The organism is Dactylosporangium sp. NPDC049140 (assembly GCF_040648435.1).
In genome coordinates, this window is sequence record NZ_JBEZDS010000001.1 from 643,846 (window position 1) to 700,686 (window position 56,841).

53 protein-coding genes (2 of these 53 cut by a window edge) are annotated in these 56,841 nt (G+C 72.7%); 32 read left to right on the forward strand and 21 right to left on the reverse strand.

Annotation, left to right across the window (positions count from 1 at the left end):
• The 4 genes in view from AB0B76_RS02870 to AB0B76_RS02885 are tightly spaced (at most 35 nt apart) and all read left to right on the forward strand, a layout consistent with a single transcriptional unit that may run on beyond the window.
• Positions 1–432, forward strand: the 3' end of a protein-coding gene (locus AB0B76_RS02870) for a DUF5691 domain-containing protein (RefSeq protein ID WP_360368217.1). 1,116 nt of this gene lie to the left of the window's left edge; 432 of the gene's 1,548 nt are visible here — the last part of the coding sequence; its start codon lies beyond the left edge, outside the window; the stop codon is at positions 430–432.
• 35 nt (positions 433–467) lie between these two features.
• Positions 468–1,598 carry an AAA family ATPase gene (locus AB0B76_RS02875; protein ID WP_360368220.1) on the forward strand — a complete coding sequence of 377 codons (1,131 nt, stop codon included), beginning with the start codon at positions 468–470 and terminating at the stop codon, positions 1,596–1,598.
• Positions 1,588–3,810, forward strand: a complete 2,223-nt coding sequence (locus AB0B76_RS02880; protein WP_360368223.1) for a DUF5682 family protein — start codon at positions 1,588–1,590, stop codon at positions 3,808–3,810. The genes AB0B76_RS02875 and AB0B76_RS02880 overlap by 11 nt, the downstream gene beginning before the upstream one ends.
• Complete coding sequence (locus AB0B76_RS02885) at positions 3,803–4,999, forward strand: VWA domain-containing protein (protein ID WP_360368225.1); 1,197 nt, start codon at positions 3,803–3,805, stop codon at positions 4,997–4,999. Before AB0B76_RS02880 ends, AB0B76_RS02885 begins: the two co-directional genes overlap by 8 nt.
• A 15-nt stretch (positions 5,000–5,014) precedes the next feature.
• Here the strand turns inward: AB0B76_RS02885 and AB0B76_RS02890 are convergent, their stop codons facing one another.
• The 10 genes from AB0B76_RS02890 to AB0B76_RS02935 all read right to left on the reverse strand — a co-directional run bounded on the left by AB0B76_RS02890 (position 5,015) and on the right by AB0B76_RS02935 (position 18,047).
• Complete coding sequence (locus AB0B76_RS02890) at positions 5,015–6,223, reverse strand: ATP-binding protein (protein ID WP_360368228.1); 1,209 nt, start codon at positions 6,221–6,223, stop codon at positions 5,015–5,017.
• 258 nt (positions 6,224–6,481) lie between these two features.
• Positions 6,482–7,426: a hypothetical protein gene (locus tag AB0B76_RS02895; protein ID WP_360368231.1), complete on the reverse strand. Its 945-nt coding sequence runs from the start codon at positions 7,424–7,426 to the stop codon at positions 6,482–6,484.
• Between the two features lie 116 nt (positions 7,427–7,542).
• Complete coding sequence (locus tag AB0B76_RS02900; RefSeq protein ID WP_360368234.1) at positions 7,543–10,752, reverse strand: UvrD-helicase domain-containing protein; 3,210 nt, start codon at positions 10,750–10,752, stop codon at positions 7,543–7,545.
• A gap of 36 nt (positions 10,753–10,788) precedes the next feature.
• The gene (locus tag AB0B76_RS02905; RefSeq protein WP_360368237.1) at positions 10,789–12,021 is read right to left on the reverse strand and encodes a metallophosphoesterase; all 1,233 of its coding nucleotides are present in this window, start codon (positions 12,019–12,021) and stop codon (positions 10,789–10,791) included.
• A 4-nt stretch (positions 12,022–12,025) separates the two neighbouring features.
• Positions 12,026–12,271, reverse strand: a complete 246-nt coding sequence (locus AB0B76_RS02910) for a MoaD/ThiS family protein (RefSeq protein ID WP_360368240.1) — start codon at positions 12,269–12,271, stop codon at positions 12,026–12,028.
• Positions 12,268–13,308 carry a GTP 3',8-cyclase MoaA gene (gene moaA / locus AB0B76_RS02915; RefSeq protein WP_360368243.1) on the reverse strand — a complete coding sequence of 347 codons (1,041 nt, stop codon included), beginning with the start codon at positions 13,306–13,308 and terminating at the stop codon, positions 12,268–12,270. Before moaA ends, AB0B76_RS02910 begins: the two co-directional genes overlap by 4 nt.
• Positions 13,309–13,327: 19 nt before the next feature.
• The gene (locus AB0B76_RS02920) at positions 13,328–14,188 is read right to left on the reverse strand and encodes a fructosamine kinase family protein (RefSeq protein WP_360368246.1); all 861 of its coding nucleotides are present in this window, start codon (positions 14,186–14,188) and stop codon (positions 13,328–13,330) included.
• The gene (locus tag AB0B76_RS02925) at positions 14,188–14,628 is read right to left on the reverse strand and encodes a hypothetical protein (protein ID WP_360368249.1); all 441 of its coding nucleotides are present in this window, start codon (positions 14,626–14,628) and stop codon (positions 14,188–14,190) included. The genes AB0B76_RS02920 and AB0B76_RS02925 overlap by 1 nt, the downstream gene beginning before the upstream one ends.
• Positions 14,603–16,258 carry a GTPase gene (locus tag AB0B76_RS02930; RefSeq protein WP_360368252.1) on the reverse strand — a complete coding sequence of 552 codons (1,656 nt, stop codon included), beginning with the start codon at positions 16,256–16,258 and terminating at the stop codon, positions 14,603–14,605. The genes AB0B76_RS02925 and AB0B76_RS02930 overlap by 26 nt, the downstream gene beginning before the upstream one ends.
• A gap of 94 nt (positions 16,259–16,352) precedes the next feature.
• A complete protein-coding gene (locus AB0B76_RS02935) occupies positions 16,353–18,047 on the reverse strand; it encodes an ABC transporter (protein ID WP_360368741.1) in 1,695 nt (564 codons plus the stop codon).
• A gap of 346 nt (positions 18,048–18,393) precedes the next feature.
• On the opposite strand from AB0B76_RS02935, the gene dnaK reads away from it, so the two are divergent.
• The 15 genes from dnaK (at position 18,394) to AB0B76_RS03010 (ending at position 33,358) form a co-directional block, all read left to right on the forward strand.
• Positions 18,394–20,265 (forward strand): molecular chaperone DnaK, encoded by a 1,872-nt coding sequence (dnaK, locus tag AB0B76_RS02940; RefSeq protein WP_360368255.1) that lies wholly within the window; start codon positions 18,394–18,396, stop codon positions 20,263–20,265.
• On the forward strand, positions 20,262–20,915 hold the full coding sequence (grpE, locus tag AB0B76_RS02945) for a nucleotide exchange factor GrpE (RefSeq protein WP_360368258.1): 654 nt from the start codon (positions 20,262–20,264) through the stop codon (positions 20,913–20,915). The genes dnaK and grpE overlap by 4 nt, the downstream gene beginning before the upstream one ends.
• 25 nt (positions 20,916–20,940) lie before the next feature.
• A complete protein-coding gene (gene dnaJ / locus AB0B76_RS02950) occupies positions 20,941–22,167 on the forward strand; it encodes a molecular chaperone DnaJ (RefSeq protein WP_360368261.1) in 1,227 nt (408 codons plus the stop codon).
• On the forward strand, positions 22,157–22,606 hold the full coding sequence (locus AB0B76_RS02955) for a helix-turn-helix transcriptional regulator (protein ID WP_360368264.1): 450 nt from the start codon (positions 22,157–22,159) through the stop codon (positions 22,604–22,606). Before dnaJ ends, AB0B76_RS02955 begins: the two co-directional genes overlap by 11 nt.
• Before the next feature lie 305 nt (positions 22,607–22,911).
• Positions 22,912–23,343, forward strand: a complete 432-nt coding sequence (locus AB0B76_RS02960; protein ID WP_360368267.1) for a hypothetical protein — start codon at positions 22,912–22,914, stop codon at positions 23,341–23,343.
• Positions 23,344–23,387: 44 nt separating this feature from the next.
• Complete coding sequence (locus AB0B76_RS02965; RefSeq protein ID WP_360368270.1) at positions 23,388–23,957, forward strand: DUF1707 domain-containing protein; 570 nt, start codon at positions 23,388–23,390, stop codon at positions 23,955–23,957.
• The gene (locus AB0B76_RS02970; protein WP_360368273.1) at positions 23,954–25,123 is read left to right on the forward strand and encodes a hypothetical protein; all 1,170 of its coding nucleotides are present in this window, start codon (positions 23,954–23,956) and stop codon (positions 25,121–25,123) included. Before AB0B76_RS02965 ends, AB0B76_RS02970 begins: the two co-directional genes overlap by 4 nt.
• Before the next feature lie 92 nt (positions 25,124–25,215).
• Positions 25,216–27,810 carry an ATP-dependent chaperone ClpB gene (gene clpB, locus AB0B76_RS02975; RefSeq protein ID WP_360368275.1) on the forward strand — a complete coding sequence of 865 codons (2,595 nt, stop codon included), beginning with the start codon at positions 25,216–25,218 and terminating at the stop codon, positions 27,808–27,810.
• 27 nt (positions 27,811–27,837) lie between these two features.
• Positions 27,838–28,203 carry a hypothetical protein gene (locus tag AB0B76_RS02980; RefSeq protein WP_360368278.1) on the forward strand — a complete coding sequence of 122 codons (366 nt, stop codon included), beginning with the start codon at positions 27,838–27,840 and terminating at the stop codon, positions 28,201–28,203.
• Positions 28,204–28,251: 48 nt separating this feature from the next.
• On the forward strand, positions 28,252–28,935 hold the full coding sequence (locus AB0B76_RS02985) for a hypothetical protein (protein ID WP_360368281.1): 684 nt from the start codon (positions 28,252–28,254) through the stop codon (positions 28,933–28,935).
• A 17-nt stretch (positions 28,936–28,952) separates the two neighbouring features.
• A complete protein-coding gene (locus AB0B76_RS02990) occupies positions 28,953–29,729 on the forward strand; it encodes an SDR family NAD(P)-dependent oxidoreductase (protein ID WP_360368283.1) in 777 nt (258 codons plus the stop codon).
• Between the two features lie 394 nt (positions 29,730–30,123).
• Positions 30,124–30,666: an orotate phosphoribosyltransferase gene (gene pyrE, locus AB0B76_RS02995; protein WP_360368286.1), complete on the forward strand. Its 543-nt coding sequence runs from the start codon at positions 30,124–30,126 to the stop codon at positions 30,664–30,666.
• A 57-nt stretch (positions 30,667–30,723) separates the two neighbouring features.
• A complete protein-coding gene (locus AB0B76_RS03000; protein ID WP_203848243.1) occupies positions 30,724–31,104 on the forward strand; it encodes a metalloregulator ArsR/SmtB family transcription factor in 381 nt (126 codons plus the stop codon).
• 17 nt (positions 31,105–31,121) lie between these two features.
• On the forward strand, positions 31,122–31,760 hold the full coding sequence (locus AB0B76_RS03005) for a class II aldolase/adducin family protein (protein ID WP_360368290.1): 639 nt from the start codon (positions 31,122–31,124) through the stop codon (positions 31,758–31,760).
• A gap of 77 nt (positions 31,761–31,837) precedes the next feature.
• On the forward strand, positions 31,838–33,358 hold the full coding sequence (locus AB0B76_RS03010) for a substrate-binding domain-containing protein (RefSeq protein WP_360368293.1): 1,521 nt from the start codon (positions 31,838–31,840) through the stop codon (positions 33,356–33,358).
• Here the strand turns inward: AB0B76_RS03010 and AB0B76_RS03015 are convergent.
• Entirely contained in the window at positions 33,355–34,134 is a 780-nt protein-coding gene (locus AB0B76_RS03015) for a DedA family protein (protein WP_360368296.1), read from the reverse strand. The genes AB0B76_RS03010 and AB0B76_RS03015 overlap by 4 nt on opposite strands.
• Before the next feature lie 46 nt (positions 34,135–34,180).
• On the opposite strand from AB0B76_RS03015, the gene amrS reads away from it, so the two are divergent.
• From amrS to AB0B76_RS03040, 5 genes are all read left to right on the forward strand, one after another.
• On the forward strand, positions 34,181–35,245 hold the full coding sequence (gene amrS / locus AB0B76_RS03020; protein ID WP_360368299.1) for an AmmeMemoRadiSam system radical SAM enzyme: 1,065 nt from the start codon (positions 34,181–34,183) through the stop codon (positions 35,243–35,245).
• Positions 35,242–36,006, forward strand: a complete 765-nt coding sequence (gene amrB / locus AB0B76_RS03025) for an AmmeMemoRadiSam system protein B (RefSeq protein WP_360368301.1) — start codon at positions 35,242–35,244, stop codon at positions 36,004–36,006. Before amrS ends, amrB begins: the two co-directional genes overlap by 4 nt.
• A gap of 167 nt (positions 36,007–36,173) precedes the next feature.
• Positions 36,174–37,061 (forward strand): phytanoyl-CoA dioxygenase family protein, encoded by an 888-nt coding sequence (locus tag AB0B76_RS03030; RefSeq protein ID WP_360368304.1) that lies wholly within the window; start codon positions 36,174–36,176, stop codon positions 37,059–37,061.
• Positions 37,062–37,125: 64 nt separating this feature from the next.
• Positions 37,126–37,632: a SigE family RNA polymerase sigma factor gene (locus AB0B76_RS03035; RefSeq protein WP_360368307.1), complete on the forward strand. Its 507-nt coding sequence runs from the start codon at positions 37,126–37,128 to the stop codon at positions 37,630–37,632.
• Positions 37,632–38,549 (forward strand): LCP family protein, encoded by a 918-nt coding sequence (locus AB0B76_RS03040; protein ID WP_360368744.1) that lies wholly within the window; start codon positions 37,632–37,634, stop codon positions 38,547–38,549. Before AB0B76_RS03035 ends, AB0B76_RS03040 begins: the two co-directional genes overlap by 1 nt.
• Before the next feature lie 7 nt (positions 38,550–38,556).
• On the opposite strand, the gene AB0B76_RS03045 is transcribed toward AB0B76_RS03040, so the two are convergent.
• Complete coding sequence (locus AB0B76_RS03045) at positions 38,557–38,769, reverse strand: hypothetical protein (protein ID WP_360368310.1); 213 nt, start codon at positions 38,767–38,769, stop codon at positions 38,557–38,559.
• Positions 38,770–39,009: 240 nt separating this feature from the next.
• On the opposite strand from AB0B76_RS03045, the gene fbaA reads away from it, so the two are divergent.
• The gene (gene fbaA / locus AB0B76_RS03050; protein ID WP_360368313.1) at positions 39,010–40,035 is read left to right on the forward strand and encodes a class II fructose-bisphosphate aldolase; all 1,026 of its coding nucleotides are present in this window, start codon (positions 39,010–39,012) and stop codon (positions 40,033–40,035) included.
• A 511-nt stretch (positions 40,036–40,546) separates the two neighbouring features.
• Here the strand turns inward: fbaA and AB0B76_RS03055 are convergent.
• A complete protein-coding gene (locus AB0B76_RS03055; protein WP_360368316.1) occupies positions 40,547–41,773 on the reverse strand; it encodes a hypothetical protein in 1,227 nt (408 codons plus the stop codon).
• 215 nt (positions 41,774–41,988) lie between these two features.
• On the opposite strand from AB0B76_RS03055, the gene AB0B76_RS03060 reads away from it, so the two are divergent.
• Positions 41,989–42,402 (forward strand): DUF3151 domain-containing protein, encoded by a 414-nt coding sequence (locus tag AB0B76_RS03060; protein WP_360368319.1) that lies wholly within the window; start codon positions 41,989–41,991, stop codon positions 42,400–42,402.
• A 26-nt stretch (positions 42,403–42,428) separates the two neighbouring features.
• Here AB0B76_RS03060 and AB0B76_RS03065 read toward each other — a convergent pair whose 3' ends face one another.
• The gene (locus tag AB0B76_RS03065) at positions 42,429–44,405 is read right to left on the reverse strand and encodes a chromosome partitioning protein (protein WP_360368747.1); all 1,977 of its coding nucleotides are present in this window, start codon (positions 44,403–44,405) and stop codon (positions 42,429–42,431) included.
• Between the two features lie 421 nt (positions 44,406–44,826).
• Complete coding sequence (locus AB0B76_RS03070; protein ID WP_360368322.1) at positions 44,827–45,702, reverse strand: diacylglycerol kinase family protein; 876 nt, start codon at positions 45,700–45,702, stop codon at positions 44,827–44,829.
• 83 nt (positions 45,703–45,785) lie between these two features.
• Here AB0B76_RS03070 and AB0B76_RS03075 point away from each other — a divergent pair, with 83 nt between their 5' ends.
• From AB0B76_RS03075 to AB0B76_RS03090, 4 genes are read left to right on the forward strand one after another with little or no spacing between them, the layout of a single operon-like run.
• Entirely contained in the window at positions 45,786–47,072 is a 1,287-nt protein-coding gene (locus AB0B76_RS03075) for an adenylosuccinate synthase (protein WP_360368325.1), read from the forward strand.
• A gap of 9 nt (positions 47,073–47,081) precedes the next feature.
• On the forward strand, positions 47,082–48,329 hold the full coding sequence (purD, locus tag AB0B76_RS03080; protein WP_360368328.1) for a phosphoribosylamine--glycine ligase: 1,248 nt from the start codon (positions 47,082–47,084) through the stop codon (positions 48,327–48,329).
• Between the two features lie 35 nt (positions 48,330–48,364).
• Positions 48,365–48,856, forward strand: a complete 492-nt coding sequence (locus tag AB0B76_RS03085) for a SigE family RNA polymerase sigma factor (RefSeq protein WP_360368331.1) — start codon at positions 48,365–48,367, stop codon at positions 48,854–48,856.
• Entirely contained in the window at positions 48,847–49,602 is a 756-nt protein-coding gene (locus AB0B76_RS03090) for a hypothetical protein (protein WP_360368334.1), read from the forward strand. Before AB0B76_RS03085 ends, AB0B76_RS03090 begins: the two co-directional genes overlap by 10 nt.
• Here AB0B76_RS03090 and AB0B76_RS03095 read toward each other — a convergent pair.
• The 4 genes from AB0B76_RS03095 to AB0B76_RS03110 all read right to left on the reverse strand — a co-directional run bounded on the left by AB0B76_RS03095 (position 49,584) and on the right by AB0B76_RS03110 (position 54,194).
• Complete coding sequence (locus AB0B76_RS03095; protein WP_360368337.1) at positions 49,584–50,861, reverse strand: hemolysin family protein; 1,278 nt, start codon at positions 50,859–50,861, stop codon at positions 49,584–49,586. The two genes, AB0B76_RS03090 and AB0B76_RS03095, sit on opposite strands and share 19 nt — an antisense overlap.
• A 22-nt stretch (positions 50,862–50,883) precedes the next feature.
• Positions 50,884–52,434 carry an AMP-binding protein gene (locus AB0B76_RS03100; protein WP_360368340.1) on the reverse strand — a complete coding sequence of 517 codons (1,551 nt, stop codon included), beginning with the start codon at positions 52,432–52,434 and terminating at the stop codon, positions 50,884–50,886.
• Between the two features lie 84 nt (positions 52,435–52,518).
• On the reverse strand, positions 52,519–53,733 hold the full coding sequence (locus AB0B76_RS03105; protein WP_360368343.1) for an acyl-CoA dehydrogenase family protein: 1,215 nt from the start codon (positions 53,731–53,733) through the stop codon (positions 52,519–52,521).
• Positions 53,734–53,738: 5 nt separating this feature from the next.
• A complete protein-coding gene (locus AB0B76_RS03110; RefSeq protein WP_360368346.1) occupies positions 53,739–54,194 on the reverse strand; it encodes an SCP2 sterol-binding domain-containing protein in 456 nt (151 codons plus the stop codon).
• A 67-nt stretch (positions 54,195–54,261) separates the two neighbouring features.
• On the opposite strand from AB0B76_RS03110, the gene AB0B76_RS03115 reads away from it, so the two are divergent.
• Entirely contained in the window at positions 54,262–54,882 is a 621-nt protein-coding gene (locus AB0B76_RS03115; RefSeq protein ID WP_360368349.1) for a TetR/AcrR family transcriptional regulator, read from the forward strand.
• Here AB0B76_RS03115 and AB0B76_RS03120 read toward each other — a convergent pair.
• Together AB0B76_RS03120 and AB0B76_RS03125 are read right to left on the reverse strand one after the other, a co-directional pair.
• Positions 54,879–55,820 (reverse strand): rhomboid family intramembrane serine protease, encoded by a 942-nt coding sequence (locus AB0B76_RS03120; RefSeq protein WP_360368352.1) that lies wholly within the window; start codon positions 55,818–55,820, stop codon positions 54,879–54,881. The two genes, AB0B76_RS03115 and AB0B76_RS03120, sit on opposite strands and share 4 nt — an antisense overlap.
• Positions 55,821–55,890: 70 nt before the next feature.
• Positions 55,891–56,430: a peptidylprolyl isomerase gene (locus AB0B76_RS03125; protein ID WP_360368355.1), complete on the reverse strand. Its 540-nt coding sequence runs from the start codon at positions 56,428–56,430 to the stop codon at positions 55,891–55,893.
• 224 nt (positions 56,431–56,654) lie between these two features.
• Between AB0B76_RS03125 and AB0B76_RS03130 the strand changes: the two genes are divergently transcribed.
• On the forward strand, positions 56,655–56,841 hold the beginning of the coding sequence (locus tag AB0B76_RS03130) for a hypothetical protein (RefSeq protein ID WP_360368357.1). The gene runs 407 nt beyond the window's last position; 187 of the gene's 594 nt are visible here — the first part of the coding sequence; its start codon is at positions 56,655–56,657; its stop codon lies off the right edge, out of view.

Genomic DNA, 56,841 nt, shown 5'->3' on the forward strand with positions numbered 1-56,841 from the left:
CTGACCGGGCGGCTCACCGAGGAGGTCGCCGCGGGTGGGCGGCCCGACGATCGGCTGCTGCTCGAGGCGCTCTACGACGCGCTGCCCTCCGACGCCCTGGCCGCTCTCGCCGTCGGCGTCCTGCGCCGCGGGCTGGCCGGGGCCGCCGCGGTCGGGGTGGAGCACGTGCTGGAGCTGTGCCCGCGGCCGTGGCCGGAGCCGCTGGTCGAGGCGGTGTTCGCCGCGCTGGACGACCTCGGCGGGCGGCGCTCCGCGGGCTGGCGCCTGGCCGGGCTGTGCGAGCTGGCCGCCCTGCGGCTGCCCGCCGGCACCGCCGAGCGCGCGACCGCCATGGCCGCCGCCCTGCCCTCCGACGACCCGATGTCCTCGATCGTCGGCCGCTTCGCCGACACCCTGCGCTTCCGCCGAGACATGCTGCTCGAGCTGGCATGACCCCCGACGTCCGTCACCAACCCCCAGGAGTCCGCGTGACCAGCACAGTCGATGTCACCGCCGCCCACGTCGACGGGGCGCCCGTTGCCGAGACCGTGCAGCGGCGACACGCCGAGGAGGAGTTCGCGGCCGAGCTCGTCGCGCTGGCGGCCGGCGACGAGCGGCCGCGGCCGCCGGGGTGGCGGCTCTCGCCGTTGGCCGTGGTCACCTACCTGCTCGGCGGCGAGGCGGCGGACGGGACCGTGATCACGCCGAAGTACGTCGGGCCGCGGCGGCTCATCGAGGTCGCCGTCGCCACGCTCGCCACCGACCGGGCGCTGCTGCTGCTCGGCGTGCCCGGCACCGCGAAGACCTGGGTGTCGGAGCACCTGTCGGCGGCGATCAGCGGCGACTCGACGCTGCTGGTGCAGGGGACCGCGGGCACGCCCGAGGAGGCGATCCGGTACGGCTGGAACTATGCCCGCCTGCTCGCCGAGGGGCCGAGCCGGGCCGCGCTGGTGTCCAGCCCGGTGCTGCGCGCGATGGCCGACGGGCGGATCGCGCGGATCGAGGAGCTGACCCGCGTGCCCTCCGACGTGCAGGACACCCTGATCACGATCCTGTCCGAGAAGACGCTGCCGGTGCCGGAGCTCGGGCAGGAGGTACAGGCGCGCAAGGGCTTCAACGTCATCGCGACCGCCAACGACCGCGACCGCGGCGTCAACGAGCTCTCGTCCGCGCTGCGGCGGCGGTTCAACACCGTGGTGCTGCCGGTGCCGTCGGGCGTCGAGGAGGAGGTCGACATCGTGGCCCGGCGGGTCGCGGCGCTCGGCAAGGCGCTGGAGCTGCCCGAGCTGCCGCCGGCCGTCGACGAGATCCGGCGCGTCGTCACCGTGTTCCGGGAGCTGCGCAACGGGGTCACCGAGGACGGGCGGACCAAGCTCAAGTCGCCCAGCGGCACCCTGTCCACCGCCGAGGCGATCTCGGTGGTCACCAACGGCATGGCGCTCGCCGCGCACTTCGGCGACGGGGTGCTGCGGGCGGGCGACGTGGCCGCGGGCATCCTCGGGGCCGTGGTCAAGGACCCGGTCTCGGACCAGGTGGTCTGGCAGGAGTACCTGGAGACGGTGGTCCGCGAGCGCGAGGGCTGGCGCGACTTCTACCGAGCGGCCCGCCGTGGCGAGTGAGCCGCTGCTGCTCGGAGTGCGCCACCACGGGCCGGGATCGGCCCGGGCGGTGCGCCGGGCGCTGGCCGAGTTCCAGCCCGAGGTGGTGCTGATCGAGGGGCCGCCGGAGGCCGACGCGCTCGTGCCCTTCGCCGGCGACGAGGACATGCGGGCGCCGGTGGCGCTGCTGGCGTACCCGGCGGACAACCCCGACCCGAAGCTGCGCGCCTCGTTCTGGCCGCTGGCCGAGTTCTCGCCGGAGTGGCAGGCGATCCGGTGGGCGGTGGCGCGCGAGGTGCCGGTGCGGTTCATCGACATGCCCGCGGCGGTCCGGCTGGCGGCCCCGCAGGCGGCTTCGAGGCCCGGCGACGACGCGGTGCGGCTCGACCCGATCGGGGCGCTGGCGGAGGCGGCCGGGTACGACGATCCCGAGCGCTGGTGGGAGGACGTTGTCGAGCACCGGTTCGACCAATCGCCGTTCGCGGCCATCGCCGAGGCCATGACCGTCGTGCGCGCGCACGCCCCGGTGCCGGGCGAGGCCGAGCGGGTCGAGGAGGAGCGGCGCGAGGCGTACATGCGCATCGGGCTGCGCACGGCGCTCAAGGAGTTCGAGCGCGTGGCCGTCGTGTGCGGGGCCTGGCACGTGCCGGCGCTGACCGGGCCGCTGCCCACCGCCGCCGCCGACAACGCGGTCGTGCGCGGGCTGCCGAAGATCAAGGTCGCGATGACCTGGGTGCCGTGGACGCACGCGCGGCTGGCGTCCTGGCAGGGGTACGGCGCCGGGGTGCGCTCGCCCGGCTGGTACCACCACCTCTTCACCTCCGTCGACGCCCACGTGATCGAGCGCTGGCTGGTGCGGGCGGCGGGCGTGCTGCGCAAGGACGGTGTGCCGGTGTCCAGCGCGCACGTCATCGAGGCGACCCGGCTGGCCGACGCGCTCGCGACCATGCGCGGGCGGCCGCTGGCCGGGCTGGCCGAGGTCACCGACGCGGCCCACGCGGTGCTCTGCGACGGCGACGACCTGCGGCTCGCGCTCATCAACCGGCGGCTCGTGGTCGGCGACCGGCTCGGGCGGGTGCCGGACCGGACGCCCGGCGTGCCGATCGCGCGGGACGTGGCCGGCAGCCAGCGACGGCTGCGGCTGCCGCCCCGGGTCGAGCGGCGGGAGCTGAAGCTCGACCTGCGTCAGGCCTTCGACCTGGATCGCAGCCGGCTGCTGCACCGGCTGCGGCTGCTCGGCGTCGAGTGGGGCAAGGTGCTGGCCGCGGCCAAGGGCAAGGGCACCTTCCGCGAGGAGTGGGAGATCGCCTGGCAGCCGGAGTTCGCGGTGGACCTGGTGGAGGCGGGGGTGTACGGCACCACGGTGCTCGAGGCCGCCACCTCCCGCGTCGCCGAGCAGGCCGCGAGCGCGGCGACCCTGGCCGACGTGACCGCGCTGGTGGAGCGGTGCCTGCTCGCGGACCTGCCGGACGCGCTGCCCGGGGTGCTCGACGCGCTCGACGAGCGGATGGCCCTCGACGCCGACGTCGCCCACCTGATGGACGCGCTGCCGGCGCTGGCCCGGACACTCCGGTACGGCGACGTGCGCGGCACCGACTTCTCCGCACTGCGGGATGTCACGCTCGGGATGATCACCCGGATCTGCGTGGGGCTGCCAGCGGCGGTCGGCGGGCTCGACGACACCGCGGCGGCGGTCATGCGCGACCGGATCGACGGGGTGCAGGGCGCGCTCGCGCTGGTCGACGACGCCGAGGCACACGCGCGCTGGCAGGCGGTGCTGGCCGGGCTGTCCACCCGGGACGACCTGCACGGCCTGCTCACCGGGCGGATGAACCGGCTGCTGCTGGACGCGGGCGCGGTCGACGTCGACGAGATCGGGGCGCGGATGGCGCTCGTGCTCACCGTCGGGGTGCCGGTGGCCCGCACGGCGGCCTGGATCGAGGGGTTCCTGGCCGGCGACGGGCTGCTGCTGGTGCACGACGAGCGGCTGCTGGCCCTGGTCGACGCCTGGCTGACGGGCATACCGGCCGACGCGTTCGTGGAGGTGCTGCCGCTGCTGCGGCGGACGTTCAGCGGCTACCCGGCGCCGCAGCGGCGCATGATCGGCGAGCGGGCGGCCAACATCGGCACAGGCCGGCCGGGGGCGGGCGCGGACGACGAGATCGACGCGGCCCGGGGCGCGCTGCTGCTGCCGGTGGCGGCGCGGCTGCTGGGAAGGGAGCTGCATGTCTGACGACGCTGACAACGACAACGACAACGACAACGACAACGACGGCGACGAGCGGCTTCGGCGGTGGCGGCTCGCCCTGGGTGGTGCGCCCGGGGCGGAGGGCACCGGCTACGGCCTGACCGGGACCGACGCGGCGGTCGACGCGGCGCTCGGCGCGCTCTACGACCACGGCGACGACGGGGCGCCCACCCAGCGCGGCGCGGGGCTGGGGGCCTCGGCGCCGCGGGTCGCGCGGTGGCTGGGCGACATCCGGCAGTACTTCCCGTCGACCGTCGTACAGGTCATGCAGGCCGACGCGATCGAGCGGCTCAACCTGACCCGGCTGCTGCTGGAGCCCGAGATGCTCGACGCCGTCGAGCCCGACGTGCACCTGGTGGGCACGCTGCTCTCGCTCAACCGGGTCATGCCGGACAAGAGCAAGCGGGCCGCCCGCAAGGTGGTGGCCAAGGTGGTGACCGAGCTTGAGCGGCGCATCGCGCAGCCGACGCGGACCGCGCTGAGCGGGGCGCTCAACCGGGCGGCGCGGATCAACCGGCCGCGGCACCACGACATCGACTGGAACCGCACGATCCGGGCGAACCTGAAGCACTACCAGGTCGACCGGCGCACGATCGTGCCGGAGCGGCTGATCGGGTACGGGCGGCGGGCCCAGGCCGTGCAGCGCGACGTCGTGCTCTGCGTGGACCAGTCGGGGTCGATGGCGGCGTCGGTGGTGTACTCAGGTGTCTTCGCGGCGGTGCTGGCCTCGATGCGCTCGCTGAAGACGTCGCTCGTCGTGTTCGACACCGCGGTGGTCGACCTGACCGACCGGCTCAGCGACCCCGTCGACGTGCTGTTCGGCACCCAGCTCGGCGGCGGCACCGACATCAACCGGGCCATCGCCTACAGCCAGCAGCTCATCAGCCGGCCCCGGGACACGATCTTCGTGCTGATCAGCGACCTGTACGAGGGCGGCGTGCGCGAGGAGATGCTGCGGCGGGTCGCGGCCATGACGGCGGCCGGGGTGCAGGTCATCACGTTGCTGGCGCTGTCCGACGAGGGCGCGCCCGACTACGACCGGGAGAACGCCGCGGCGCTGGCCGCGCTCGGGGTGCCGACGTTCGCCTGCACGCCGGACGTGTTCCCGGAGCTGATGGCGGCCGCGATCGAGCACCGGGACCTGCGCGGGATCGTGGAGCGGGCGGGATCGTGAAGGGGCGGAAGCCCGTCACTCGGCGGGCTGAGTCCGCAGGTAGCGGGCGAAGTGGGGCACCGTGAAGGCGACCGTGCCCCGCTCGCCGGAGTAGATGAGGCCCTTCTTGATCAGGGCGTCCCGGGCGGGCGACAGGCTCGCCGGCTTGCGGCCCAGGGCGCGGGCGATCTCCGCGGTCGGCACCGCCTCGGACACGTCCACGGCCGGCAGCAGGGTGGCCATCGTGCGCATGTACTCGCGCTCGGCCGGGGTCGCGCGCTCGTAGCGGGAGCCGAAGAACCCCACCGCCAGCTCCGCCTCGGCCTCGGGCGCGGCGACGCGCACGTCGGCGGCGGTGATCGGCGAGCGCGGCGCGTGGTCCCAGGTCGCCTTGCCGTAGGCCTGCACGAAGTACGGGTAGCCGCCGGAGGCCTCGTAGAGCGCGTCGAGGGCCTTGGCCTCGTACTCGACCTCCTCGCGCTCGGCCGGCGCGGTGAGCGCCAGGTCGGCCGCGATCCGGTCGAGGCGGTCGATGCGCTGGTAGCGGAAGAGGCGCTCGGAGTAGGACTTCGAGGCCGACAGCAGGGCCGGCACGTGCGGCAGCCCGGCCCCGACCACGATGAGCGGGGCGCCGGTCTGCGACAGCTCGTGGCAGGCCGCGCACAGGGCCGAGATGTCGTCGACGCCGAGGTCCTGCAGCTCGTCGATGAAGAGCGCGACCCCGGTGCCCACGTCGGTGGCCACGCTCGCCGCGTCGGTGAACAGCTCCACGAGGTCGATCTCGATGTCGCCGGAGTCGGCCCGGCCGACCGCGGCGGGCGCGTCGATGCCGGGCTGCCAGCGGTCGCGCAGCTTGGAGGGTGGCTTGCGCGGGTCCTCGCGCAGCGCGAAGGCCTTGAGCACGCCGAGGAACTCGTCGATCCGGTCGGGCGCCCGGTGGTGCGGGGCCAGCTCGCGGATGGCCATGTGCAGGGCGGCCGAGAGCGGGCGGCGCAGCGACTGGTCGGGCCGCGCCTCGATCTTGCCGGTGCCCCACAGGTGCGAGATGGCCTCGGAGCGTAGGGTGTTGAGCAGCACCGTCTTGCCGACGCCCCGCAGTCCGGTGAGCATGAGCGACCGCTCGGGCCGCCCACGCGCCACGCGCTCCAGCACGACCTCGAAGGCGTGCAGCTCACGGTCGCGGCCGGCGAGCTCGGGCGGGCGCTGACCGGCGCCGGGCGCATAAGGATTGCGAACCGGGTCCACGAATCGCACAGTATCGGGCTTTCTAGCGCGCAGGCTAGAACCGCGTAGAGGAACCTCTACGGCGTGTCGTCGTGGAACATCTACGGCTTTCTAGCGCGCACACAAGAAAGCCCTATAAGGCACCATCGAAGCTTACCGAACACGCGTTCGATGGCTGGCTCGAACTAATGTACTACACCCGTTCGGGGCCCCGTCGCAAGGGGGCCCGAAAACGCCGAAGGCCCGGGCGAGGACCCGGGCCTTCGGTAAAACCGCAGCTCAGCTGCGCAATTTCAGGCAGAGCACGAAGTCGTTGGCGTCGACCGGGCTGTCGAAGAAGTAGTTGTGGGAGTAGCCCGGGGTGCCTTCGCACTTGTTCTTGTCGGTCGTGCCAGGGATGCGCTTGAGCACCTCGTAGGCGCCCGGCCCGCACTGGACCTTCTGCATCTGCGGCTTGTCGTTGCTCGTGCCGACGTTCTTGAGGCACTCGCCGACCTGGACCGAGGCCGCGTCGCCGGCCTGCACGCCGGGCTTGCTGGCCGACGGCGCTGCGCTCGGCGGCGCCGACTGCCCGCCGTTGCCGGCGGCCGGGGCGGAGGCGCCGGGCTTGCCCGAGGACTGGGCCGCCGGCGGGTTGCTCGTGTCGGTCTTCTTGTCCTTCAGGACGTAGTAGTACACGCCGACGCCGGCGCCACCGAGCAGCAGCAGCACCAGGATCGCGACCAGCGCGACCGTGCCGCCGGAGCGCTTCTTCTCCTCCGGCTCCGGGGGCGGGCCCCACTGCGGCTCGTCCCGGTAGCCGGGCTCGTTGCCGTAGGGCTGGTAGCCGCCGCCGGGCTGCTGGTAGGTGCGGTCGTCGTAACCGCCGCGCCGGTCGTCGTACCCCTGGTCGGGGTAGCCGCCCTGGTTGCCGTACCCCTGGTTGCCATAGCCCTGGTTGCCGTAGCCGGTGTTGGGCTCGCCGTAGCCGCGGTCACCGTAGCCACCGCCACCACCGCCGCCCTGGCCGTAGCCGCCACCTTGGCCGTAGCCGCCCCCGCCCGGGCCGTAACCACCGCCGCCCTGGCGTCCTCCGCCCTGGCCTGGGTTCTGGTCCGGCGGCGGGCCCCACGAAGGCTGCTGGCCCTGGCCCTGGTCGCCATAGGGATCCGGCTGACCGCCCTGCCCCCATGGGTCCTGAGGTTGACCCTGGTACGGTCCGCCCGGCGGTCCGTAACCCGACATGATGTCCTCCTGGTCCTGCGGCCGGTGGTCGGCTTGGTGAGCCTATCGGCGTCAATGCAGCAACGGTAGCTCTCCCCCATGCCCCCTTGACCTCACGGATCCACGCCAAAAAGAGTTCAGATCAGGCGCAGCTGTCGATCTTTGGGCCGGCGCGGAGCCGCCGGACCACGCCGCTCCAGCAGGCCCGGGTCGATCGCGGCCAGGAACGGGGACGGCGCCATCTCGCGCTCGGATCCGTAGCGGAAACGGCTGCGGCTGTGCGACACGAACAGCCGGTCCTGGGCGCGGGTGAGCCCGACGAAGAACAGCCGGCGCTCCTCGGCGACGTCGTCGCCGGTCTGCTGGGCGCCCGCGAAGGGCCGCAGCGGCAGCAGGCCGTCCTCGACGCCGACCAGGAACACGACGGGGAACTCGAGCCCCTTCGAGGCGTGCAGGGTCAGCAGGTTCACCCGGTCGGCGCGCGGGTCCCAGCCGTCGACCTCGGCCCCGGTGGCCAGCGCGCCGAGGAACTCCTCGAGGTCGGCGCCGGCCCGCCGCGCGAGCGGGGTCATCAGGTCGACGGCGTTCCACACGTCGGCCTCGCCCAGGGCCATCAGGTCGCTGTCCAGCGTGCCGCAACGGCCGGCGACGACCTGGCCGGCCAGGCGGACGCGGGCCGCGATCGAGCCGCCGAGGCCGTCGGCGTAGCGCAGCTCCCGGGCGATGGCGGCGACCCCGGGGCGGTCCAGCAGCCGGTCGTGCGAGCGCTTCTGCACGGGTACGCCGGCCCGGCTCAGCGCGTCGACGATCGGCGCGGCCTGGGCGTCGGTGCGGTACAGCACGGCGATGTCCGAGAACGACATCGCGCCGACGGCGGCGCGGGAGTCGACGCGGCCGTCGTGCGAGCGGTGCGACAGGCCGCCGACCAGCTCGTCGACGGTACGCACGACGAAGTCGGCCTCGTCGGCGACGGACGCGGCCGGGTACAAGCCGACGATCGGGGCCTCGAGGTCGAGCCGGGCCGGGTCGAGCCGCCGCCCCGGCACCAGCGTGGTCGGGGCGATCGCCTGCACCGCGGCGGCCAGGATCGGCGCCGACGAGCGGTAGTTGCGGGTCAGCCGGACCACCCGGGCGTCGACCTCGCGCGTGGAGAAGTCGGCGGCGAAGCGCAGGAAGAAGGAGACCTCGGCGCCGCGGAAGGAGTAGATCGCCTGGTCGGGGTCGCCGATCGCGCACAGGTTGCCGCCGGGCGGGCACAGCAGCCGCAGCAGCTCGTACTGCACCGGGTCGACGTCCTGGTACTCGTCCACGAAGATCCACCGCCAGCGCGCGCGGTACCGCTCCACCAGCGCCGGCGTCTCGCGCAGCAGCTCGACGGGCAGCGTGAGCAGCTCGTCCAGCGACACCAGGTCGCGCGCCCGCAGCGCCTTGGCCAGCGTCTCCCGGGTCGAGGGCTCCATCGCCGCGAGCGCCCGGCGCGCCTCCCGCTCGCTCAGCGGCTCGAGCGCGGCCAGCAGGTCGGCGTCCTCGGCGATGCGGAACTGCGAGGTGAGCCCGGCCGCGGCCGCGTTCTCGCGCAGCACGGACAGGCCCAGTGCGTGGAACGTGGAGACCGTGATCGCCTCGGTGACCGGCCCGAGCAGCCCCTCGAGCCGCTCGCGCAGCTCCTCGGCGGCCCGGCGGGTGAACGTGATCGCCAGGCACTCCTCCGGGTAGACGCCCAGCTCGGCGCAGAGGTACGCGACCCGGTGGGTAAGCGTGCGGGTCTTGCCGGTGCCGGGGCCGGCCACGATGAGCAATGGGCCGCCGGGCGCCGAGGCCGCGACCCGCTGCAGCGCGTCGAGCCGGTCGAGCAGCCCGGTGCCGACCTCCTCCATCCCGGCGAGCATCGGCTCGAGGGGCTCGTGCGGCGAGGGCGGCGGGGCGATCGGCGGGGGCGGCGGGGCGGCCTCCGCGGGCCCGTTCCGCCGCCGCCGGGGCTGGGCCTTGGGGGCCGGCTCGGCCTTGCGCTGCTTGGGCAGAGCCGGCATCGGTACCTCGAACAGAACGTCCTCGTGGGCGCTCACGCGCAGTTCGGAGGGGTCGAACAGCTTGATGACGCCGTACTCCCCGTCGTATCCGGGCGTGCGCCGCACCTGCCCGCGCCGCAGCCGCGCGATGGCCTCGCCGAGCAGCTCGCCGCCGGCCCGGGCCACATCCTCGACCGGCACCGAGCGCAGGATCGACAGCTCCGGTCCGAGCTCCGCCACCAGGGCCGCGAGCTTCTCGTCGACGGTCTTCGACTTCGGACCGACCCCGTTGATCTCGCCCAGGATCTCGTGCAGCTGGATCAGGTGGGTGACCCCGGGCGCGCCGGGTGGCGTGAAGCCCTCGGGCCGGTCGGCGAGCTCCTCGACCCGGTGCAGCACGCCGACGGTGAGCGGCTTGCCGCACTCGGGGCAGCGGCCCTGGGCCTCGCGGGTGCGGGCCGGCGGCCAGTTCACGTCGCAGGCGCGGTGGCCGTCGGCGTGGTACTTGCCCTCCTCGGGGAAGAACTCGAGCGTGCCGACCAGGCCCTCGCCGGTGCGCAGCATGTCGCGGACGCCGAGGTAGGACAGGTCGCCGCGCAGCAGCGTCGCCTCGCGGGCCAGCGCCGGCGCGGAGTGCGCGTCGGAGTTGGACACCAGCCGGTACCGGTCCAGCGACGACACCCGCCAGTTCATCTCCGGGTCGGAGGAGAGGCCGGTCTCCACGGCGAAGATGTGCTCGGCGAGGTCGGCGTAGCAGTCGGCGATGGCGTCGAAGCCGGACTTGGAGCCGAGTGCGGAGAACCAGGGCGTCCAGATGTGCGCCGGGACGAGGAAGCCGTCCGGGCTCGCCTCCAGGGTGATCTCCAGCAGGTCGCGGGAGTCCAGGCCCAGGATCGGGCGGCCGTCGGAGCCGAGGTTGCCGATCCGCCCGAGCGCGGTGTTGAAGCGGGCGACCGCGTCGAAGTCGGGCTGGTAGATCAGGTGGTGGACCTTGCGGGTACGGTCGCCGCGCTTGTAGATCGTGGAGATCTCGACGGACAGCATGAACCGCGCGGCGACATCGGCCCCGCCGAGGCGGGCCGGCAGCCGGCGCAGGATGTCGGCCTCGCGGTCGGGGTGCAGGCGGTAGAGGCCCGGCTCGGCCGGCACCAGCGCCTCGCGCAGGTGGTCGAACCAGGCCGGGTGGGTGAAGTCGCCGGTGCCGAGCAGGGCGATGCCCTTGCGCCGCGCCCACCCGGTGAGCGTCTCGATGCTGAGGTCACGACTGCACGCCCGGGAGTACCTCGAGTGGATGTGCAGGTCCGCGACGAACGAGTCGGTAGCGGCGTTCGAAGGCACGCTGCATCCTGTCACAGCAGCCCCACGCGTCGCCCGCTACGCGCCGTGGAGCTCGACGATCGAGATGTCCGGGGGTGCGCCGAAGCGGACGGGCGGCCCCCAGAAGCCGGCGCCGCGGGTGACGTAGACCTGGGTGCCGTCGACCGTGCCGAGGCCGGCCACGATCGGCTGCTGCAGGCCCACGAGCAGGTTGAACGGCACCATCTGCCCGCCGTGGGTGTGCCCGGACAGCTGCAGGTCGACGCCGTGCCGGGCCGCGTCGTGGGCCTGGATCGGCTGGTGGGCGAGCAGCACCACGGGGCGGGCGGGGTCGCGGCCGTCGAGCGCCTTGCCGAAGTCGGGGCCGTCGCCGACGTCCTTGCCGCTGAGGTCGTTCACCCCGGCGAGGTCGAGGCCGAGCACGTCGACGCGCTCGTTGCGCAGGACCCGCACGCCGAGCGAGTTCACCTCGTTGACCCACTCCTGGTAGCCGGAGAAGTACTCGTGGTTGCCGGTGACGAAGAAGCTGCCGTGCTTGCCGCGCAGGTCCTGCAGCGGCTCGGCGGCCGCGCCGAGCTCGGCGACACTGCCGTCGACCAGGTCGCCGACGACCGCGACGAGGTCCGCGTCGACCGAGTTGATCATTCGCACGATGCGCTCGGTGTGCGAGCGGCCCAGCAGCGGGCCGAGGTGGATGTCGGACACCACCGCGATGCGGAAGCCGTCCATGCTCGCGGGCAGCTTGGCCAGCCGGATGGGGACGTGCTTCAGGTTCGGGGCGCTCATGGCCTGGTACACCCCGATGCCCACGGCGCTCGCGGACAGCACGCCCGCGGTGACGGCGAGCGACCGGCCGAGCAGCAGGCGCCGCCCCGTGTCGAAGGCCGGATCGGCCGCGATGGGCGCGGGCGGCGGCTCGGCGGCGAACGCGGTGCTCTCTTCGACGTCACCGTCCGGGACGGCGGGGGCGGCTTCACCCAGGCGGGAGCGGTACGCCCAGAGGCGTATCGCCAGCCGCGGTACCTCCAGGATCAGCAGCGTGACCAGCAGGTAGAACATCAGCGCGAGCCAGAGGAAGCCGGGCCAGGCCACGATCGCCTGCCGCGAGTGCGGCAGGGCCCGCGACAGCGCCAGGGTCGCGGGGATCACCAGGGCCAGCAGCACCGCGATCACGGAGCCGATGATGCGGGCGCGGCGGGTGCGGGTGGTGTCCCTGACCAGGCGCTTCCAGAGGTACCAGTGGATGCCCCCGACGACGATGAGCACGACCACCAGGAGGACGGCGATCACCGGCTCAGCCGCCCGCGAACGGGGGCAGCACGTCGACCGTCGCGGCCGTGGGCAGGGCGGCGTCCCGGTCCCGCCAGGCGGTGCCGTCGACCAGGAACGAGCAGGCGGTCACCACGCCGGCGAGACGCGGCCGGCCGGCGGTCACCGTCGCGACCAGGTCGGCCAGGGTCGCGGCCTCGACCTTCTCCTCGGGCACGCCGGCGGCCGCGCGGGCCCCCGCGAAGTAGCGGACGAGCAGCAACTCGGTCATCCTCCGATGGCAGACATGGGCCGGGCGGGCTGCAGGAACTTCGGGTCGTCGATGCCGTGGCCGGCCGGCTTGGCCCACATCGCCTTGCGCCACAGGTCGGCCAGCTCCTCGTCGCCGGCGCCGCCCCGCAGCGCGCCGCGCAGGTCGGTCTCCTCCTGGCTGAACAGGCACGAGCGGATCGCGCCGTCGGCGGTCAGGCGGGTCCGGTCGCAGGCGCCGCAGAACGGGCTCGACACGCTGGCGATCACCCCGACCCGGGCCGGGCCGCCGCCGACCGCGGCGTGCCCGTCGACGATCCAGGTCTCGGCCGGCGAGCCGCCGCGCGCGTCGGGGTCGGGCCGCAGCGTGTAGGCCGAGCGCAGGGCCGCGAGGATCTCGGCCCCGGTGACCATCTCCTCGCGCCGCCAGGTGTGCCCCGCGTCGAGCGGCATCTGCTCGATGAACCGCAGCTCGTAACCGCGCTCGAGGGCGAACGCGAGCAGGCCCACGGCCTCGTCGTCGTTGACCCCGCGCAGCAGCACCGCGTTCATCTTCACCGGCAGCAGCCCGGCCGCGGCGGACGCGGCGAGCCCGGCGACCACGTCGGCGTGCCGGTCGCGGCGGGTGAGCGCCTTGAACTGGGCCGGGTCGGTGGTGTCGAGCGAGACGTTGACCCGGTCGAGCCCGGCGGCGGCCAGCGGCTCGGCGAGGCGGGCGAGGCCGATGCCGTTGGTGGTGAGCATCATGCGCGGGCGGCGGGTCAGCCCGGCGACGGCCCGGACGATCTCGACCAGCCCGCGGCGCAGCAGCGGCTCGCCGCCGGTGAAGCGGACTTCGGTGACGCCGAGGCGGTGCACGGCGACGTCGATGAGCCGCACGATCTCGGCGTCGGTGAGCAGCGACGGGTTCGGCAGCCAGTCGAGGCCCTCGGCGGGCATGCAGTAGGTGCAGCGCAGGTTGCACCGATCGGTCAGTGAGACCCGCAAATCGGTCGCCACGCGCCCGAACCGGTCACCCAGACCGGCCCCGGGGGGTTCCTGCGATGCCGATGGAGTCATGCATCGAACGGTACCCGGTTCAGAGCGCCCGAAGCAGGGCCCGGACGGCGTCCCTGTAGGACGCGCCGAACAGCGCGGTGTGCACGAGCATCAGGTACAGGCGGTGCAGCGGCACCCGCTCCGGCCAGCCGTCGGCCAGCGGCCACGCCTCGCGGTACGCCGCCAAGAGCCGGTCGTGGTGCACCACCCCGCCCCACAGCCCGAGCAGCGCCAGGTCGGTCTCGCGGTGCCCGCCGTGCGCGGCCGGGTCGACGAGCCAGCCCCGGCCGCCGCGGTCCCACAGCACGTTGCCGGGCCACAGGTCGCCGTGGATGCGCGACGGCGGCTCGTCCCCGCCGTAGCCGGCGATGCCGCTCATCACCCGCTCGACCGCGGCGATGTCGTCGCGGGTCAGCGCCTCGGTCGACGCCTCCAGGAAGGGAAGCAGGCGGTGCTCGGCGAACCACTCGCCCCAGGGCCGCGCCGAGGGCTCGTTGGGCAGCGGGAGCGTGCCGATATACCCGGGCCAGGGCGCCCCGAACGCGTCGGCGCCCGCGCGGTGCAGGCCGGCCAGCCCCCGTCCGAGCTCCTCGGCGCCCTGCGGGGTCGCCTCGCCGTGGTCGATCCACTCCAGGGCCAGCAGGTCCGGCAGCTCGGCGATGATCTCGGGCACCCGCGCGGCGCCGGCCGCGCGCAGCCAGCGCAGGCCCGCGGCCTCGGCGGCGAAGAACCCCGGGGGCGGGTCGGTGAGGGACTTGGCGAAGATCGAGCCGCCGTCGTCGAGGGTCAGCCGCTGGGCCGTGCAGATCGAGCCGCCCGGCACCGGCGTCTCGCGGATGCGCTGGTGCTTGATGAAGACGGGCAGCTGGGCCGGGTGCTCCCGCAGGTACTGCAGGTCCATTATTCGGACTCTTCCAGATGGTGGCTCGCGGCGAGGGCCGGAGGGAGCACGGCTCCGCCGATCAGGCTCAGCAGGCTCATCACGCGGTCGGCGGTGCCCATGTGGCCCGCGTGCAGGGCGTGGTAGCCGAAGTGCAGCGTGCCGAAGACGGCCGTGGCGACCCCGACGAGCCAGCTGACCGCGGGCCGGTCGGCGATCGCGGCGCCGGCGAACAGGACGGCCAGGGTCAGCATGGTGGCGCCGAGGTCGACGGTGAGGTGCTGGTTGAACGGCGGGTACGACGCCGTCCAGTGCAGCCCGAAGCCCGGGAAGGTGTCGAAGAAGTGGTGCGGGGCCGCGACCGCCCACGCGCCCCAGACCAGGTTGACCAGGCCCAGGGCGGCGAAGCCCAGCCGGCGGACGGGGCGGAGGAGCTTACGCGGCGGCGGCGAGGGCTTCACGCGCGTCATCGTACGAGCGCAGCACCTCCTCCACCGGCGCCACGATGTGGGTGCGGGCGACCCCGGCGATCGCGCTGCGCATCCGGCGTTCGGCCCGGGCCCGGGCGCGGCGCGCGGCGATGGCGGCGAAGGGGCGCACGACCACGGCGAGCAGCAGCCCGAACAGCAGCCCGCCGCCGAGCAGCACGGTGGCCAGCGGAACCCCGGAGCCGACGGTGGGCCCGCTGACGTTGGGCAGGCCGAGCAGGGCGAACACGGCCCGCACGGCGAGCCAGACCAGCCCGGCCAGGGCGGTCGCGGCGCCGAGCCACTGCAGCGCGCCGATCAGCCGCCACCAGGCGGGCCGGCGGGACAGGCCGAGATCCGCGGAGGCGACGGCGACGTCGAGCGCGTCGGGCACGTCGTCGACCCGCGAGCGCGACGCGGTGGTGATCGCGGTCGGCCACGGCTCCGGCAGCCCGCCGCCGGCCTGCGCGGCGACCTCGCGGGCGGCCAGCGTCACCGCGGCCTTCTGCGCGGCGGTGGACTCCGGCAGGGAGCTGGCGTCGGGGGCCACGACCGGCCCGGCCTCCAGGTGCAGGCGCTTGAGCGGGTCGGGCCGCAGGCGGCGGGCCCAGCGCAGCAGGGGCCAGCCGAGGGAGGCGGTGGCCCGGTACCGGTAGGTGCGCTCGGTCGCCGCGGCCACGATCGGGGCGCCGGCGGCTTCGGCGAGCGCGCCGGAGAGGCGGTTGACGGTCTGCTGCGGTACCGCCGCAGAAGCTTTTGATCCGGTGCCGACCAGCGGCTGCAGGTCGGCGACCGCGTCGGTGACATCGCTGTTGAGGCGCAGGAGCGCGGCCTGCCGCTGGGCGACCGCCCGCTCCAGCGCGCCCCGCAGGGCGCCGAGGCCGGGCTGGCCCTTGGCCGAGGTCGCGAACACCGGCACCCCGCCGAGGCCGTCCTCCTCGAGCAGCCGGCCGAGGTCGGCGACGAGGCGCTCGGCGTCGGCCCGGTTGAGCCGGTCGGCCTGGTTGAGCACGACCACGGTCACGTCGCGGTGGTGCTGGAACTGGGCGAGGTACTGCTGGTGGACGACGCGGTCGGCGTACTTCTGCGGGTCGAGCACCCAGACCACGAGGTCGACCAGGCGCAGCAGCCGGTCGACCTCCAGGCGGTGCTGCTCCAGCACCGAGTCGAAGTCGGGCAGGTCGAGCAGGACGAGGCCGCGCAGGGCCGCCTGGTCGTCGCCGTCCAGCGCGCTCTCGCGGGTGAACCGCCGGTTCGGAGGCACGCCGAGCCAGTCGAGCAGCGGGCCGGCGCCGGCCTGGCCCCACACGCAGGCGTGCGCGACGCCGGTCGTCGGGCGGCGTACCCCGACCCGCGACAGCTGGAACCCGGAGACCGCGTTGAACAGGCTCGACTTGCCGCTGCCGGTGGCCCCGGCCAGCGCGATGACGGTGTGGGCCCGGGACAGACGCAGCCGCTCGCCGGAGCGGTCGATCACGGTGCGGGCGGTGACGAGCCGGTCCTCCGGCACGTGGCCCTCGGCCGCGACGACGAACCGGTGCAGCGCCTCGACCCGCCCGACCAGCCGATCGGCGTTGACGGGCTGCCGCGGCACCATCTGCTTCACCCGCTCGACCAGGCTCATGCCGTCACCTCCGCCTCGCACAGGGGCCGGCGCCGGCCCGAGCCTGACAGGCTGCGTCCATTGATCGCGGCCCCTCCGCTTCGCTCCGGACCGCTCACGTTTGGTCCACCTCCGAGCGGGCGTTGTGGATGTCGGTGCTCAGCGTGCGCAGCCGGGGCGAGAGGTCCTCGTCCACGCCGGCGCCGGTCAGGGCGCTGCTGAAGCGGCCGGCCTCGGTGGCGAAGAGTTCCGCGACCCGCTCGGCGAGGCTCTGCCGCGCGCGCTCGGCCAGGGTCCGCACGGCCTGGTCGCCGAAGATCGCCTCGAGCACCTTCTGGGCCGCGATCGTGGTGCCACCGGCGACCGCGATCTCGGCCCCGGTCGGGATGAACGCCGTCGCCGCGAAGACGCTGACCATCACGAGCAGGCCTGTCGCGTTCACCGCGTAGGCGCTGGCCCTGGCGACCACGCGCTTGTCGCCGGCCTCGGTGCGCACCAGGTCGAGCACCGAACGCTGCCAGTCGCGCACGAGCCGCTCGATGCGCTCGTCGAGGTCGTCGGACGGGTGCACCAGGCCGGGCGTGGCCTCGAGCAGCGCGGCCCCGGCCGGGTGGGCCTTCCACGCGGTGCCGGCCCGCTCGGCGGCGTCGGTCGCGGCCCCCTTGAGCAGGATCGCGAGCCCCGAGGTGAGCGCCTGCTGGAACCGCTCGCCCGGCGCCGGGCGCCCGGTGATCGCGGCCACGGCGCGGTCGCGCAGCTTGCCGACGCGGGCCTGCAGCGCGCGCATGATGTCGCCGGTGCCGACGAGCTCCTGCCAGCGGGCGAGCACCTCGCCGCGCAGCAGCGCGCCGTCGTGGATGCCCTTCTCGACCGACTCGGTGGCGGCCCGGTAGGCGACGTGCACCGCCTCGGTGAGTGCCTTGGCCGCGGCGACCTGGTCCTCGGCGGCGGCCGCGAGGATCACCACGTCGACGGTGAGCGCGTCGATGGCCCCGCCGACGGTCTGGCGCACCACGGCCGCCCGGGCGTCGGCGTCACGGGCGAGCCGGCCGAGCCAGTCGTGCAGCGTGCCGATCTGCGCCTCGCCGAGCAGGCCCTGGCTGTCGAGGCGGGTCTCCGGCAGTACGAACAGCGGCACCCCGCCCAGGTCCTGCTCCTGCAGCATCTGGGTCAGGTGCGGGGCGATCTCGTTCGCGGCCCCGCCGCCGGGCACGCGGTCGAGCACCAGCGCGACGGCGGTGCCCCGGTTGCGCGCGGTGCGCAGCAGGTTCCAGGGCACGGCGTCGGCGTAGCGGGACGCGGTGGTGACGAAGAGCCAGAGGTCGGCCGCGGCGAGCAGCTGCCCGGCGAGCTGCCGGTTGGCGTCCACGACGGAGTCGATGTCGGGCGCGTCGAGCAGGGCGAGGCCCGGGGTCAGGGCCTGGGCCGAGACGATCTGCAGGGAGCGGGTGTTGCCGCTCGGGCCGCTGGTGCGGGCGAGCGACGGCAGCAGGTTGGCCCGCGAGAACCAGGACATGTCGGCCGGGTGGCAGACCAGCACCGGGGCGCGGGTGGTCGGGCGCAGCACGCCGGCCGGGCTGATCGGGGTGCGGACCAGGCTGTTGACCAGCGTGGACTTGCCGGCCCCGGTGGAGCCGCCGACGACCACGAGCAGCGGGGCGTCGAGGCGCTCGAGCCGGGGGAGCAGGTAGTCGTCGAGCTGGGCGACCATCGCCTTGGCGACGGTGCCGGCCCGCTCGGCGCTGGGCAGCGGCAGCGCGAACCGGGTCGCCCGGACCGTGTCGCGCAGCTCGACGAGGCGCTCCGGCAGCGATTCGTTCGTTGTGTGGTCTGCGTCACGTGGGCGCGGTGGACGACCGGACGATGGGGCATCCGACGAAGGGGTCGGGCCCGTCGACCGGGCGGACACCGACTCGCCCTGTGTGGTCACGGGTAAATCGTCCATGATGCGGCTCCTGAGCGCCATGCAATGGCCGTGGGCATCGATGCCACCGTGCGCAATCACACCCGGGAATCACCCCGGCCCCTCCGGAGTTGCGTCAGATGGACTCAAGGTTCCACTTGACGATCGAGAGTCACGTGGCACTATTGAGTGACAGTCACTCAACTTCGCGGCCGGCGGCTTCCGCCGACTGCCCCATGGAGGTCATAGAGCTATGGCACGTGCGGTCGGCATCGACCTCGGAACCACCAACTCGGTGGTCAGTGTCCTGGAGGGCGGCGAGCCCAGCGTCATCGCCAACGCCGAAGGTGCGCGCACGACGCCCTCCATCGTCGCCTTCGCCCGCAACGGCGAGGTGCTCGTCGGTGAGGTCGCCAAGCGGCAGGCCGTCACCAACCCGGACCGGACCATCCGCTCCGTCAAGCGTGAGATGGGCACCAACTGGGCCATCGACATCGACGGCAAGAAGTACACCCCGCAGGAGATCTCCGCGCGGGTCCTCATGAAGCTCAAGCGCGACGCCGAGGCCTACCTGGGCGAGCAGATCACCGACGCGGTCATCACCGTGCCGGCATATTTCAACGACGCCCAGCGCACCGCCACGAAGGAGGCCGGCGAGATCGCCGGGTTCAACGTGCTGCGCATCGTCAACGAGCCCACCGCCGCGGCCCTCGCCTACGGCCTGGACAAGGGCTCCAAGGAGCAGACCGTCCTGGTCTTCGACCTCGGCGGCGGCACCTTCGACGTCTCCGTCCTCGAGCTCGCCGAGGGCGTCGTGGAGGTCAAGTCGACCTCCGGCGACAACCACCTCGGTGGCGACGACTGGGACGAGCGCGTGATCGACCACCTGGTCAAGACCTTCCGCGGCCAGCACGGCATCGACCTGTCGGCCGACAAGATGGCCATGCAGCGACTGCGCGAGGCGGCCGAGAAGGCCAAGATCGAGCTGTCCGCGGCCACCACGACCTCGATCAACCTGCCCTACATCACCGCCGGCCCCGACGGCCCGCTGCACCTGGACACCCAGCTGTCGCGCTCGGAGTTCCAGCGGATGACGCAGGACCTGCTCGACCGGACCAAGGTGCCGTTCGAGTCGGCGATCAAGGACGCCGGCATCAACGTCGCCAAGCTCGACCACGTCATCCTCGTCGGCGGCTCGACCCGTATGCCGGCCGTGACCGACCTGGTCAAGCAGCTCACCGGCAAGGAGCCCAACAAGGGCGTCAACCCGGACGAGGTCGTCGCCGTCGGCGCCGCCCTGCAGGCCGGCGTGCTCAAGGGCGAGGTCAAGGACGTCCTGCTGCTCGATGTCACCCCGCTGTCGCTGGGCATCGAGACCAAGGGCGGCATCATGCACAAGCTGGTCGAGCGCAACACGACGATCCCGACCAAGCGCTCCGAGGTCTACACGACCGCTGACGACAACCAGCCCTCCGTGCTCATCCAGGTCTTCCAGGGCGAGCGGGAGATGGCGGCGTACAACAAGCGCCTCGGAACCTTCGAGCTGACCGGCATCCCGCCGGCGCCGCGTGGCGTGCCGCAGATCGAGGTCACCTTCGACATCGACGCCAACGGCATCGTGCACGTGTCCGCCAAGGACCTGGGCACGGGCAAGGAGCAGTCGATGACGATCACCGGCGGCTCGGCGCTGCCGAAGGACGACATCGAGCGGATGATGCGCGACGCGCAGGACCACGCCGACGAGGACAAGCGCCGCCGCGAGGAGGCCGAGACCCGCAACCTGGCCGAGGCCCTGCAGTGGCAGACCGAGAAGTTCCTCGCCGAGAGCGGCGACAAGATCCCGGCCGAGTCCCGCGAGCAGATGAACGAGGCGCTGGGCGACCTGCGCAGCGCGCTCGGCGGCAACGACACCGAGCGGATCAAGGCGGCGCACGAGAAGCTCGCCCAGGTCTCGCAGCAGGCCGGCAGCGCGCTGTACGAGCAGCAGCGCCAGCAGACCGCCGATGACGCCGCCGGCGCCACGGGCGGTGCGACCGGCGCGGGCGCGACGGGTGCCCAGGCCGGCGGCAACGGCCCGGATGACGTCGTCGACGCCGAGATCATCGACGAGGACAACAAGAAGTGACGGATGCCAAGAAGCCGGCCGCGCCGGAGGCCCCTGAGGACGAAGCCGTCACGGTCGACGAGGCCGTGACGGCGGGGGCCACCGAGGAGCCGGAAGAGGAGAAGCCGGTGGAAGGGGAGATCGTGGACGAGGCGTTCACGGTGCACCGATCCACCGACGGTCCGAACCAGGCAGCAGCGCAGGGCACCACCGACGACACGCACCAGCACGGGCTGGGCGCGGAGCTGGCGGCCCTGCGCACCGATCTCGACGAGCGCACGCGGGACCTCCAGCGGGTCACCGCCGAATACGCCAACTACCGCAAGCGGGTCGACCGCGACCGGACGGCCGTGGTCGAGCAGGCCAGCGCCAACGTGCTGGGCGCGCTGCTGCCCGTCCTCGACGACCTCGACCGGGCGCGCGACCACGGCGACCTGGTCGGGCCGTTCGGGGCGGTGGCGGAGCAGCTCACCGCCGCGCTGACCAAGTTCGGGCTCACCGTCTTCGGGGCCAAGGGCGACCCGTTCGACCCCACCCGCCACGAGGCGGTGGCCCATCTGACCTCGGCCGAGGTGAGCGAGCCGACCTGCATCGACGTGATGCGGCGCGGCTATCTCCTCGGCGAGCGGCTGCTGCGACCGGCGCTGGTCGCGGTCGCCGACCCGGAGTAGACGAACGCCTGGAGGAGGTGGCGCGATGAGTTCGAAGGACTGGTTGGAAAAGGATTTCTACGCGGTTCTGGGCGTCACCAAATCCGCTTCCACCGACGAGATCAAGAAGGCGTACCGGAAGCTCGCGCGTGAGCTGCACCCCGACCGCAACCCGAACAACGCGGCGGCCGAGGAGCGGTTCAAGGCGGTGTCGGAGGCGTATGACGTGCTCTCCGACCCGGCGCGGCGCAAAGAGTACGACGAGATGCGGTCGCTGTTCGGCGCGGGCCAGTTCCGCCGCAACGCCCGGGCCGGTGGCCCGGCGGGGGCGGGCGGGCCCGGGTTCGACTTCACCGACCTGTTCGGCAACGCCGGGTCCGCCGCTGGTGGCGGCGGTCCGGCGGGGGCGGGCGGGGACCGGCGCTTCGGCGGTGCGGGCTTCTCGGACCTGTTCAGCTCGATCTTCTCGGGCGGCGGTGCTGCCCCCGCGACGGGACGGCGCAGCCGGGGGCGGGACGTCGAAACCGAGGTCGTGCTCAACTTCGTCGACGCGGTGCAGGGCGCGACGCTGCCCATCACCCTGCGCACGCCCGGCACCTGCGAGACCTGCCACGGCAACGGGGCCGCGCCCGGCACGGCCCCGCGCACCTGCCCGAAGTGCCGCGGCCTGGGCGTCGTGAGCAGCAACCAGGGCTCGTTCAGCTTCACCGAGCCCTGCCGCGAGTGCCAGGGCGTGGGCACGATCGTCGACGAGAAGTGCCCGGAGTGCCACGGGACCGGCGGGGTCACCAAGACCCGCACGATAAACGTGCGCATCCCGGCCGGCGTGGCCGACGGCCAGCGCATCCGCCTCGCCGGTCGCGGCGAGCCGGGCACCCGGGGCGGGTCGCCAGGCGACCTGTTCGTGCTCATCAAGGTCCGTCCCGACCCGGTCTTCGGCCGTAGCGGCGACGACCTGACGCTGACGGTGCCGGTGACGTTCGCGGAGGCGGCGCTCGGGGCCGACCTGCGCGTGCCGACGCTCGACTCGACCGTGACGCTGCGGGTGCCCCCCGGCACGCCCAGCGGACGGACGCTGCGGGTGCGCGGCAAGGGCGTCGCCCGGCGCGACGGCAACGTGGGTGACCTGCTGGTCACCATCGATGTCCACGTGCCGGCCGAGCTGTCCGAGAAGGCCCGGCAGGCGCTGTCCGACTATGCGGCCGCGGCGCCGCCGGCCCCTCGGGAGCGGCTCGACGCGATCGCCCGGGAGCGAAGTAGTTATGAACGATGACGACGGCACCGAGCGCGAGATCTTCATCAGCTTCGAGGCGGTCTCCGACGCGAAGGTGCTGATCATCTCGATCGCGGCGCGGCTGGCCGGGATGCACCCGCAGACCCTGCGGCAGTACGACCGAATGGGTCTGGTGCAGCCCGGCCGCACGTCCGGCGGCGGGCGCCGCTACAGCGAGCGCGACGTCGCGCTGCTCCGCGAGGTGCAGCGGCTCAGCCAGGAGCAGGGCGTCAACCTCGCCGGCATCAAGCGGATCATCGAGCTGGAGGGTCAGGTCGGCGACCTGCGGCAGCGGGTGGCCGACCTGGAGGCCGAGCTCGTGCGGACCCGCACACGGCTGGCCCAGATCGAGGCGGCGGGCTTCCCGCGCCGCGATCTGGTGCCGTCCAACCAGCACCAGACCGCGCTCGTGGTGTGGCGTCCGACAAAGAGCGGCTGACGCACGTTTGGTCCGCGCACGTCGCGGGCACCACTGCGACAGGGAATGGTGCGGTCGTTCCGGAGGCTGACCGGAGCGACGAGCGCAAGGGGTGTGGTCACCTTGAGGGGCGTCCCGCTTTCGCGGGACGCCCCTCGTTTTGGTGGCTCTTTCGGATGACATATCCGTCTATGTGGTGGTTCACCCACGGTAAGCAACCGCTCGGCTCTTCCCATGCCAGGTGGATGCGGGCTAAGTTGTCGCCAACCAGGACCCGGGCGGGACCGACTCCGCCGGTCGTGACCCGCTGGCCACGGGAGCTGACGGTGAGTGTGACAGAGGCGGGATTCCGGGGCTTCGAGAACCCGGTCGACCCTACCCCGGCCGAACTGCGCGCGTGGGCCTACCACCCCGACGCATCGCTGTTGTCGACCATGCCCAGCGACTGGGACCTGCTGGTGGCCGGCGACCGGCTGATCGGCACCCTCTTCGAGCTGGCCATGGACCCGGCCTGCCCGGCGCGCCGCTTCGCCCTGCACTGCATGTACATCTATGCCGCCGACGGCATCCGCACGCACTTCCGCGCGCACCCCAAGCGGCGCCTGAAGAAGTTCGTGGAGCAGGCCGAGGAGCACGGCGACGAGCTGCTGTCGGTCTGGGCCCACAACGCGCGCATGCTCCTGGCGCGTCCCGACCTGTTCGAATACCACGACTGGTGCGAGGGCGGCCTGGTCCGCCAGCCGCGAAGGCTGAGCTGAACCGACGCTCCCTCAACGGGGGTAACACCCACTACAGTGTCGTCGTGAGCGCGGACCGGCCGGACATGCGTATCTCCGACGCTGAGCGGGAGTTCGTGGTCGCTCAGCTGAATGCCGCTGTCGCCGAAGGGCGATTGACGCTCGCCGAGTTCGAGGAGCGCGTCGACGGCGTGCTGCGCTCCCGGACGTTCGGCGAGATCGAGCCCTACGTCGGCGACCTGCCCCAGAAGGGCCCCATCGCGGCCCCGGAGCAGCTGGAGATCCGCAACCAGTCGTCCAGCCTCAAGCGGGTCGGGCGCTGGACGGTGCCGCGGCGGCTGCTCATCAGCACGCGCGCCGGATCGGTCAAGCTCGACTTCACCGAGGCCCAGTTCACCACCCAGCTCGTCGAGGTGCGGCTGGAGGCCCGCTCCAGCCGGATCGAGCTGGTGCTGCCGCCCGGTGCGACCGCCGACATCGACAGCATCGCGCCGCACTCGAGCTCGCTGAAGCAGAAGGTGCCGGCGGCGTACGACGCGGCCGGCTCCGGGATCGTCTTCCGCATCGGCGGCGAGGTGCGCAGCAGCAACGTCCGCGTGCGCTACCAGCGCCGGTTCCTCCGCTGGCGCTGGTGAAGCGGCGGCCGGTTCTGGTTCTTGCGCTCGCCGCCGCCCTGGTCTCGACGCTGAGCGCGGGCTCGTGCGCGCCGAACAGCACCCCGGAGCCGGCGCAGCCCACGGACGGCGACGTGTCCTACGAGGACATGCCGACCGCGTACCCCAGTGCCAACCCCACCGACCGGCAGAACGTGGTGCCGGTGCCGAAGGGCACCTCGCCCCGCGGCGTCGAGTTCGTCGACGCCGGCACCGGCTATGCGCTGTTCACCTCGTGCGTGGCCGGGGGCGCGTGCAAGGCCGGGCTCGCGCTGACCCTCGACGGCGGCTCCAGCTGGGTCGAGCGCGCGCTGCCCTTCGACGACGCGATCGACGTGGACATGCGGCTCGGCCGCGGCAACGTGCTGATCATCAAGGCGGCGCCGGACGGGTACTTCATCTCCCGCGACAGCGGCCGCACCTTCCAGCGCCGCCCGCTCACCCCGCCGCCGGTCGAGCTCAACCTCGCCGAACCGCAGTTCTCGGTCGGCTGCCAGGACCCCGCCGCGCCCGGCTGCTCCGACGCCCAGCCGTGGATTGTGGGCGACGACGGCAACCGCGCCCCGCTGCCCGGCCGCCCGTCCGGCCAGCACGAGTGGACCGGACTCGCCGCGGCCGCCGACGGCACGCTCTGGCTGACCGCCCGCGCGGCCGGGGGCGCGCCCGGCTCCTCGCCGGCCGCCGGCACCACGATCAGCGTCTGGAGCAGCTCCGACCACGGGCACAGCTGGAAGGCGCAGGGCAGCGCGCTCGCGTCCCAGGCCAACGCCGTCGTGCGGCCCGTGGTCTCGCCCGACGGCGGCGACGTCTGGCTGGTCGGGCCCCAGTTCGCGGCCCACATGGTGGCGGGCAAGGACGGCACGGCCGCGGGCTGGACCGAGTCGACCGCGATGCGCGAGGTCGCCCAGGTCTTCAGCGCCGAGGTGCTGCCCGCCCATCGGCTGCTCATCGCCAGCGGCCAGGGCGTCTGGCTCCTCGACGGCCAGCAGCGAGTCCGCGACACCGGGGCCCGCCTGATCTTCCGGCTGCGGCGCCTCGATGCCACGACGATTCTGGGGTACCCCGCCCAGCAGTCCGGCGACGTCTGGCTCTGCACCGTCGGTGACCAGGGGTGTGACTGGGTACACGTGGGAGTCTCCTCGCGCTAGTGGCGGGACACTCGGCAATTGAGACTTGAGTGGAATAGACTCAACCTCGTGGGTGTCGTACCTCCTGAAGGACGCACTGGAACGAGGAGTCGATGAACGCCGAACGCCTGACCACCAAGAGTCGCGAGGTCATCAAGGCCGCCGTGGACGCGGCGAGCCAGCGCGGACACGCGACCGTTGAACCTTGGCACCTGCTCCTGGCGCTGCTGGACACGGGCGGGTCGACCGCCGCTGGTCTGCTGCGCGCGGTGGGGGCCAACCCCGCCGACGTGCGCCGGGCCGCCCTGCACGCCGTCGAGAAGCTGCCGAGCGCGCGCGGCGCGAGCGTGGTGGAGCCCAACGTCGCCCGTGAGTTCGCCAACGCGATCGCGGCCGCCGAGCAGATCGCCCGCCCGCTGGGCGACGAGTACACCTCGACCGAACACCTGCTGGCGGGCCTGGCCCGTGTCGGCGGGCAGGTCGCCACGCTGCTGAAGGACGCCGGTGCGACCGAGCAGAGCCTGGTCGCGGCGTTCCCGCAGGTGCGCGGGGGCGATCGCAAGGTGACCTCGGCCGACTCGGAGCAGACCTTCCAGGCGCTGGAGAAGTACGGCGTCGACCTGACCCAGGCCGCCCGGGACGGCAAGATCGACCCGGTGATCGGCCGCGACGCCGAGATCCGCCGCGTGATCCAGGTGCTGTCCCGGCGTACCAAGAACAATCCGGTGCTCATCGGCGAGCCCGGCGTGGGCAAGACCGCGATCGTGGAGGGCCTGGCCCAGCGCATCATCGCCCGTGACGTGCCCGAGTCGCTGCGCGACAAGCGCCTGGTCAGCCTCGACCTCGGCGCGATGGTCGCGGGCGCGCAGTACCGCGGCCAGTTCGAGGAGCGGCTCAAGTCCGTGCTCGAGGAGATCAAGGGCTCCAACGGCCAGGTCATCACGTTCCTCGACGAGCTGCACACCGTCGTCGGCGCCGGCAAGGGCGAGGGCTCGATGGACGCCGGCAACATGCTCAAGCCGATGCTGGCCCGCGGCGAGCTGCGGATGGTCGGCGCGACGACGCTTGACGAGTACCGCGAGCACATCGAGAAGGACCCCGCGCTCGAGCGGCGCTTCCAGCCCGTCGTGGTGGGCGAGCCGTCGATCGAGGACACCATCGGCATCCTGCGCGGGCTCAAGGAGCGCTACGAGGTGCACCACGGCGTGCGGATCACCGACGCCGCCCTGGTCGCCGCGGCCGCGCTGTCGGACCGGTACATCACCGACCGCTTCCTGCCGGACAAGGCCATCGACCTCGTCGACGAGGCGGCCTCCCGGCTGCGCATGGAGATCGACTCGCGCCCGACCGAGGTGGACGAGGTCGAGCGCAGCGTGCGCCGGCTCGAGATCGAGGAGATGGCGCTGGCCAAGGAGCCCGACGCGGCCTCGGCCGAGCGGCTCCAGCGGCTGCGCGCCGAGCTGGCCGACCGCCGGGAGTCGCTGACCGCGCTCACCGACCGGTGGCAGAACGAGAAGGCGCACATCCAGAAGATCTCCAACACCAAGGAGCAGCTGGAGCAGCTGAGGCTCGAGGCCGAGCGGGCCGAGCGCGACAACGACCTGGAGAAGGTCTCGGAGCTGCGCTACGCCGTGATCCCGGGCCTGCAGAAGGAGCTCCAGCAGGCCGAGAGCGAGCTCGGCGCCCTGCAGTCCGCGGGCGCGATGCTCAAGGAGGAGGTCTCCGCCGACGACATCGCCGCCGTGGTTGCCGCCTGGACGGGCATTCCGGCCGGCCGGCTCCTGGAGGGCGAGACCGCCAAGCTGCTGCGCATGGAGGAGGCGCTGCACAGCCGGGTGATCGGGCAGGACACGGCGATCCAGGCCGTCTCCGACGCGGTGCGCCGCGCCCGGGCCGGCGTCGCCGACCCCGACCGGCCCACCGGCAGCTTCCTGTTCCTGGGCCCGACCGGCGTCGGCAAGACCGAGCTGGCCAAGGCCCTGGCCGAGTTCCTCTTCGACGACCAGCGCGCCATGGTGCGCATCGACATGAGCGAGTACGCCGAGAAGCACACGGTCGCCCGGCTCGTCGGCGCGCCGCCCGGGTACATCGGCTACGAGGAGGGCGGCCAGCTCACCGAGGCGGTGCGGCGCCGGCCCTACACGGTCGTGCTGCTCGACGAGGTGGAGAAGGCGCACCCGGACGTGTTCGACGTGCTGCTGGCCGTGCTCGACGACGGCCGGCTCACCGACGGGCAGGGCCGCACGGTCGACTTCCGCAACACGATCCTGATCCTGACCTCGAACCTCGGCTCGGAGGTGCTCGCCGACGACCCGACGCTCAACGCGGAGCAGCGCAGCGACGCGGTGATCGCCGCCGTGCGCACCCACTTCAAGCCGGAGTTCGTGAACCGGCTCGACGACATGGTGGTGTTCAACGCGTTGTCGCCGTCCGACCTGCGGGCGATCGTGGAGATTCAGCTCGATGGGCTCGGCCGGAGGCTGGCCGACCGCCGGCTGACGCTCGACGTCTCCGACGCGGCACGTGACTGGCTGGCCAGTCTTGGGTATGACTCGGTGTACGGCGCTCGACCCCTGCGCCGCCAGATCCAGACGTCGATCGGCGACCAGCTCGCCAAGGCGCTTCTGGCCGGCGAGATCAGGGACGGGGACCGTGTGGTGGTCGATCTGTCGGACGACAAGAAGACGCTCACGGTGCAGGCCGGCTAGCTCGGGGTTTGGGGAGGAGTGCCGCTGATGCTGTGGAAGAAGCAGGCGTACGACGAGGAGCTGCGGCTCCTCGCTCAGGCCGACACGCTGGCGTTCGGCGGGGTCGGCATCGCCGGCACCCTCCTGCCCGCGACCAAGGCCTACTTCGCGGTCGAGGAGGGCCTGCGGTTGCACGGCGGCGAGCTCCGCCCGCGGCTGGAGGCCCTGCTCGACAAGGCCACCCCGGCCGGGCGGCTCTACGCCGCCGAGCTGCTCACCCACGCCGACGCGGGGGCCGGGCGCTCGGCCTGGCAGACGCTGCGCGGCCAGAGTGGCGAGGTCAAGACATTCAGCGGCTGCATCATGGGCAGCACGACCGTGTCACGGTACGCGGAAGAGCGGCTGCGCGATTAGCGTCACATCGATACGGTGACTCCCAGGATTTCCTGGGAGGAGACCGACTTGTCATTCGCAGTTCCGAACGCGCCGCGCGCTCGGCCGTCCACCGTCAGCCTCGCCTCCACGCTGCTCTTCGCGGCGGCCGGGCTTGAAGTGATCAACGTTGTCCTCTCGCTCCTCTACGCCGGCAAGATCGCTGAGGGCACCAAGAAGGTCTACGAAGACGCCGGCCTGACCGCCGGCTCGACCGCGACCACGAGCATCGGTTCGACGGTCGGGGTGATCCTCGGCTTCATCATCATCGTGATCCTGGTCCTGCTCGGCTACTTCGTGAGCCGCGGCAACCAGGTCGCGCGGGTGCTGACCTGGGTCGTGGGCGGCATCGCGCTGTGCTGCAGCGCCCTCGGCCTCGGAGCGACCCTGTTCGCCCAGACGTTCTGGGACCAGGCCCGCAAGACCAGCCCGGAGCTGCCGAGCTGGGACCGTTACCAGGAGATCGTGTACTCCCAGGTCCCCGGCTGGTACCAGCCCCTCACCACGGTGTTGAGCATCCTGATCGTCCTCGCGATCGCGATTCCGATCGTCCTGCTCGCGCTGCCGGCGTCGCACCCGTACTTCCGCAAGGCCGAGCAGCAGTGGGAGCCGCCGGTTCCCGGATCCGGTGGCCCGGGCGGTTACCCCGGCCCCGGCTACCCCGGGCAGCCGGGCCAGCCGGGCCAGCCCGGATACGGGCCGCCCAGCGGCTGATTGGGTAGCCTGCGGCGGTGCCAGTCGCACTCATCACCGGCGCTACCGCCGGCATCGGCGCCGCCTTCGCCCGCCACCTCGCCGCGGAGGGCCACGAGCTCGTGCTCGTCGCCCGCCGCGGCGAAGTGCTGCAGGCCCTCGCCGCCGAGCTGCCGGTGCCGGTCGAGACGCTTGTCGCCGACCTGGCCACCGTCGCCGGGGCTGAGGCGGTGGCGGCCCGGCTCGCCGACCCGGCCCGCCCGATCGACCTGCTCGTGAACAACGCCGGGCGGTCGCTCAACCGGTCCTTCCTGCGCTCCTCGCCCGAGCTGGAGGAGGAGCTGCTGCGGCTCAACGTCCACGCGGTCATGCGCCTGACGCTGGCCGCCCTGCCCGGAATGGTGGAGCGCGGCCGGGGCGCCATCGTCAACGTCTCGTCCGTGTCGGGGTTCGCGGCGATGATGCCCGGCTCGACGTACCCGGCGAGCAAGGCCTGGGTCACCAACTTCAGCGAGTCGCAGGCGCAGCTGGTGCGCGGGTCCGGCGTGCGGGTCATGGCGCTCTGCCCGGGGTACACCCGCACCGAGTTCCACGCGAGCGCCGGCATCGACACCGCGCGGATGCCGTCGTGGCTGTGGCTGGACGCCGGCGAGGTGGTGCGGGCGGCACTGCGGGACCTGCGGCGCGGCCGGATGGTCAGCGTGCCCGGCTGGAAGTACAAGATCGCCGTGCTCGGCATCCGTCTCGCGCCGCGCGGTCTGCTCCACCGTGCGTCCCGCGGTGCGAGGGGACGCATCGGGCATGAGGAGCGTTAACGCCCAACACAGCACCGGCCTTCGTCGATGTGTGCACTATGACAAGCATTGAATTTGCTGTGTATCGAACATGATTGTGATCACGTACGTTCGGCTGATGGGCCGATTGGCAGCGCTCCCATAGGCATCCGGTTGGCCCGCGACCGTACTTTCGGCTGTCTGTGCAGGTCAAAGCCCTGTATCGAGTATTGCAACGATCTAATGAGAGCAAGATTCGGGTTAGTGCCCGAGGCATCGGTGCATCGTTATCCCCAGTCACCGCCACCTCTCGTGTCACTCGTGGTGATCGCTGCGATCACCTTCGTATTCACCCTTGTCCCCTTGACGGCCATTAATTTGGCCGAGAGTGCGGGTCATCGATTCACCGCGGAGCTTTAGCGCGTACGCTTCGGACATGACCGACCGTGACGACCTGCTGAAACTCGTACGGGACCTCGCCGTGGTGTCCGGACGGGTCACGCTGTCGTCCGGACAAGTTGCCGACTGGTACGTGGACCTCCGTCGTTTGACGCTGCACCATGCTGGTGCACCGTTGGTCGGCCGGGTTCTCCTCGATCTCGTCGACGACTGGGAGTTCGATGCCGTGGGAGGGCTGACCCTCGGCGCGGACCCGGTGGCCACCGCGATGCTGCATGCGGCGGCCGCCCGTGGGGGACGATCGCTCGACGCGTTCGTCGTCCGCAAGAGTGACAAGGCTCATGGTCTGCAACGGCGGGTCGAAGGGCCCGACGTCGCCGGCCGGCGCGTCCTCGCGGTCGAGGACACCTCCACTACAGGTGGAAGTGTGCTCACTGCGGTCGACGCGTTGCGAGAGGCGGGCGCCGATGTGGTCGGTGTGGCCGTTATCGTCGATAGAGGCGCGGAAAAGGCGGTTCGCGCCGCGGGGCTGAGCTATCGCTCAGCATTTTCGTTGGCCGACCTCGGCCGACAGGGCTGAAAAATTGTCGATTCGGACCTGCGTATATGCAGGCGGGTCGATGGTGTTGGTGGAAGGATGGAATACGTGGGAACTGCGCTGGCTGAGATGACCCTGCCCCAGATCTCGCCGCTTGCCGGCGAGCCGATTGACCGTGCTGACGCCGAGCGTTTGGCCGGTGTCCTGAAGGCGCTTGCCGACCCGGCCCGACTCCGGCTTCTGAGCCTGATCCAGTCGGCGCCCGACGGCGAGGCGTGTGTGTGTGACCTGACGGCCCCGCTTGGGCTCTCGCAGCCCACGGTGAGCCACCACCTGCGAATCCTGACCGAGGCTGGTCTGCTGGAGCGCGAAAAGCGGGGTGTGTGGGCGTTCTACCGCCTCGTGCCCGCCGCTATCGGCACCATCGCCGACCTTCTGACGCCGCCGCGCAAGCGCGCGACCAAGAAGGCGCCTCGCTAGCAGCGTCGGGTAGCGCCTTGGGGCACTACCCGACCGGGGACCTCCGCGACCAACTCGCCCATCTCGGGCAGGCGGTCGTGCGGGCCGGACTCGTCGTGGGCTCGGGTGGCAATCTGTCCGCTCGGGCACCAGACACGGACGAATGCTGGGCAACCGCGGCCGGGACCTGGCTCGATGGCCTCGACCGCGGATCATTCGTTCGGATCCGAATCATCGACGGCGCGACCCTTGACAGGGTCGCGCCGTCGTCGGAGCTCGGGCTCCATCTGGCGATCTATCGCGCTCGCCCCGACGTCAACGCGGTCGTGCACCTGCACCCGCAGAGCGTCCTGCTGCTCGACGCGATCGGCGCGCCGATCCGGCTGGTCACCACCGACCACGCCTTCTACCTGCGCCGCGTCGCCACCACGCCGTTCGTGCCGCCGGGCCGCCCCGAAGTGGGCCGGCTGGCCGCCGAGGCGTGCGCGGACGGCACCAACTGCGTCGTTCTCTCCCGCCACGGCTGCTGCGTCGTCGCCGACTCGGTGGAGTTGGCGCACAAGCGCGCCCTGTACCTCGAGGAGGCGGCCCGGCTGACGTACCGCGCCCTGGCCCTCGGCGCCCCGCTCCCGCAGCTGCCGGCCGACTGGCTCGACGACCCCGCCGCCACCGTCTGAGGCCGGTCCCTTACCCTCTTCCTCCTGTCGAACCGCAGGTCAAGGGGGCATGAACGGTGGATGTCCGGAGAAGGCGGGTGCCCCTCGCGGCCGGTGCCGCGCTGGCCCTCGTCGCCGTCACCTTCGTCGCCGTGCGCGCGGTGACCGGCGGCCACGGCTCGTGCACCGGCGCCGTGCGGCTCCTCGTCGCCGCCGCCCCGGAGATCGCGCCCGCGGTGCGCGCGGCGGCCGATCGGTTCGCCGCCACCGGGCCGGCGGTCCGCGGCGACTGCGTGCGGGTCGAGGTCACGGCGGCCGAGCCGGCCGACGTCGCCGGCCGGCTCGCGGCCCGCACCGGCGGCAACCTCGGCACCGGCGCCTCGGCCGCCCCCTCGCCGGCCGACGCCGACGTGCCCACGGTGTGGATCCCCGACTCGACGGTGTGGCTGACCCGGGTGCGCGGCGCCGACCAGCAGGCGTTCGAGGCGCGGACGGACTCGGTCGCGACCAGCCCGGTCGTGTTCGCCGCGGCCCCGCCGACCGCGGCCGCGCTGGGCCTGCGCTCGGTGGGCGCGGCCCAGGTCGGGGCGCTGCTCGCCCGGGCGCGCATCGGCGCCGTCGACCTGCGGCGCAGCGCCGCCGGGCTGGCCGGGGCCGGGCTGCTGTACGACGGCATCGCCACCGACCCCGACCGCCTGGTGGATCTCGTCCGGGCGTACCGGTCGATCGCCGTCGCGCCCGACCCGGCGACGCTGCTGCGCAACGCGGCCGCGGGCGGCCAGGCGGTGCTGACCAGCGAGCAGCAGGCCGGGGCGCTGACGGCGCTCCCGCTCGAGCCGGCGGTGGCCCTGGACTACCCCTTCGCCGTGGTCAGCGGCCGTCCGGCGGCGAACCTGGCCGCCGCCGAGCTGCTGCGGGCCGCGCTGGCCGCGAACGGCGACGCGTTCACGAGCCGGGGCTTCCGCGCGCCCGCGACAGGCAAGGCCGACGACGGGCCGAAGATCGCCGACGTGCTCGGGTACTGGAACGCCACGACCGCGCCGTCGCGGGTGCTGACGCTTGTCGACGTGAGCGCGTCGATGACCCGGCCGATCGCCAAGGGCGGGCCGTCGCGGCTCGACGTGCTGCGCAAGACGGCCACCGACGGGCTGGGGCTGTTCACGGACGACAGCGAGCTCGGGCTGTGGGCGTACTCCGCCGGCCACCAGCAGGTCGTCCCGGTGTCCGCGCTCAACGAGGGCCAGCGCGCCCGGCTCAGCGGCGCGGTCGCGGCGGCCCGGGCCGCGCCGAGCGACGTGTGCGGCCTCTACGAGACGGTGCTGGCGGCGTACACGTCGCTCAGGGACGGCTACCGCGAGGGCCGCTCGAACACCGTCGTGGTCTTCACCGACGGCTCGAACTCCAAGCCCGGGATGAGCCTGGAGACGCTGCGGCTGGAGCTGGAGCGGGCCACCGACCCGACCCGCCCGGTCCGCGTGGTGCTGCTCGGCATCGGCCCCGACGTGCACAAGGACGAGCTCGAGGCGATCGCGGCGACGACGGGCGGGCGGGCCTTCGTGGTGCAGGACCCGGAGCAGATCGGCAACATCTTCCTCCGGGCCCTGATCCGCACGTCTTAGTCGTGCACCCGGTGGGTGCCGGGGCGCTCGGCCGGGGGAACGGTCGGGAAGACCTCGGTCGGGGCGTTGGCCGGGTCGGCCGCCCGGTGCGCGACGCCGCGCTTGCGCTCCCGCCAGCCGCGGAAGATCTCGATGAAGATCGGCAGCGCCGAGATCAGCACGATCAGGGCGACGGCCGGCACGAGGTACTTGTCGATCTCCCCGCCGGTCAGGTCGAAGATCTGCTTGGCCAGGGCCCAGCCGATCAGGATGATGCCGTCGGTCCACAGGACGCCGCCGACCACGTTCCACACGAAGAACTGCCGCGCCGGCATGCCGATGACGCCGGCGACCGGGTTGAGGAACGTGCGCACGATCGGGATGAAGCGGGCGAGCACGACGGCCTTGGCCGGGCCGAACTTTGCGAAGTAGTGCTCGGCCTTCTCGACGTACTCCTTCTTGAAGATCCGCGAGTTGGGCCGGTCGAACATCCGGCGGCCGTAGCGGGCGCCGAGGTAGTGGCCCAGCTGGGCGCCGGCGATCGCGCAGATGGGAGCGCCGATCAGCAGCTGGGTCAGGCTCAGGTGCGTGCCGACCAGCTCGCTGGCGACGGGCGACGCGGCGACGCCGGCCAGGAACAGCAGCGAGTCGCCGGGGAAGAAGAAGCCGACCAGCAGCCCGGTCTCGACGAACATGATGAGCCAGACGCCGATCACGCCGAACGTGCTCAGCAGCCCCTTCGCGTCGAGAGGGTTGAGGGAGAGCAGGTCGCCCAGGGCACGCGTCTTTTCTTCCACGGGTCACCAGGGTACGTGAGGGCGCTCGCAAAGCTAAGCTCGGAGTATGGCGGTGGTCACGACCGCACACTGGCACCGGCTCGACGACGGGCGGGTTCAGTGCGACGTTTGTCCCCGCAACTGCCGTTTACACGAAGGCCAGCGGGGTTTCTGCTTCGTGCGGCAGCGCGAGGACGACCAGATCGTGCTCACGACCTACGGCAGATCCTCAGGGTTCTGCGTCGACCCCATCGAGAAGAAGCCGCTGAACCACTTCCTGCCCGGGACGCCGGTGCTGTCGTTCGGCACCGCGGGGTGCAACCTCGGCTGCCGGTTCTGCCAGAACTGGGACATCTCCAAGAGCCGCGAGATCGACACCCTCGGCTCGGCGGCCGGCCCGGAGCAGCTCGCCGCCGAGGCCGAGCGCCTGGGCTGCCGCTCGATCGCGTTCACCTACAACGACCCGGTGATCTTCATGGAGTACGCCATGGACGTCGCCGACGCCTGCCGGGAGCGCGGGATCAAGGCGGTCGCGGTCTCGGCCGGGTACATGAACCCGGCCCCGCGCGAGGAGTTCTACCGGCACATCGACGCGGCAAACATCGACCTCAAGGCGTTCAGCGAGCGCTTCTACGCGAAGGTCACGTTCGCGCGGCTCGGCTCGGTGCTGGAGACGCTGGAGTACCTGCGCACGACCGACGTGTGGTTCGAGGTCACCACGCTGCTGATCCCGGGGCAGAACGACGGCGACGACGAGCTGCACAAGCAGTGCGACTGGCTGCTGGAGCACCTGGGGCCGGACGTGCCGCTGCACTTCTCCGCCTTCCATCCCGACTTCAAGATGCGCGACGTGCCCCCGACCCCGCCCGAGACCCTGCGCCGCGCGCGGCGGATCGCGCTCGATACGGGCCTGCGGTTCGTGTACACCGGCAACGTCCACGACCCCGGCGGCCAGACGACCCGCTGCTCCGGCTGCGGCGCCGCGGCCGTGGTGCGCGACTGGTACGACCTGGTCAGCTACGCGCTCACCGACGACGGGCGGTGCACCGCGTGCGGGCATGCCATGCCGGGCGTGTTCGAGGGCCCGGCCGGCGGCTGGGGCCGGCGCCGGCTGCCGGTGAGGATCGGGTGAGACCGCCCGCCGTGGCCGGGAGCTTCTACCCGGACGACCCGCGGGAGCTGCGCTCCACTATCGAAAGGCTTTTGGCGGCGGTACCGGCGGCAAGCGACGAATCGCGCGCGTACATCGTCCCGCACGCCGGTTACCGGTGGTCGGGTCCGACGGCCGCGCACGCGTACCGCCGCCTCGAGGGGCGTACGGCCGAGCGCGTCGTCCTCGTCGGCCCCGCGCACCGGGTCGCGCTGCGGGGGGCCGCAGTGCCGACGGACTCGGAGTGGTCGACGCCGATGGGTACTGTGACGCTCGACACACAGGGCGCCGGGGAGCTCGTGGCGGCCGGGCTGGCGGTGGCCGACGACGCGCCGCACGCGCCCGAGCACTCACTCGAGGTACAACTCCCGTTCCTGCAGTTTCTGGGGTTCTCGCGGGTGCTGCCGGTGTGCGTCGGGGTCGCGCCGGTGGACGCGGTGGCGGCGCTGCTGGCCGCCGTCGCGGGGCCCGGCTCGATCGTGCTGTGCAGCACCGACCTTTCGCACTATCTGACGCAGGAGCAGGCCCGGGCGGCCGATTCGCGCACCGTCGCGGCGATCGAGCGCCTCGAACCCGGAGGCGTCGGCGACCGGGACGCTTGCGGACGGTATGCGCTGCGCGGCCTCCTGGCGTGGGCCCGCGATCGCGAATCCGCGGTCCGGGTGCTGCACCGGGCCACCTCGGGCGACGAGGGCGGGCCCCGCGACCGGGTCGTCGGCTACCTGGCCGCCTCGCTGGACTGATCACGCTCGGTAGCCGTCATTGGCACACCGACGTCATAACGGACTATTCCGTTGCGTCCGTTTCGGCCAAAAGACCCTGACCGATCGGCCGACCTCTGATGAGGCGCTCCCGCTCCGTCTTTCGAATGGAGGCGCCGGTGGACGGCGCCGGAACTGGAGAACGGGGCATGTCTGCCACGACGACGGCCGGCCCGGCGGCCGACACCGGCTGGGTGCCGATGACGAGCGAGCAGCGGGAGCAGTTCGACACGGACGGTTACCTCGTGTTGAAGGGCGTGCTGAGCCCTGCCGAGGTCCGCCACTACGCGTCCGTGCTCGACGTCGCGCACGCCACGCACCCGCGCGCGGCGGACGGCTCTCTGCACCTGCTCAGCGCCGTGACGAGCTGCCCGGAGCTGGTCGACCTCATCGACCACCCGGCGACGCTGCCGCTCGTGTGGTCGATGCTCGGCTGGAACGTGCACATCTACCACTCGCACCTGGACGTGCACCCGACCGTCCCGGCGGCCAAGCCGGACTGGTGGCACTGGCACCAGGACGGCGGCCGGCAGAACCGGGAGCTGGAGACCGACCCGCGGCCGCGGCTGTCGGTGAAGCTCGCGTACTGGCTCTCGGACGTCTCCGAGGAGGGCCGGGGCAACCTGACGCTCCTGCCCGGCAGCCACAAGACCAACTGGCTGCCCGGCCCGCCCAGGCGCGATGTGCCGTGGCCGGCCCCACAGGGCGCCAAGCAGGTCAAGGTCGACGCCGGCGACGTGGTCTTCTTCGACCGCCGGATCTGGCACGCGCGCTCGGACAACTACTCCGAGATCACCCGGCGCTGCGTGTTCCTCGGCTACACGTACCGCTGGATCGCCATCCGCGACGAGGTCGCCGGCCTGCCGAACAAGCCCTGGTGGAGCCGGCTGAACCAGGTCCAGCAGCAGCTGCTCGGCGGCATCGGGGTCGGCGACGGCGACCACCACTGGGGCCACTACCCCGAGTCGACGCCGCTCTACGTGGCGCTGCGGGAGCGGGGCCTGCTCGACCCGAGCTACCCGCCGCTCATCCCCTGACGCAATGTTCGCCCGGCTTCGATCCGTCTTAGGGTCGGAGCCGGGTTTCGCGTAAGGGGTCGGATTGACGTTCGAGGAGTTCGTCGAGGCGCGGTTGCAGGCGTTGCTGCGCTATGCCGTCATGCTCACCGGCGACCCGCACACGGCGCAGGACCTCGTCCAGGACACGATGATCCGCGCGCAGCTGAAGTGGCGGCGGATCGCGGCGGCCGACCTGCCCGAGCGCTATGTCAAGCGCATGATCACCAACGCCTACGTGGACCTGCACCGCGGCTCGTGGCTGCGCCGGGTCGCGCTGCGCGGCGTCGAGATCGACAACGGCCTGCTGGAGCCCGACCACGCCGACACCCACGCCGAGCGCGACCAGGTGTGGGTGCTGCTCGGCGGCCTGCCCCGCCAGCAGCGCGCGGCCCTCGTGCTGCGCTACTACGAGGGGCTCACCGACGGCGAGATCGCCGACGTCATGGGCAGCCCCGTCGGCACCGTCCGCTCGTGGATCTCCCGGGCCCTCGCCTCGCTGCGCGCCAGCACCGCGCCCACCCTCGCCGGCGACGGGGGCGCGACGCCGTGATGGACGACCTGCTGCGCGAGACCTTCGCCCGCCACGAGGAGCTGATCCCGGTGGCGTCGCCCGAGCTGGGCGATTCGATCGTGACCGGGGCCCGCCGGCTGCGCGCGCTGCGGCGCTGGGTCGTCTCCGGCCTGACCTTCCTGTGCTCCATCCTCGCGCTGCTGCTGGTGCCGTTCGTGGCCGCGCCCCGCCCGGCGCCGCCCGAGGCGGTCCCGCCGTCGCAGCCGATCAACCTGCTGATCATCGGCATCGACCGGGGCAGCGGGGCGCCCGCCCGGGTGAACGCCAACGCGATCGTGCTGGTGCACGTCAACCCGGGGGCGCGCACCGCCTACGAGGTGGTGCTCCCCCGCGACCTGCGGCTCGAGCTGCCCAGGCTCGGCCTGCAGCGCGCCGACGGGGCCTACCTGGTCGGCGGGTACCAGCTCGCGTCCGAAGCGGTCGCCGCGATGACCGGGCTGACCCTCGACGGCGGCGCGGTCGTCGACCTCGCCGGGCTCGAGTCGGTCACCCGGGCCGCGGGCGGGGTCGATCTCTGCGCGCCCGGCTGCCGGCACTTCGACGCGCACGAGGCGGTCGACTACCTGCGCCGGTCCGTGGCGGCGGGCGACGATCGGGTGCTGCATCAGTACCTGACCGAGCTCGCGAAGGCCGCGGCCGACCCGACCAGGCTGCCCGGCCTGGTCTCCGCGGCCGCCGACGCGCTCGAGCTGCACCTCGGGCCCACGTCGCTGTCCACGCTTGCCACCCGGATGGCCGGGGTCGACCCGGCGGCGGTGACGGCGATACGGCTGCCCGCCACCGCCGGCGAGCGCGGTCCGGAGCCGGTGCCGGGCGGGGACGGGCTCTTCGAGGCCATGCAGAACGGGCGGGTCGGGGCCTGGCTGAAGGCTCACCCGCAGTACGCGCTGGCCTAGCGCCCGGTCAGTACTCGTCGTCGAGGTCGACCTCGCGATCCTGCTCGATCGCGTCGTACTCGTTCGCCTCCCACGGCCGCGCATGGGGCGCGTACGGCCGGTCCAGCGGGTTGGCCGGCTGGGCCTGCTCGGCCGCGTCCTCGGGCGAGGCCTCCGGGTCGCGCACGTCCGGGTCGAGAAGCTCGTCGAGGGTCAGTAGTTCCTCGTCTGGCTGGGTCATCGCCGGGGCTCCCTGTCGCTCGCTGCGGTAGCTCGCTTCCGTACCTTGGCCGTTCTCCACCGTACGACTGTTCCGGGGGCCGCGCCCCCCGGCCCGGGCAAATCCGGCCCAGGTCACCCGGCTACGAGCGATGCTCAGGACTGCGAGATACTCCGTGGCAGGACAGCGCGGTCCGCGTTGGAGCTCGCGCCTGTCGGCTCCAGCAACCCCGCACGATCCATTGAGTCAAGGAGCGCCGTCATGCCCATCGCCTCGTCCGATGTCTACGCCGAGATGCTCGACCGCGCCAAGGCCGGCGCGTTCGCCTACCCGGCGATCAACGTCTCGTCGTCGCAGACGCTCAACGCGGCGATCCGCGGCTTCGCCGAGGCCGAGAGTGACGGCATCATCCAGGTCTCGACCGGCGGCGCGGAGTACGTCTCCGGCCCGACCGTGAAGGACATGATCACGGGCTCGGTGGCGCTTGCCGCGTTCGCGCACGAGGTCGCGAAGAAGTACTCGGTCAACATCGCGCTGCACACCGACCACTGCCCGAAGGACAAGCTGGACAAGTTCGTCCGCCCGCTGCTGGACATCTCGGCCGAGCGCGTCGCCAAGGGCGAGGAGCCGCTGTTCCAGTCGCACATGTGGGACGGCTCCGCGGTGCCGCTGGGCGAGAACCTCGACATCGCCGAGGAGCTGCTGGCCAAGACGGCCGCCGCCAAGGTCGTCCTCGAGATCGAGGTCGGCGTCGTCGGCGGCGAGGAGGACGGCGTCGTCGGCGCGATCGACGAGAAGCTGTACACCACCGTCGAGGACGGCCTGGCCATGGTCGAGAAGCTCGGCCTGGGCGAGAAGGGCCGATACATGGCCGCCCTGACCTTCGGCAACGTGCACGGCGTGTACAAGCCGGGCAACGTCAAGCTCCGCCCCGAGATCCTGAAGACCATCCAGGACGCCGTCGGCGCGAAGTACGGCCAGGACAAGCCCCTCGCGCTGGTCTTCCACGGCGGCTCCGGCTCGCTGCTCTCGGAGATCCGCGAGGCGCTCGACTACGGCGTGGTCAAGATGAACATCGACACCGACACGCAGTACGCGTTCACCCGCCCGGTCGCCGCGCACATGTTCAGCAACTACGACGGCGTGCTGAAGGTCGACGGCGAGGTCGGCAACAAGAAGGCGTACGACCCGCGCGCCTGGGGCAAGGCCGGCGAGGCCGGCCTGGCCGCCCGCGTGGTCGAGGCCTGCGAGCACCTGCGTTCGACGGGCACCACGCTGTCGAAGTAGTTCCGAGCGGCGCATACGACGACGGCCCGGCTGGACTCCAGCCGGGCCGTTCGTGTTGCGTCACCGGTTACTCGTTGAGGAAGTTGAAGTAGCCGCCGGCGGTGACCGGGCCCCGGATCGGGTTGGCCGAGTCGGTGATGTCCGCGATGGTGACCGGGCAGGTCCCCGCGTACGCGTTGGCGCCCAGGCCGTCGGTGTCGTTCGTGACGTCGGCGTCGTGACGGTGACCTGCGTGCCCGCGGCCTGATCGACAAGACCGCGGCGGACTACAACGGCGCCTCGGCGACCTGGGCGGTCATGTGGCCGGTCACGGTGAGCACGAGCACCTGCTTGGCGGTGTCCGCGGCCAGCTTGCCGGTCGAGCGGTGGCGGCGGCGGTGCTCAGCCCGAGGGAGACGGCGCGCTTTCGCCGGAATTGTTGCTGCGTCATTGGGTCTAAGTCCTCTCTGCAACCATTTGCCGACCCAACGTAACAGAGCCATTACTTTAAGTAATGGAGAAACGCACTCACTTAGGCGGTCAGAATTTCGGCCGCTTCCGCCACGTCGTCGGTGATGTGCAGGAGCGGGCGCAGGTCCCCGACCGGCGAGGCGGCCAGCAGCGGCTCGAGCAGGCCGCGAATGGGCAGCCGCTCGGTCCAGTGCGCCACGTCGAGGAAGACGAACGGGCCGCTGACGCCGTCGGTGGAGTAGAAGGTCTTGGTCGCGGCCTGGAACACCTCCTGCACCGTGCCGGCCATGCCCGGCGCGAAGACGATGCCGCCGCGGGAGAGCCGCAGGATGGTGTCCTCGCGGATCGCGTTGGAGAAGTACTTCGCGATCTTCGCGGCGAACAGGTTGGCCGGCTCGTGGCCGTAGAGCCAGGTCGGGATGGCCAGCCCGCCGCGCCGGGCCCAGGTGACGGGGTCGACGGCGGCCTGGTCGGCCGGCTCGGACGAGTCGGGCGTCGGCGGGACCGGGCGGCCGTAGCGCTCGCGGACGGCCAGGGCGGCCGCGGTGTACGGCTGGTGGTCGTGGAAGTCGGGCGCGCCCGCGAGCCGGTCGATCGCCTCGCCCACGACCTCGAGGGGATGCTCGGCCAGGAACGCGCCGAGGTTGGCCGCCTCCATGACGCCGGGGCCGCCGCCGGTCACCACCAGGCGGTCGGCGCGCGCCAGGCGCCAGGCGAGTTCGGCGGCGCTGCGGTACTCCACCGCGCCCCGCCGCGCCGCGTGGCCGCCCATGATGCCGGTCGCGGCGGCCGGCCCTCGCGCGGCGATCCAGCCGGCCGTGACGTTGGCCAGCGCGTTGTCGACGCCGGAGTCGTGCATGCGCTGGGCGACGGCCTCGCGGATCTCCGGTGTCGCCCCGCCGGTGGCGCGGAAGTGCCGGTACACGACCGTGTCGAACATGCCCTCGAAGCCGCCTGAGGCGAACCCCGCGGCGAGGTCGTCGGGCACGTAGAGCTGGGAGGGGTGGGTCGCGTACGGCACGCTGTCGAACTCGGGCACCACGACGGCCCGGCGCCGCAGCAGGTCCACGACGTGGTCGAGGCCGTCGAAGTGGCAGCCGATGAACAGCGCGTCGGCGACGTCCACGGCGGACAGGTCGACGGCGCTCAGGTCGAGGCCCTGGACGACCTTGCCGGCGATGGTGCCCTGGCGCAGGTGGAACTGCAGCTCGTCGGGCGACTCGATCTCGTCCGGGGAGTGATCGTGCAGCGCGACGACGTCGGGCGGTGGCGGGGTTGGCACGGTCATATCCTGCCAAACCCCTGCAAAGCCGCCGCCGGGCGACCTGGGTCTCTATCGACGTTGAGAGCGACGGCCCGATCCGGAGGACCGAGCCGTCGCGAACCGGGTCCTGGGGAGGCTCCGGACTTTCAGTTGTAGTACGTCCCCGCGGGCGGCACACCCTCCGTGCGCTTCACGCGGGCTCAACCGTTCAGTCAAGCCTTCTCTGGTGTAATTGCGGCATGCCGAACCTTCTGCCCGAGCCCGCGCCCACCCTGCTTCCTGCCGAGCCACACGCCGCCGAACAGCTGGCGAAGGCCGACACCGAGGAGGCCGCCAAGGCGGTCGCCGCGCAGAACCCGGCCTACAGCGCCGCGTGGGCGCGCCTCGCCGAGCTGGCCCTTGCGGCCGGCGAGCCGGTGACCGCTTACGCATACGCGCGCACCGGCTACCACCGCGGCCTCGACCAGCTGCGCCGCAACGGGTGGCGCGGGGCCGGCCCGGTGCCGTGGGCGCACGAGCCGAACCAGGGCTTCCTGCGGGCGCTGAACGCGCTCGGGCGGGCGGCCGCGGCGATCGGCGAGGACGAGGAGGCCGAGCGCTGCGCGACCTTCCTGCGCGACAGCGACCCGGCCGCCGTGACTGCCCTTTCCTAGAGCCCCTCCGGCACGGCCGCTCTCTCCTAGAGGCCCTCCGACACGGCCGCGGCGACCTTGAGCCAGGCGTCGCGGCTCGCGGAGGTCAGGCCCGGGTAGCGGATCGGCTCACCCGAGTCGATGAACTTCTCGTAGGGCACGATCAGCACGGTGCGCGTCCGGGCCGCGAAGTGCCGGGTGATCGCGGGCACGTCGACGTGGCGCCGGCTCGGTGGCATGGACACGACCGTCACCGCCTGGCGTACGAGCCGCTGCCGGCCGTGCTGCTCGAGGTGGTCGAGCATGCGTGAGGCGGTCTCGGCCGAGTCGTTGCGCGCCGACATCGTGACCACGAGCTGGTCGGTCGCGTCGATCGCGGCCTGCCAGTTCTCGGCCCGCACGTTGTTGCCGGTGTCCACGACGATCAGCTTGTAGAACCGGCTGACGACGTCGCGGATCTCCCCGAACGCGTCGGCGGTGAGCATCTCGCCCGCGGTCGCCGACTCGTCGGACGCGAGCACGTCGAACATGCCCTCGCCCTGCGCGCGGACGTACTGCGACAGGTCGCCGACGCGGCCCTGGGCGCCCTTGAAGTTGCCCAGGTCGTGCATCAGGTCGCGGACCGTACGGTTGTGGAAGTCCTGCTGGGCGCGCATGCCCAGGGTGCCCTGGGTCTCGTTGTTGTCCCAGGCCAGCACGTAGCCGCCGCGCTTCTGCCCGAACGTCATCGCGAGCAGCAGCACGGCCACGGTCTTGCCGGCGCCGCCCTTGGGGTTGACGACTGTCACCTGGCGCAGCCCGCCGAAGTTGCGGCGGACCATCTCGACTTCCTGCCGGTACTCCTGCTCGCGCCGGCCCGGGGTCACCGCGACCAGACCCAGGGTGCCCTTGGCGAGCGCGCCGCGGACGCCGCGGGATGCCACCGGGTCGGCCGGCTTGGCCTGGCGGCGCCGGGCGAACTCCTCGGCCGTGGGGGTCGTGCCGTCGTGCCAGTTGTCCTGGGGCATGGGCGGCAGCGGAGGGACGGCGGGGTTCTGGCCGGGCGGGCCGGCGAGTCCCTGGTACGGCCCGGGGGGTCCGGGCGGCATCTGCCCGGGCGGGAACTGTCCGGGCGGCGGCATCTGTCCCGGCGGGAACTGTCCGGGTGGCATTTGTCCGAAAGGCGGGCCGGGCGGCGGGCCCTGGTGCGGTCCGGGCGGGGGTCCCTGGGGCGGCAGGACGGGGAACGCCTGCGTCGGGGGCGCCGGTGCGAAACCGTCCGGTCCGGGGATCGGCGGCCCGGGCATGGGCGGTCCTGGCACAGGGGGACCAGCCATGGGCGGACCAGGCGGACCCGACATGGGCGGACCGGGTGGGCCTGACATGGGCGGACCGGGTGGGCCTGACATGGGGGGACCGGGTGGGCCTGACATGGGGGGACCAGGCGGACCCGGCATCGGCGGACCAGGCGGGCCCGGCATCGGCGGACCGGCCATCGGCGGACCGGGCATCGGAGGACCGGGCATCGGAGGACCGGGCATCGGAGGACCGGCCATCGGAGGACCGGGCATGGGTGGGCCGGGCATGGGGCCTGGGCCCGGCGGTGGCGGCACAGGGGCGCCGGGCGGCGGCCCGCTCACCGGCCACGCGCCTGGAGGAGGCGGCAGCACGCCGGGCAGCGGCGGCCCCGGCAGCGGGCCCGGAGCGGGCGGCGGCGGGGCGAAGTTGGACGGCGGCGGCGTGGTCGGAGGGGTCGAGTAGATACCCACGGCGGGAGGGCCGGAGACGGGCCCCGGCGCACCCGAGACGGGGGCGGGCGGACCCGACACCGGCCCCGGCGGCCCCGAGACCGGCGCAGGAGGACCAGGAATCGGGGCGGGGCCGCCCGGGAACGAGACGGGAGGGCCGGGGATCGGGGCCGGCGGACCGGAGAACGGACCCGGCGCCGGGGGACCCGAGATGGGGCCGGGACCGCCCGAGACCGGCCTCGGAGGGCCCGAAACAGGAGGCTGGAACGGCCCGCCCACCGGAATGCCGCCGGACACGGGAATGCCGTTCCCGCCGCTCAGCGGGATGCCACCCCCGGGCGCCGACACCGGCTCGCCGGCGCTGGGCGCGTGCGGGACCGGGCGGCCGTGCTGCAGGCCGCCCTCCACGCCCGGGCCCGGGCCGAAGATCGGGCCGCGGCCGTTCGGGTCGTCCTCATTGTCGTCCTCGGGCCTGGCGGGGCCGCCGGGCGGTGGCGGGGGCCACGCCAGCGGATCCACCGAGCCGGGCGGCTGTGACCAGGGCGAACCGGCGTGGTCAGACCCCGCGCCGGCGCCCTGGGCCGCGCGTTCACCCCGCCGTCCGTCGATGCTCTCGTCCGGCGGCCAGACCATGTCGTTCACGCTCGATTCCCTCCCCGCGGTGCACTACCACCGTATGCGACGAGTTCGACCTGCGACACTGCTGCGTGTACGGGCCCTATGGCACGTACACGCCCCAGGCCCCGCGCTCCATCCACCACGATCGCTTGCGGGTCAGGGTGCCCTCCACGCCGTCGTCGACGAACGGCACCTCGGCGCGCGGCGAGATGGCCACCGCGCGGCCGTGGGCGCGGCGGACCTGGATCTCCACGCGCGGGCGGCGGAACAGCCCGCGGGAGGCGACCGGGACGGCGACGGCCACGTCGAGCACGCCGTCGTCCATGACCGGCGCGGCGATCAGGGGCAGGCCGTCGACCGTGGCGTACCGGGACGCGTTGGCGACGACCGACATGAGCACGGGCTCGGTGCCGTCGGCCAGGACTGCGTCGTCGACCTCGACGCGGGCCAGGTAGGTGCCGGCCGCGCCGTCGGCGTTGACCCCGCCGAGCAGGGCGCCGTCGAGGGTGACCGAGCCGCCGTCGTTGCGCAGCAGGTCGAGGCGGCGCACGTTGCCGCCCAGCACCGCGGCGGCCACGTCGGCCGGCGCGCGGGGCAGGCCCAGCCGCGTGGCCAGGTCGGTCGGGTCCGGGCCGAGCGGGAGCACGCCGATCGGCGGCAGGTCGGGGATGGTCCGGTCGCCGGGCAGGGACTCGGGCCGCTTGCTGGGCGCGGGGGCGTACCGCCGCACCAGCCGGCGCATGACGGCCCGCAGCTGGCCGTCGGCGGCCGTGGCGACGATCACGCGGGCCTCGGGCAGCGCCGCGAGAGCTGCGTCGATCTCCTTGTCGTCGTGCGCCACGACGGTCCGGACCTCGGCACTTGCCGTGCGCAGGGCGTCGCGGCAGGCAAGAATGGGGGTTCGGGTGCCGCACGCGCCGTTTTCGCAGCCACACTGCGAGTCTTCGCCGAGCGCGAGCAGCACGATGTCGACCACCGTTGTCAGCCTGCCTTTCCGAAGGTTGTTAGCCTGGCATCCCGGGCGAACGCGGGTCGCCCGACCTTGGAGGGCGAGCAGACATGCCAGCGATCGTGCTCATCGGCGCTCAGTGGGGCGACGAGGGCAAGGGCAAGGTTACCGACATGATTGGCGGCGGCGTCGACTACGTCGTGCGCTACTCCGGCGGCAATAACGCGGGTCACACAGTCGTGACGCCGGATGGGCAGAAGTTCGCCCTGCATCTCATGCCTTCGGGCGCGCTGTGGCCCAACGCGGCCATCGTGATCGGCAACGGCGTCGTGATCGACCCGAAGGTCCTGCTCACCGAGATCGACGGGCTCGCCGAGCGCGGCGTCGACGTGTCGCGGTTGATGATCTCGGGCGACGCGCACCTCATCATGCCCCACCACCGGGCCCTGGACCGGGTGGTGGAGCGCTACCTCGGCTCGTCGCGGATCGGCACCACCGGCCGCGGCATCGGCCCGGCCTACGGCGACAAGGTCTCGCGGATGGGCATCCGCGTGCAGGACCTGCTCGACCCGGGCATCCTGCGCAAGAAGCTCGAGATCGTGCTGCGCGAGCGCAACCAGGTGCTCTTCAAGGTGTACAACCGCAAGGAGATCGACGTCGACGCGGTGGTCGAGGAGTACCTCACCTACGCGGAGCGCATCCGGCCGTACATCACGGACACCCGCCAGGTGCTGTGGCGCGGCCTGGAGGAGGGCCGCACGGTGCTGCTCGAGGGCGCCCAGGCCACCATGCTCGACATGGACCACGGCACCTACCCGTTCGTGACGTCGTCCAACCCGACCGCGGGCGGCGCGTGCGTGGGTGCGGGCATCCCGCCGACCGCGATCAGCCAGGTCATCGGCGTGACGAAGGCCTACACGACGCGGGTGGGCTCGGGCCCGTTCCCGACCGAGCTGTTCGACGAGAACGGCGTGCACCTGCGCAAGATCGGCCGGGAGTACGGCACGACCACCGGCCGCGAGCGGCGCACGGGCTGGTACGACGCCGTCGTCACGCGGTACGCCACCCGGCTGAACGGCATCACCGACCTGGTCGTGACCAAGCTCGACGTGCTCTCGGGCCTGGACAAGGTGCCGATCTGCGTGGCGTACGAGGTGGACGGCAAGCGCACCGACGACATGCCGATGACGCAGACCGAGTTCCACCACGCCACCCCGGTCTACGAGGAGCTGCCCGGCTGGTGGGAGGACATCTCCCAGGCCCGCTCGTTCGACGAGCTCCCGGTCAACGCCCGCCGCTACGTCGAGCGCATCGAGGAGCTCGCGGGCACGCGGGTGTCCATCGTGGGGGTGGGTCCGGGCCGGGACGAAAACGTGGTGCGGCACCCGCTCCTCTAGGCTGTTCGGGTGCGCGTACTCCTCATCGGAACGGGCGGCCGCGAGCACGCGCTCGCCGCCGCCCTGGCCGCCGACCCGGCCGTGACCGCCCTCGTCTGCGCGCCCGGGAGCCCGGGCCTGGCGACATTGGGCGAGCTGGCCGCGGTCGACCCGCTCGACCCGGGCGCGGTGGCCGCGCTCGCCGTCGAGTCGGGCGCCGACCTCGTCGTGGTCGGGCCGGAGGCGCCGCTGGTCGCCGGGGTCGCCGACGCCGTACGGGCCAAGGGCATCCCCTGCTTCGGCCCGTCGCAGGCGGCGGCCCAGCTGGAGGGGTCGAAGGCGTTCGCCAAGGACGTCATGCGCGCCGCGGGCGTGCCGACCGCGCGGTCGTTCGCCTGCACCACGCCGGAGGAGATCGCGGCGGCGCTGGACGAGTTCGCGCCGCCGTACGTGGTCAAGGACGACGGGCTCGCCGCGGGTAAGGGCGTGGTCGTCACCGAGGACCGGGACGCGGCCCTCGCGCACGGCGTGGCCTGTGGGCGGGTCGTCGTGGAGGAGTACCTGGCCGGCCCCGAGGTGTCGCTGTTCGTGGTGACCGACGGCGCGGCGGCGGTACCGCTGCAGCCCGCCCAGGATTTCAAGCGGATCTTCGACGGCGACGAGGGCCCGAACACCGGCGGCATGGGCGCGTACTCGCCGCTGCCGTGGGCCCCACCCGACCTGGTCGAGCAGGTCATGGCGAGCGTGGTCCAGCCGACCCTGGCCGAGATGCGCCGGCGGGACACGCCGTTCAGCGGCACGCTGTACGTCGGGCTGGCGCTCACCGCCGACGGCCCGAAGGTCATCGAGTTCAACTGCCGCTTCGGCGACCCGGAGACGCAGGCCGTGCTGGCCCGCCTGGAGACCCCGCTCGCCGGGGTGCTGCATGCCGCCGCCGTCGGCCGCCTCGCCGAGGACCCGCCGCTGGCCTGGCGCTCGGGGGCCGCGGTCACCGTCGTCATGGCGAGCGCCGGCTACCCGGAGTCGGCCCACACGGGCGACGTGATCACCGGTGCCGACGGCGTGCCCGGGGTGCTGCACTCGGGCACCGCCCGCCGCGACGACGGTGCGCTGGTCACGGCCGGCGGCCGCGTGCTGACCGGCACCGCGCTCGGCGCGACCCTGGCCGAGGCGCGCGAGGCGGCCTACGCGATCGTGCGCGGGATCTCCTTCGACGGCGCGCAGTTCCGCACCGACATCGCTCTCGCCGCGGCCGAGGGAAGAATTCTCCTGCCGTAGGCAACCCGGCCGGTCGATGCCTCCGTTTCCTCCACGTGACGCTCGATCAGTCCTACCGGGAGTACGTCGCCGGCAACCTCGAACGCCTGCGCCGCACGGCCTTCCTGCTGTGCGGCGACTGGCACACCGCCGACGACCTCGCCTCCACCGTGCTGGTGAAGCTGTACCGGCACTGGCGGCGGGCGACGCGCTTCGAGCACCTGGACGCGTACGTGCGCCGGATGCTCATGCGCGCCTGGCTCGACGAGCGGCGGCGGCCCTGGCGCCGGGAGACGGCCACCGAGGTGATGCCGGAGGCGTTCGCGCCCGGCCCCGACGCCGACCGCCGGCTCGCCGTGCTCTCCCTGCTGGGCTCGCTGCCCCCGCGCCGCCGGGCCGTGCTGGTCCTGCGGTACTTCTGCGACCTCTCCGTCGAGGAGACGGCCGCGGCGCTGGGCTGCAGCGAGGGGACCGTGAAGAGCCAGACGGCCCGGGCGCTGGAGTCGCTGCGGGCTCACATCGGCGAGGGAGAGGCACTGTGGACCTGAGAGCAGCGATGTGGGAGGCCAGCGAGGCTCCGCCCCCCACCGCGATCGACGTCGACCGGATCGTGGCCGGCGAACGCCGCCGCGCACGTGGCCTGCGGATGGCCGGCTTCGCCGCCGTCGTGACCGTGCTGGCCTTCGGCGCGACAATGCTGCCGCGGTACTTCGGCGAGAGCCTGGCCCCGCCGGTGGTGGCCGCGTCCGGTAGCGGATCGGCCCCGGTCAAGCCCCGGCCCGCCGGCTCGCACTCGATGTCCACCACGCCGCCGTGCGAGGTCAAGGCCGGCCAGGGAGACCCGCCGAGGCACCCGGTGACCGAGACGTGCGAGCAGGCCACGTCCCGGCTCGCCGCCACCTTCGGCGGGAACTTCCAGGAAGAGCTCGGCAACGACTGGCCGGCCCCGCGGTTCGTGCGGACCGCCGCGACCTCCGTGGGATACCTCGCGTCCTGGGACTACGACCGTGACGGCCACCCCTTCCACCTCAGTGTGTGGCTCTACGCCCGGCCGACGGACAACGCCGACTGGGTGGGCCGGCCGTGCGGGACCGGGTGCCGCACCGAGACGGTGGAGGGCCTGCCGGTAATGATCTCCGCCGGACCCCGGGTCCTGGTCTCCCGGCCCGACGGCACCGAGGTCGCCATCGTCGTCGAGTCCCAGGAGGCCGGGTACGTACCGCCGATCACCGAGGAGCAGGTGCTCAGGCTGGCCACGGCGCCGGAGATGACGCTCTATCCGACCGGCTCCTGAGCCCGCGCGGCCGTCACCGCGGTGATGGCGCGGCCGCGCACCTGCGAGACGGTGAACCGCCAGTCCTGGACGGTCACCGTCTCGCCGGGGGCGGTCGGCAGCTTGCCGAGGCGGGCCAGCACCAGGCCGGCCACCGTGGTGAAGGGCGCGTCCGGGGCGATCTCCAGCGGGATGCGCACGTCGTCGAGGTCATGGATCGGGAAGGTGCCCGGCAGCAGCACGCTGCCGTCGGCGTTGCGGCGCACGGGCGACCCGGTGTCGGGGCCGGGCAGCGCGCCGACCACCTCGGCGACGGCGTCGGTGAGGGTCACGATGCCGTCGATCGCCCCGCGCTCGTCGACGACCAGCGCCAGCTCCTGCCGCTCGGCCTTGAAGCGCTGGAGCGCGCCGGCGACCGGGAGCGACTCGGGCAGCAGCAGCGCCGGGCGCATGACGTCGCGCACCGTCGCGGCGGGCGCGGCCCGGACGAGATCGGCCCAGTGCACGATCCCGGTCGTGCTGTCGAGGTCGCCGTTCTCGATCACCGGGGCGCGGGCGTGGCCCGACGCGGCCAGCTCGGCAGCGGCCTGCGCGGCGGGCGTGCCGGCGTGAAGAGCGAAGACCAGCGGCCGTGGTACCAGCACAGCTCGCAGGCTGCGCGCCGTGATCTCGATCGCGCCGGAGATGATCTCGCGCTGCTGCCGCGTGAAGGCGGGCTGGGAGGCGACCAGGTCGCGCAGCTCCTCCGGGCCGATCTCGTCCTGCCGGCGGTGCGGGTCGGCCCCGGCCGCGCGCACGACGAGGTCGCTGGCCGACGCGAGCACCCAGTTGGCCGGGCGCAGGAGGGCCGAGAGCACCCGCAGCGGCCGGGCCACGGCCATCGCCCAGCCCTCGGCGCGCTGCATGGCGATCCGCTTCGGCGCGAGCTCGCCGATGACCAGGGTGACGAAGGTGAGCGCCAGGGTGACGAGCACGATCGCGACCGGGCCCGACGCCCCGCCGAGGAAGCTCAGCATCGGCTCGACCGGCTCGGAGAGGGACACCGCGGCGGTGGCCGAGGCCAGGAACCCGGCCAGCGTGATGCCGATCTGGATGGTGGACAGGAAGCGGTTCGGGTCGCGGGCGAGGCGGGCGAGCGCGCGCCCGGCGCCGTCGCGGCGCTCGAGGCGGCGCAGCTGCCCCTCGCGCAGGGAGATGAGCGCCATCTCGCTGCCGGCGAACGCGGCGTTGAGCAGGGTCAGCAGGAGAACCAGGGCCAGTTCGAACCAGACGTTGTCCATCGGACAACCCACGATAGCGGCCCTAGCTGGGGAAAAGCTGACGGCGAACGATCTTGCCGGTGGCGTTGCGGGGCAGCGCGGCGACGAAGTACACGTCCCGCGGCACGGAGAAGCGGGCCAGCCGGTGCCGCACGTACTCGCGCACCGCGTCGGCGTCGACCCGCTCGCCCGGGTGCAGCGCGATCCAGGCGGCGAGCCGCTGCCCGAACTCGACGTCGGGCACCCCGGCCACGGCCACCTCGCGGACCTGGGGCAGCTCGGCGATGACGTCCTCGACTGAGGCCGGGTACACGTTCTCGCCGCCGGAGATGACCATGTCGTCCTCGCGCCCGTCGACGAACAGCAGCCCGCCGGCGTCGAGGTGGCCGAGGTCGCCGGTCCCGATGAGGTCGCCGTGGTACTCGCGGCCGGTGCCGTTGGTGTAGCCCTCGAAGAGCATGTCGTTGCCGACGAAGATGCGCCCGATGACGCCCAGGGGCTGCGGGGTGCCCGCGGCGGACAGGATCGCCACCCGCGTGCCGTGCGGGGGGCGCCCGGCGGTGCCCGGCGCGGCGCGCAGCTCCTGCGGCACGGCGATCGAGGCCCACGAGGCCTCGGTCGAGCCGTAGAGGTTGTAGAGCACGTCGCCGTACACATCCATGAACCGTGTCGCCAGGGGGCCGGTCAGTGCCGAGCCCGAGACCGCGACCACCTTGAGCGTCGGCGTCCGGGTCGCGGGGGCTTCCAGGATTCGCTGGAGCATCACCGGTACCGCGAACAAAGAGGTGCAGCGGTGGGCGTTGACCGAGGCCAGGGCGTTCGCGGGCGCGAAGCGGCGGTTCAGCACGATGGTGCCGCGCAAAGCGAGGCAGAGCTGCAGAGCGGCCAGCCCCCAGGTGTGGAAGAGCGGCGCGGCCACGAACATCCGCTCGCCGGCGTTGAGCGGGATGCGCGACACGACCGTGGCGAGCGGGCCGAGCCCGGCCGGATTGCGGCGCCGGGCGCCCTTGGGTGCGCCGGTCGTGCCGCTGGTCAGCACCACGATCGAGCCCGGTTCGGCCGGCGGGGCGAGCTCGTCGGCGGGCGCGCGGTGGATGAGCTCCTCGAGTCGCTCGGTCGACTGCCGGGACAGATTCGGCGGTACCGCGGCCAGCATGCCCAGGAACGTCTCGTCGTGCAGCAGCAGCTGCAGGCCCTGATCGTGGGCGACCGCCTCGACCTGCGCGTTGCCCAGGCCGGTGTTGACGAGCACCGCCTGGGCGCCGAGCGCGACGACCGCCATCATCGACTCGATCATCGTCGCGGAGTTCTCGCACAGCAGCCCGACGCGGTCGCCGGGGCGGACGCCGAGCTCGACGCGCAGGGCGTTGGCGATGCGGCGGACCCGCAGGTCGAGCTCGCCGTAGGTGACCTGGCGGCGCTCGTCGATGATCGCGGGGCGGTTCGGGTCGCGGGCGGCGGCGGAGCGCATCTCGCCGTAGAGGCCGAAGCCCCAGCGGCGCAGCGCGTTGAGCTGGCGGACCATCCGGGCCGGGCTGGCGGGGTTGAGCACCTTGCGGCGGGCGAGCGTGCGCAGTACGAATCCGGCGTCCATCGGCGGCGGGACTCCTCGTTCTGATATTTCGGCCTATGAGGGGTAAGTCCGAAAACCTACCCCTCCGGCCGCTGGTGCGCGAGGTCAGCGGATGTACGTGCCGGAGATCGCACGGGCGATCACCAGGCGCTGGATCTCGCTGGTGCCCTCGAAGATGGTGTAGATCTTGGCGTCGCGGAACCAGCGCTCGACCGGGTGCTCCCGCAGGAAGCCCGCGCCGCCGAGGACCTGGACCGCCTTCTCGGTGACCGCGACGGCCACCTCGCCCGCCTTGAGCTTGCTCATCGAGCCCTCGCCGGCCTCGAAGACGCGGTTGTTGCGCCCCATCCACGCGGCCCGCCACACGAGCAGCCGGGCGGCGTCGATCTCCATGCGCATGTCGGCCAGGGCGAACGCGATGGCCTGGTTCTCGATGATCGGGCGGCCGAACTGCACGCGGCCCTTGGCGTACTCCAGCGCGTACTCGTACGCGGCCCGCGCCACGCCGAGCGCCTGCGCGCCGACGGCCGGGCGGGACAGCTCGAAGGTACGCATCGCCGCCTGACCCTGCGCCTTGCGACCCTCGCGGGCCCGGGCCAGCCGCTCCTGGAGCGCCTCCCGGCCGCCGAGCACGAGCTCGCCGGGGACCCGCACGTCGTCGAGGAACACGTCGGCCGTGTGGGAGGCGCGCAGGCCGAGTTTCTTGAGCTTCTTCGTGCCGTTGAGCCCGGGGGTGCCCGGCGGCACGATGAACGCGGCCTGGCCCCGCGAGCCCAGCTCGGGCTCGACGCTGGCCGTCACCACGTGCACGTTGGCGATCCCGCCGTTCGTCGCGTACGCCTTCTGGCCGGTGATCACCCACTCGTCCGCGGCCTCGTCGTAGCGGGCGCGGCTGCGCATCGAGCCGACGTCGGAGCCGGCCTCGGGCTCGGTGGTGCAGAACGCGGCGACCTTCGGGTCGTCGACGTCGCCGAAGCACTGCGGCACCCACTCCACCATCTGGTCGGGCGTGCCGCTGCCGTAAATCGCGGCCACGGCCAGGCTGGTGCCGAAGATGGCCATGCCGATGCCGGCGTCGCCCCAGAAGAGCTCCTCGTTGGCGAGGCACAGGGAGAGGCCGGACGGGTCGGCCCAGGCGTTGGCGAGGAACTCGAAGCCGTACAGGCCGATCTTCGCCGCCTCCTGGATCACCGGCCAGGGGGTCTCCTCGCGGGCGTCCCACTCCGCGGCGGCCGGGCGCACGACCTCGGCCGCGAAGCCGTGCACCCAGTCGCGGAGATCCCGCTGTTCCTCGTTCAGGTCGAGCGAGAACTCGGGCATGGCGATCAGGCCTTGGGGATGTCGAACAGGTTCGCGATGTTGGCGGCGAGGCCCAGGTCGCCCTTGGCCTTGAGCTTGCCGGTCATGAACATCATCATGGGGTTGCCGACGCCGGCGACGACCTTGAGGAAGTCGACCGGGCCGACGGTGATCGAGAGCTTCGGGTCCTGGTCGGGGCTCGGCGACAGCGTGCAGGCGCCATTGGCGATGACCAGCTCGTAGGAGTCGGTGCCGCCGTCCGGCGCACCGGTGATGTTCCAGTGGATGATCGCGTTGGTCGAGCCGGCGCGGTCGGCGCGGAACAGCTCCGGGAACCGGGAGAAGATCGTGTCCAGGATCGTCTTGCGCTGCGGGCTGCTCATGAGGTCGGCCAGCTGCGAGTCCGGCGCGTTCTTCACCAGCTGCGCGAACTGCTTCGGGTCGATGTTGTTGAAGTCGCCCAGGGCGTCGAGGTCGGACATGATGAGCCCTTCATTCGGGATAAGCTACTCGTGCGTAACCTTACGCACGAGTAGGTAAGGTGGCAAGATGCTGAAACGCCTCCCGCGCGTCGTGCGCGAGCAGCAGATGCTCGACGCCGCGGTGAAAGTCTTCTCCAGGCGCGGCTTCCACGCCGCGTCGATGGACGAGATCGCGGAGGTGGCCGGCATCTCCAAGCCGATGGTGTACGCGTACCTCGGCACCAAGGACGAGCTGTTCCTGACCTGCCTGCAGCGCGAGGCGACCCGGCTCATGGAGGCGGTCGCGGCCGGCGTGGTGCCCACCGCGCGCCCCGACGAGCAGCTGTGGAACGGGCTGCGGGCGTTCTTCGCGTTCGTCGGCGCGCACCGCGACGGCTGGCAGGTGCTCTACCGCCAGGCCCGCAGCGAGCCGCCGTTCGCGGCCGAGCTCTCGGCGATGCGCACCCGGATCGTGGAGCTCGTCGCCGGCCTGCTCGAGGGCGCCTGGGCCCAGGCCGAGGCGAACCGCACCGCCGGGGCCGACGACTTCCTCGCGATGGCCTTCGCCTACGTGGGTGCGGCCGAGTCCCTCGCGGACTGGCTGGCCGACCACACGGAGGAGGACCCGGAGCACACGGCGACCCGGATGATGAACTTCGTCTGGGTCGGCGCGGACGCGCTGCTGCAGGGCCGCGTCTGGCGGGCCTAGCTCATCCCGACCGCCGGCACCTGGGTCAGGCCCACGCCCACCAGCGCGCCGAGCAGCAGCAGGGTGCCCACCACGGTCGCGATGTGCATCGCGTTGCGGTGCTTGGGCGGGGCATAGGCGAACCCGGCCGCCACCACCGCCCCGACGATCAGCCCGCCGACGTGCGCCTGCCAGGAGATGTACTGGCTGAAGCTGAACGTCACCACGAGGTTGAAGATCAGCACGGGCACCACGCTGGCGATGCTCAGCCGCATCTTGCGCAGGATCACGATGAGCGCGGAGAACATGCCGAACACCGCGCCCGACGCGCCGGCGCTGGCCACGTTCGGTGCGGCCAGGAGGAAGACGAGCACGCCGCCGCCGAGACCGCAGAGCAGGTACAGCGCCAGGAAGCGGGCCCGCCCGAGCGCCGTCTCCAGGGGCCGGCCGAGCACCCACAGCGCCCACATGTTCATCGCCAGGTGCAGCAGCCCGTAGTGCAGCCACATGGCCGTGAAGATCTGGTAGAAGTTGCCGTCGGCGACGCTGTCGCCCGCGACCCGCACGCCCGAGCGGGTGGCGAAGTACGGCACCTCGGCGCCCCAGTCGTGCAGCGGCGTCGACCCGCCGAGCAGGCCGCCGAGCCCGCCGCCGCCGAGGCCGTCCGCGGCGCCGCGGCCCGCGCTGATGATCCCGATGATGAAGACCATCACGTTGATCACGATCAGCGTCATGGTCACCGTGCCGGCCGAGCCGGCCTGGGTGCCGCCGAACGCCGTGCGGGCCTGCCGCTGCGTGCGGCTGCCCTCGCGGACGCAGTCCGGGCACTGGAACCCGACCGAGGCCTCGTTCATGCAATCGGGGCAGATCGGCCGTTCACACCGGGTGCACCGGACGTACGTCTCGCGGCTGGGGTGCCGGTAGCAGACGGGGACCACGTTCGCCGGCGGCTGAGTCATGCTGACAAGGTTAGCCAGAACTCACCCACGGCCCGGCGGCGCGCGGCCCCGTCCGTTTCCCGTGGTCGTCTCAGCTGGTGCGCTCGACCGTGACGCTGTTGATCACGATGTCGTTCACCGGGCGGTCCATACGGCCCGTCTGGGCGGCGGCGATCTGGTCGACGACCTTGCGGGAGTCGTCGTCGGCGACCTCGCCGAAGATCGTGTGCTTGCCGTTGAGGTGCGGGGTCGGCCCGACGGTGACGAAGAACTGCGACCCGTTGGTGCCCTGGCCGAAGCGCACGCCGGCGTTGGCCATGGCCAGCAGGTAGGGCCGGTTGAACTGCAGCTCCGGGTGGATCTCGTCGTTGAAGTTGTAGCCCGGGCCACCGGTGCCGGTGCCCGTCGGGTCGCCGCCCTGGATCATGAAGCCGCTGATCACGCGGTGGAAGATGACGCCGTCGTAGTACGGGCCCTTGCCCGCCTCGCCCGTGCGCGGGTCCGTGTAGTCCTTGGTGCCCTCGGCGAGCTCCACGAAGTTGCGCACGGTCTTCGGGGCGCGGTTGGGGAACAGCTCAAGCCGGATATCGCCGACATTCGTGTGCAGCGTCGCGAACAGTTGCTCGGCCACCAGTTCTCCCTTTCCTTGGTGACATTCCGTCATCACGGTATCCGACGCGGATTCTGCCGGTTCCGGGTGTACGGGGGCCCCGTTGGATGCAGGATCAACTGCAGCGGGCCTGGCCGTGAGGTTCCCCCTGGTCGGATCGGGGTAACCGGGGATGGACGGATATCGCGCCTCGGGAGGTGGAGCAAGTGTTTCGACGTCGTCAGGTGCAGTCGCACACCCGGCTCATGAAGGACGAGCTCGGGGAGAGCCTGGACCACCTGCGGATGGCCGCGGCGCATGCCGCCGATGGCGCTTCGGGCGCCTTGGCGCCACGCGTCGATGCGGCTCGCAAGGTGGTGAAGCCGCGGCTGGACAACGGCCTGAACATGGCCATGGGCAGCATGGAGTCGGCCATGGACCTGGCGCGCCAGC

What these genes read in the sequence shown, in the direction of transcription:
- AB0B76_RS02885 (WP_360368225.1), top strand. Translation starts at nt 3,803, where the DNA reads ATGTCTGACGACGCTGACAACGACAACGACAACGACAACGACAACGAC.
- AB0B76_RS02895 (WP_360368231.1), bottom strand. Translation starts at nt 7,426, where the DNA reads ATGTCGGGTTACGGACCGCCGGGCGGACCGTACCAGGGTCAACCTCAG.
- AB0B76_RS02910 (WP_360368240.1), bottom strand. Translation starts at nt 12,271, where the DNA reads ATGACCGAGTTGCTGCTCGTCCGCTACTTCGCGGGGGCCCGCGCGGCC.
- moaA (WP_360368243.1), bottom strand. Translation starts at nt 13,308, where the DNA reads ATGACTCCATCGGCATCGCAGGAACCCCCCGGGGCCGGTCTGGGTGAC.
- AB0B76_RS02920 (WP_360368246.1), bottom strand. Translation starts at nt 14,188, where the DNA reads ATGGACCTGCAGTACCTGCGGGAGCACCCGGCCCAGCTGCCCGTCTTC.
- AB0B76_RS02930 (WP_360368252.1), bottom strand. Translation starts at nt 16,258, where the DNA reads ATGAGCCTGGTCGAGCGGGTGAAGCAGATGGTGCCGCGGCAGCCCGTC.
- dnaK (WP_360368255.1), top strand. Translation starts at nt 18,394, where the DNA reads ATGGCACGTGCGGTCGGCATCGACCTCGGAACCACCAACTCGGTGGTC.
- dnaJ (WP_360368261.1), top strand. Translation starts at nt 20,941, where the DNA reads ATGAGTTCGAAGGACTGGTTGGAAAAGGATTTCTACGCGGTTCTGGGC.
- AB0B76_RS02955 (WP_360368264.1), top strand. Translation starts at nt 22,157, where the DNA reads ATGAACGATGACGACGGCACCGAGCGCGAGATCTTCATCAGCTTCGAG.
- clpB (WP_360368275.1), top strand. Translation starts at nt 25,216, where the DNA reads ATGAACGCCGAACGCCTGACCACCAAGAGTCGCGAGGTCATCAAGGCC.
- AB0B76_RS02980 (WP_360368278.1), top strand. Translation starts at nt 27,838, where the DNA reads ATGCTGTGGAAGAAGCAGGCGTACGACGAGGAGCTGCGGCTCCTCGCT.
- pyrE (WP_360368286.1), top strand. Translation starts at nt 30,124, where the DNA reads ATGACCGACCGTGACGACCTGCTGAAACTCGTACGGGACCTCGCCGTG.
- AB0B76_RS03000 (WP_203848243.1), top strand. Translation starts at nt 30,724, where the DNA reads ATGGAATACGTGGGAACTGCGCTGGCTGAGATGACCCTGCCCCAGATC.
- amrS (WP_360368299.1), top strand. Translation starts at nt 34,181, where the DNA reads ATGGCGGTGGTCACGACCGCACACTGGCACCGGCTCGACGACGGGCGG.
- AB0B76_RS03030 (WP_360368304.1), top strand. Translation starts at nt 36,174, where the DNA reads ATGTCTGCCACGACGACGGCCGGCCCGGCGGCCGACACCGGCTGGGTG.
- AB0B76_RS03040 (WP_360368744.1), top strand. Translation starts at nt 37,632, where the DNA reads ATGGACGACCTGCTGCGCGAGACCTTCGCCCGCCACGAGGAGCTGATC.
- AB0B76_RS03045 (WP_360368310.1), bottom strand. Translation starts at nt 38,769, where the DNA reads ATGACCCAGCCAGACGAGGAACTACTGACCCTCGACGAGCTTCTCGAC.
- fbaA (WP_360368313.1), top strand. Translation starts at nt 39,010, where the DNA reads ATGCCCATCGCCTCGTCCGATGTCTACGCCGAGATGCTCGACCGCGCC.
- AB0B76_RS03055 (WP_360368316.1), bottom strand. Translation starts at nt 41,773, where the DNA reads ATGACCGTGCCAACCCCGCCACCGCCCGACGTCGTCGCGCTGCACGAT.
- AB0B76_RS03060 (WP_360368319.1), top strand. Translation starts at nt 41,989, where the DNA reads ATGCCGAACCTTCTGCCCGAGCCCGCGCCCACCCTGCTTCCTGCCGAG.
- AB0B76_RS03075 (WP_360368325.1), top strand. Translation starts at nt 45,786, where the DNA reads ATGCCAGCGATCGTGCTCATCGGCGCTCAGTGGGGCGACGAGGGCAAG.
- AB0B76_RS03095 (WP_360368337.1), bottom strand. Translation starts at nt 50,861, where the DNA reads ATGGACAACGTCTGGTTCGAACTGGCCCTGGTTCTCCTGCTGACCCTG.
- AB0B76_RS03100 (WP_360368340.1), bottom strand. Translation starts at nt 52,434, where the DNA reads ATGGACGCCGGATTCGTACTGCGCACGCTCGCCCGCCGCAAGGTGCTC.
- AB0B76_RS03105 (WP_360368343.1), bottom strand. Translation starts at nt 53,733, where the DNA reads ATGCCCGAGTTCTCGCTCGACCTGAACGAGGAACAGCGGGATCTCCGC.
- AB0B76_RS03110 (WP_360368346.1), bottom strand. Translation starts at nt 54,194, where the DNA reads ATGTCCGACCTCGACGCCCTGGGCGACTTCAACAACATCGACCCGAAG.
- AB0B76_RS03115 (WP_360368349.1), top strand. Translation starts at nt 54,262, where the DNA reads ATGCTGAAACGCCTCCCGCGCGTCGTGCGCGAGCAGCAGATGCTCGAC.
- AB0B76_RS03120 (WP_360368352.1), bottom strand. Translation starts at nt 55,820, where the DNA reads ATGACTCAGCCGCCGGCGAACGTGGTCCCCGTCTGCTACCGGCACCCC.